The organism is Amycolatopsis sp. NPDC089917 (genome assembly GCF_040684635.1).
GTDB lineage: Bacteria > Actinomycetota > Actinomycetes > Mycobacteriales > Pseudonocardiaceae > Amycolatopsis.
Window position 1 is genome coordinate 42,397 of record NZ_JBFBGL010000027.1, and the last position, 55,779, is coordinate 98,175.

Sequence of the window (55,779 nt, forward strand, 5' to 3'; positions counted from 1 at the left end):
GCGAAAGCCACTTTCAGGACATCAGATGTCCCGAAAGTGGCTTTCGCGACGCTCGCTAGTGGAAGAGCTGGTAATTGATCACGACATAGCCGGAAAAATCGTCGATCTTGACGTCGTTTACGCTGAGCCACCCGAACGTCCCCTTGGACGTCCGCAGACAATGTTGGCCACCGGTCTTTGCCACTTCCGGCCCGACGACTCTTCCTCTTTCTTCGGAAATGATCTTCGGGCATTGTGCCTTCGCCTCTTGTTCGGTCCCGGCATAATCGAACAGCCCTGATCGATTGGATGCCAGCGAGTGTCCGCTGTAGTGGAGGTCGACATCGCCGTTGGGGCCCGATGCGGACACCGGTCCTGCGCCGGGTCTGTCGAGGTCGACTCCCATGTTCGCATCGAGTTTCACTTGCTGCGGCACGGCTTCACCTGGCACGGATTGCTGTTGTGGTGCGTTGGTGGAGTCTTGCGACGTCGACTCGGACGCGGGTGGCTTCCCTCGGTCGTCAGTGGCTTTCGCCGGTTGCGCGCCGGTGTTGATGAGCGCCACGACCACCGCGCCCACCAGGCCTACCACCGCGGTGATCACTGCTCCCAAAATCGCTCCGCGTCGAGTGACGAGCGCTGCGGTCACCGTCGGATCCGAGGATTTTTCGCTTCCCGAACGGTCGGTTCCGGACCCGACGCGATGGTTTTTCGCCACATTTTCTCCCCTGTCGAAAAGATGCCGGAGGAGACTACAACAAGATCAAAGATATCCGAGTCGCGGTGTTCGTTGCCCGGAGGTTTTGCCGAAACATCCGGTGATTCGGCCATGGGGGCGTCGTTCACTCCACAGGGCTAAATTTTTGGTATCGGTACACGCATGGGCCGCCGCTGTCCGGGTGATGTCGGGCCGGGGCCGGTTTCGCCACCCGGGTAGTCGCTAGTCTCGATCTTCGACTGCGAGGGAGACTGAATTCATGGCGGAATGGGCCGATCTGGTCGCGTTCGTACGGCACGAATATCGGGTGGTAAAGGACGAACCGGACGAAATTCGTATCCGGTTGTCCTACGGCGACGAAGATTACGAAGAGCGGGCCCAGACCGTGGTCATCGCTCGGGAGATCTTCGACCGTCGCGAGGACTGGGTACAGATCGCGACGCCGTTCGCGCGGGTCGACGAGGTCGACCTCGCGACCGTGCTGACCGAGATCGGCAACACGATCGTCGTCGGAGGACTGGTGGTGATGGGAGACCACCTGGTACTGCGTCATTCCCTGCCGCTGGTGAACCTCGACATCAACGAGTTCACCGACCCGCTCGAACTCGTCGCGGGATCGGCGGAGCTGCTGGAACAGCAGTTCACCGGACGCGACGACTACTGATCTCGGCGACCTCTTCGAAGGAGGTCACGCGTTCGCATTCCTCTTCGGTGAGCTTGTTGATCGCTGCCCGGTACGCCTGCGCTTGGGTCGTACTGGGCAGTTCACCGTCGAGGAGAAGCGGAAGCCCGAGTTCGAAGCCGCACCTGGCCCGCGCTCCGTAGCGGTGCCGGGTGCGGGCGACGGCGGTGGCGACACGGAGCCCGTGCTCGGTACCCGGCGGTGTCGCCTGCCGGTCGTTCTCGATGGCCGCGAACTGGAAGCCGTTGGCCTGATCGCATTTTTCGCAGCCGACGGGTCCCGCGCCGAGCCCGTTGCCGCAATCGTCGCAGGACAACCTGTCAAAGGCCGCGTCGACCACTCGCCACTCGAACGCGGAGGTGTCGGCGCCGACCAGTTCGGCGAGGTCGGTTTCCTCCTTGGTTTCGGCGGTGACGCCGTACTCCGCGAGGAACAGCCGCCAGCGCTCGTCTATGGTCGCCTCGACGGCCGACAAGGCCTCGGCTGGGCGACCGCCACGCGGCAGAACGGTCATGAACAGGGACTTTAGGCCGCGATCGTCCCGATCGCGATCGCTATTTCGGGCCTGCGCATGCTGGAGTGGTGATGACTTCTTCGAGGTGGGGTGGCCTCGCCGCGTTGCTTGCGGGGTTCTTTGTGCTCCTGCTCGACACGACGATCGTCGCCGTGGCGAGCCCGCGGATCCAAGCCGATCTCGGCGGGGACGTCGCCGCGCTGTTCTGGGTGACGGCGGGCTATCTGCTCGCGTTCTCGGTCCCGCTGCTGGTCGCCGGGCGGCTCGGCGACCTCTTCGACCCGAAACGCGTCTACCTGTTCGGCATGGCGGGCTTCGCGGTGACCTCAGCGCTGTGTGGGCTCGCGTCTTCGATCGAATGGCTGATCGTCTTCAGGATCCTGCAGGGCCTGTCGGCGGCCGCGATGTCCCCGCAACCGCTCACGCTGATCCGGCGGCTGTTCGCCGAGGACGAGCGGGGTCGCGCGTTCGGGATCTGGGGTTCCGTCGCCGCCGCGGCCACCTTGCTCGGACCGATCCTGGGCGGGCTGCTGACGGCGAGCTTCGATTGGCGCTGGATCTTCCTGGTCAACGTTCCCGTCTGCGGCGTAGCCATCGTCATGGGAATCCGTCTGATTCCGGGAAGTCCGGGTGGCGTCGCACGATTCGACCTGCTCGGTGCCGTGCTGAGCACGGCGGGTCTGACTCTTCTTGTATGGGCTCTGCTGTCTTGGAGCGCGCTCTCCTTGCCCGCCGCCGTTGTCGCCGTCGCGCTGCTCATCGGCTTCTGTTTCCGGGAACGTGGCCAAGGAGCGGACGCACTCGCGCCCCTTCGCCTCTATCGATCGTCCGGCTACCTGAACGCGAGCATCGCGATGGCGTCCCTCGGCGCGACGGTCCTCGCGATGGCTCTCCCCACCATGCTGTATCTCCAAGACGAACGCGGTTTCGGCCCTTTCGAAGCCGCCATGGCTCTCGCGCCGGATGCTGTCGTCGCGATCCTGCTGTCACCGTCGGCCGGCCGCTGGGTCGACCGGGTGGGCGGGCGCCGACCGGCGATCCTCGGCATGAGCCTACTCGCGGTGAGCTCGCTGCTCATGGGGCTTGTGGTCGTGTTGGGGCTTGATCCCTGGTGGATCACGGTGGGAGCCGCGTTCCTGGGCGCCGCCAACGCTTTGGCGTGGTCACCGCTGTCCGCCATCGCGATGGCTTCCGTGGATCCTGACGCGGCAGGTGGTGCTTCGGGTCTGTTCAACACGGTCCGGCAGGTAGGTGCGGTGGCGGGGGTGGCGGTGACCGGGGCCGTCTTGGCGGCGCTCGCGGCGAGGCCGGCCTTGGCTTTCGGTGTCGTGTTCGGGTTCATTCTTCTTGTCGCGGTCGGTGGTGTTGTCGCTGCGTTTCGGCTTCCTGCGCGGAGGCGAGCGGCCGTTGCGGCTTGAGGATTTCGCCTCCGGTGTGTGGTTGGTCGGGACCCGCCCTCAGTCGATCACTCAAGCGCGGCTTCATACTCGCCGCCATCACCCTTCAGTGTTATTGCAGCGAATTCATTGTTGCTTAAAATTACGAACACACGTCCGAGTTTCCGAGGTGTTATTGAGAGGTGTCCGAGACATTCCTCCCCGAGTTGCCGCAAGAACTGTGGCGCGCCGGCAAGCTGGAGCTTGCCTATGGCGTGCAGCAGTTCCTGCAGGTGATGCGGGTCGCCTCCGCGGGGCTGGGGCGATACTTGGCCGAGGTTGAATCTCGGGGCGCGAAAGACTTGTTCGGGTACGGGCCGACGCTGAGCTGGTTCGCCGATGTGGCCGGATTGTCGCGGGGTGAGGCGCGGCCGGTGGTGGAACGGGCAATCGCATTGAATCCCACTCGCGCTTTGGACGGGACTGAGATTCCAGCGGTCGCACCCGCTACCGCCGCGGCGGAAGCGGAAGGGTTGATCGGCGGTGAGCGGATCTCGCAGATCTTGGAGATCCTCGCCGATCTCGGCCGGAACGCGAGTCCCCGGCAGTTGGCGGATGCCGAGGCGAACATTCTCGCCTGGCTGGATCCGGACGGGAATGAACCGAAGGATCCCGAGCCTGCCGATCCTCGGCGCGAAGTCACCTAGGAGCGCCGCAAGGACGGCTTCTGGAAACTGAACGGGTTGTTCGACGACGAACTCGGCGCCCGCACCGCCGCCTTGGAGGCGTACGCGAGGCCCCGGCCGGTCGACGAGTTTGGGCAAGCTGATCTGCGGTCCAAAGCCGAACGACAGGGTGACGCGTGGGCTGAACTGCTGGATCTGGCGATCGCCTGCCCCGATCAGCCCGGCACCAGCGGCTACCGCACTCTCGTCCACGTCACCATCGGACTGGAAGAGTTGAAGTCGGGGATCGGGAAAGCCTGCCTGGACTTCGTCGGCACCATGACCGCCCGCGAAGCCCGCATGGCCGCCTGCTACTGCCTCATGCTGCCCGTGGTGATGAACGCCGCTGGTGAACCGCTGGACGTGGGGCGACTACGGCGGTTCGTCACCCCAGGCCAACGACGAGCCTTGAACCTCCGCGACCGCGGCTGCGCGTTCCCGGGCTGTCATCGAAGACCCAAGAACTGCCATGCCCACCATATCGAGCACTGGGCAGACGGCGGCCCGACTGATCTCCGGAACCTGGTGTTGCTCTGCGGCTTCCACCACCGGCTGATCCACCAAGGAGACTGGCAAGTCCGCATGGCAGCCGACGGACTACCCGAGTTCATCCCGCCCCAATACCTCGACCCGCTACGACGATCCCGCCGCAACACCCACGCCTGACCCGAGGAGCCCGCCACCCACACCGGCGACGGGCACTTCGGCATGTCCGCTCCTCCCGGCGCCTGCGTACCGGAGGCCTCACCCTGAGCGCGGTGGCCCGGAATCCCACCAGTTCAAAACCCGAGTGCCGTACAAAGTCAGCCACTTCGAAGGCTCGCCGGCCCCGACGTCCACCTCGAACCACACCCGTCCGGAATGCCGATGCGCCTGGAGCCAGGTCCCGTCCGGCTGACGGGCGGCACGGATGAGCTCGACGGCTTCGGCCATCCGCGGATCCGGAGCGGTGCCGTCGTGCAGCGAAGCTTCACGGAAGTAGTCGGCCGCGTTCAGGACGTCGTAGAACCAGCGGAACGGGTAGGCGAAGACGGCGATCCACGGCGCGATGGGTTCCCCGGTCGACAACCGCCGGAACAAGCCGCGCTCCAGGAGGTATTCCTCACCCGCGCGCCGGGCGGCCCGTGAATCCGAGGTGCCACCGGTCGCGGTCTCGTGACAGAGCAGACCTTTGAGCGAGTTCAGCGTCGAGTGGACGGACGACCTCGTCGAGCCCTCGACCCACTCGCAGTTCCAGCCGCCGTCGGGTTGCCGATGGTCCACGAACCACGAGACGAGCGAGGTGACGTCGGCCCCGAGCCACAGGCCGTTCGCCAGGGTCCACGCGTTGATGCAGCAGTCGACTTCGCCGCCCCAGTACGGCAGGTCGTCGTACTCCCACCGGCTGTTCCTCGCGAGGAGTTCCGCGGTGCCACGCAGGACCCCGGCGTCCATTCCCCACTCCCGCAGGGCGTTCAGCGACCACGTCGTCGCCGTCCACGGCTGCCCGTCCTCCTTGCCGGAGAACCCGGCGGGGAAGAACGCGCCGCCCGCCCACTGGCCGTCGGGGTCCTGGTGGGCGAGCAGACGCGCGCCGAAACCTTCGGTCGCGATCCGTGCCCGCGTCGCCTCCCAGACCTCGGGCGGTTCGTGCGCGAGGTCGCGTTCCACCTGCCAGCGCAGGGCCGGATCGGAGTCGAGCAGCCACGGGATCATGCGCCAACTCTAGGCGGGATGCCGCCGCGCGAGCGCCTCCGAACCTTGGGCGAGCAGGGTGACGTCTGCGCCGACCAGGACGAACGACGCGCCGGCGTCGAGATAGCGCTGGGCTTGCGCCGGGTCGAACGCGTTGACGCCGACGGGCTTTCCCTGCGCGCGGACGGCCTCGAAAGTGCTCAGGACGGCCGCCGTGACATCGGGATGGGTCTGCTGTCCGAGCAGCCCCATCGACGCTGCCAGATCGGACGGTCCGACGAACACACCGTCGACGCCGTCGACCTCGGCGATCGCGGAGGCGGCCGCGACACCCGCGGTCGACTCGATCTGGACATACAACGACGTGAACTCGTCGGCGTTCGGCAGGTAGCCTTCGACCCGGTTCCAGCGCGCGGACCGCGAGAGGGCACTGCCGACGCCGCGTACCCCACGCGGGGGGTAGCGGACGGCCCGAACGACGGCCTCCGCCTCCTCCGCGCTGTCGACCATGGGCACGAGCAGGTTCTGCGCCCCCAGGTCGAGCAGTTGTTTGAGGGCGACCGCGTCGCCGGACGGGGCGCGCACCATCGGCGTGATCGGATACGCGGCGATCGTCTGCAGCAACGCCTGCACCGTCTCCAGCCCGGTGGGGGTGTGCTCGGTGTCGACGAGCAGCCAGTCGAGACCGGAACCCGCGCAGATCTCGGCGACGACCGGGCTGCCCGACGTGACCCACATGCCGATCTGCGGTCGTGAGGACAGCTGATCCCGGAACGCCGGGTCTAGACGAAGCGGCATGTGATCGCCCCCAGGTCCCGGTAGTCGGCGGTCACGGTGTCGCCGGGGTGCACCCACATCGGCCGGGTGAACGACCCGGCCAGCACGAGGTCGCCCGGATCGAGTTTGTCGCCGTGCTGCGCGAGCTTGTTCGCCAGCCAGGCGACGCCGTTCGCGGGGTGGTTCAGCACCGCCGCCGCGACGCCGGACTCCTCGATGGTCTCGTTGCGGTACAACAGCGCCGAGACCCACCGCAGGTCGACGGCGTCCACGGCGACCGGGTTGCCGCCGTAGACCATGCCGCCCATCGCCGCGTTGTCGCTGATCGTGTCCACGATGGTCCGGCCCGCCATCTCGATCCGCGACGACAGGATCTCCAGCGCGGGCACGACGTACTCGGTCGCCCGCAGCACGTCGAACACCGTGACGTCCGGCCCGGCGAGGGACTCACGGAGCACGAAGGCCAGCTCGACCTCGATGCGCACGTTCGAGAACCGGCTGTGCTCGATCACGGAACCGTTCTCGAACACCATGTCCGCGAAGATGGCGCCGTAATCGGGTTCGGTGATCCCGGTGGCGGCCTGCATGACCTTCGAGGTGAGCCCGATCTTGCGGCCGACCGGACGTCGTCCCGCCTCGATGCCCCGCCGCCGCCACTCGTTCTGCACGGCGTACGAGTCCTCGACGGTCATGTCCGGATAGCGCGCCGTCAGCAGCGGGATCGTCTCCCGGGCCTCCTCCGCGGCCGCCAGTTCGTCGGCGATCGCGGTGATCGTTTCCTGTTCGAGCATGTCCCCGCCTCAGAGCTGGTTGCCGAGTTTGTACTCGCCCTGTTTCCAGGCCGGAAGTTCTCCGTCGTCGTCACCCTTGCGGGTGTAGGAGAAGCCGTCGGCGCCGATGGTGACTTCCAGTTCGCTGTCGTCGGTCCGCGCGACCACCGGCTGCGGTTTGCCATCGAGGTCGAGCACCAGCGACGCGTCGGTGTACCACGACGGGACCACCGGCGTGCCCCACCAGTCACGGCGCTGGTTGTCGTGCACGTCCCAGGTGACGACCGGGTTGTCCGGGTCACCGGTGTAGTAGTCCTGCGTGTAGATCTCGACGCGGTGCCCGTCGGGGTCGCGCAGGTAGAGGTAGAACGCGTTCGAGACGCCGTGCCTGCCGGGGCCGCGTTCGATGTGGTCCGACATCCGCAGCGAGCCGAGTTTGTCGCAGATGGACAGGATGTTGTGCTTCTCGTGCGTGGCGAAGGCGACGTGGTGCATCCGCGGGCCGTCGCCGCCGGTCATCGCCGTGTCGTGCACGGTCGACTTGCGGCGCATCCAAGCCGCGTACGTCGTGCCCTGCTCGTCCTGGATGTCTTCGGTGACGCGGAAGTTGAGGTCCTCCATATGCCTCACCGCGAGCGGCACGTCCGGGGTGACCTGGTTGAAGTGGTCGAGCCGGACCAGTGCGCCCGGGATGTGCAGGTCGTAGCGCCAGCTGAGCCGATCGACGTGCTCGACGTCGTGGAAGAACTCGATCGGGAAGCCGAGCGGGTCCTGCACGCGCACCGAGTCGCCGATGCCCTTGGTGTAGCCCTCTTCGCGGCGTTCGACCCGGCAGCCCAGTTCCGTGTAGAACGCGACGGCCTTGTCCAGGTCCTCCGGAGAGCGCACGCGGTAGGAGAACGCCGCGACCGCCGCGATCGGGCCCTGGCGCAGCACGAGGTTGTGGTGGATGAACTCGTCGATCGTGCGGAGACTGACCGTGTTTTCGTCCTCCTCGGTCACCGTGAGGCCGAGGACGTCGGCGTAGAACGCGCGCGAACGCGCCAGATCGGTGACGACGAGCTCCATGTACGCGCAGCGCAGGACGTCCGGCGGCGGCGATTTCGGGGTGGGGATCGTGGTCATGGCATCATCCTTTGCCGAAGGCGGGGTTGTGCACCTCGCCGAGATTGATGTGCACCGCCTGCTGGTCGGTGTAGAAGTCGATCGAGCGGTAGCCGCCCTCGTGCCCCAGCCCGGACGCCTTCACCCCGCCGAAAGGCGTGCGCAGATCGCGGACGTTGTTCGAGTTGAGCCACACCATCCCGGCCTCGACGGCCTGCGCGAAGTTGTGCGCCCGTTTGAGGTCGTTGGTCCAGACGTAGGCCGCGAGCCCGTACTTCGTGTTGTTCGCCAGCGCCAGCGCTTCGTCTTCGCTGTCGAACGGCGTGATCGCGACGACCGGGCCGAAGATCTCCTCCTGGAAGATCCGGGCGTCCGGTTTGACGTCGGCGAACACCGTCGGCGCGACGTAGTTCCCGGTCGGGAAGCCGTCGGGGCGGCCGCCGCCGGCGACCAGCCTGCCCTCGGTCTTCCCGATCTCGATGTACTTCATGACCTTGTCGTAGTGCTCGGGGTGCACCAGCGCGCCGACCTCGGTCTTGGGGTCGCTCGGGTCGCCCACCACGACACGCTTGGCCTGCGCGGCGTAACGCTCGACGAACTCGTCGTAGATCGCGCGTTCGACCAGGATCCGGCTGCCCGCGGTGCAGCGTTCGCCGTTGAGCGAGAACACGCCGAAGATCGTCGCGTCGATCGCGGTCTCCAGATCGGCGTCGGCGAAGACGATGGCGGGCGACTTGCCGCCCAGCTCCATCGACAGTCCCTTGAGGAACGGCGCCGCGTTCCCGAAGATCAGGCTGCCGGTGCCGCTCTCGCCGGTGAACGAGATCAACGGGACGTCCGGGTGCTTGACCAGCGCGTCACCCGCGTCCTCGCCGAACCCGTTGACGAGGTTGAACACGCCCGGCGGCAGCCCGGCCTCCTCGAAGATCTCCGCCCACAGCGACGCCGAAAGCGGCGTGAACTCCGCGGGCTTGAGCACGACCGTGTTGCCGGTCGCCAGCGCGGGGGCGAGCTTCCACGACTCCAGCATGAACGGCGTGTTCCACGGCGTGATCAGCCCGGCGACGCCGATCGGCTTGCGGTTGACGTAGTTGACCTGGCGGCCGGGCACCTTGTAGGTGTCGTCGGCCTGCGCGACGATCAGATCGGCGAAGAACCGGAAGTTCTCCGCCGCGCGACGGGCCTGGCCCAGCGCCTGCGAGATCGGCAGGCCCGAGTCGAAACTCTCCAGCGCGGCCAGCCGCTTGTCCCGCGACTCGACCAGATCGGCGATGCGGTTCAGCACCCGCGACCGTTCACGCGGCAGCATCTTCGGCCAGGGACCCTCGGTGAACGCCTTCCGCGCGGCGGCGACGGCACGATCGATGTCGGCCTTCTTCCCCGCGGCGGCCTGGACGTAGACCTCGTTGGTCACCGGGTCGAGCACGTCGAAGACGGCGCCGTCGGCCGAGCCGGTGAGTTCGCCGCCGATGTAGTGCCGGATCCGCTCCGGGACACCGTCCGGGATCGGCCGGGGAGTCGTGCTGGTCAAGATTCCTCCTCAGTCAGCGCTTCGCGCGCTCTCGGGCGTCCAAAAAGGCCTGCATGGTGGCCCAGCGGTGATTGCGCGCGGCGAATTCGATGTCGAGCGGGTCGGCCTTCTCGGAGATCAGCCGAAGGATCTGTTCGTGCTCTTCGACCGACTGGTGCGCCCGGTCGGGGACGAACGCGAAGGTCGAGTCGCGCAGTCCGGACAGGCGCGTCCAGCCCTGGTGCACGAGGTCGAGGATCTGCGGGTTGGGGCAGCATTCGAAGAGCAGCGAGTGGAACCGCTGGTTCAGCGCGGTGAACTCGTGTGCGTCGAAGTGGTCCAGCAGCGCGATCATCCGCTCGTTCACCTGGCGCGCTTTCGCGACGTCCTCTTCGGACAATCCCGGCGCGGACAGCGCGGTGGCGACGCCTTCGACCACGCCGAGGGTCTGCATCGCGTGGACGTACTCGTTCTGGTCCACCATCGCGACGCGGGCGCCGACGTTGCGCTCGAAGGTCACCAGCCGCTCGGCTTCCAGCCGCCGGATCGCCTCGCGCACCGGGACGACGCTCATGTCGAGCGCGCCGGCGATCTCGGCGAGGACCAGCCGGTAGCCGGGTCCGTACTCGTGCCGGGCGATCCGCTCACGCAGCCACTCGTAGGCGAGTTCGGACTTGCTGGTCGTCTTCACTGCTTCTTCTGCCATGCCTCATACCTTTCCCGCCACGCCGGGTTCAGCGGGAAGAGCCCCTCGATCGGGCGGCCCTGGCCGACCTGCTGAGCGATCCAGGTGTCCTCGTCCTCCTGGACGAGCGTCGCGTCGGCGATCTCCTCGGCGAGCGCGGGCGGGATGACGATCACGCCGTCGTCGTCGCCGACGATGATGTCGCCCGGCAGCACGGTGGCCCCGCCGCACGCGACTGCGACGTCGGTGTCCCATGGCACGTGCTTGCGGCCGAGGACCGCCGGATGGGGGCCTTGCGAGAACACCGGGAGCCCGGTCTCCGCGACGGCCTCGAAGTCGCGGACCCCGCCGTCGGTGACCACCCCGGCGGCGCCGAGGTACCGCGCCCGCAACGCCAGGATGTCGCCGAGCGTGCCCGACCCCTTTTCGCCCCGGGCCTCGATGACGATCACCTCGCCGGCGCCGACCGAGTCGAAAAGGCGTTTCTGCGCGTTGTAACCGCCGCCGTGGGACTTGAAGAGGTCCTCGCGGTTGGGGACGAAACGCAGCGTCCTCGCCGTGCCGACGATCTTCGAGCCGGGCAGGTTGGGGCGCACACCGTCGATCGCGACGTTGTTCAGCCCGCGCTTGCGCAGCTGGGCGGACAGCCCCGCGACAGGCGCGCGAAGGAGCTTGGCGCGAAGTTCTTCGCTGAGCGCGGGTGCTTCCTCCGCGACCGGTTCGGCCGCGGGAGTGCCCCAGGCCTCGGCTCGCTGCTTTTCGTCGACCTCGGGCAGGCTGCCGATGTCCGAAAAGGACCGGATGCCCTGGGAAACGGTGGTGTGGAGCCGTCCGCTGCTGACGGAGGTGCCGGGAACGTCCACTTCGACCACGACGACGTCGCCGGGGGAGACCACCGTCGACCCGGCGGGCGTGCCGGTGAGGATGACGTCGCCGGGTTCCAGCGTGAAGTGCTGGGAGAGATCGGAAACGAACTGCCGCAACGGGAAGATCAGCCCGGCCGTGGTGTCCTCCTGCACCAGGTCGCCGTTCACCCAGGTGCGGACGCGCAGTGACGACGGGTCGACGTCGCGCGCGTCGATGAGCCCGGGGCCGAGCGGGGTGTAGCCGTCACCGCCTTTGGACCGGACGTTGGAGCCCTTGTCCGCGGTGCGCAGGTCGTAGAGGCCGAAGTCGTTCGCGGCGGTGACCGCGGCGACGTGGTCCCACGCCTCGTCCGGCTTGACCCACCGGGCCGCCGTGCCGATGACCAGGGCGATCTCGCCCTCGAAGGCCAGCAGTTCGGTCCCCGCCGGACGTTCGACCGTGTCCCCGGACACGCCGATCGAGCTCGACGGCTTGAAGAAGTACGACGGATTCGCCGGACGCCGCCCCCGCTGCTCGGCCCGTGACGCGTAGCTGAGATGGACGGCGATGATCTTGCCCGGCCGGGTGCCCAGCGGACCGGACCCGCGACCTGACGGCGCCGTTGCCTCGTAAGTGCCCATAGTTCCCTGAATCCCTCGACCCTTGCTTCGTATCTAATAACGTATATGATTCCGTGCCACAGTGGCAAGGCGGTCACCGAGTGGCTTTCGCCTCGCCCGAGGATCCCTGCGGGCCGCCACTCGCGTCAGGCCTACGTCAAAGGAGTCAAGGTGTCGAATCCAGCGCAGGATGAGCACACGCCCGGCCGGACCGCCCCACCGTCCTCCGACCGGCGCCGGGTCGCGTTCGCGACCGTCGTCGGCACCACCGTCGAGTGGTACGACTTCTTCGTTTACGCGTCCGCCGCCGGTCTCGTCTTCGGCAAGCTGTTCTTCTCCGGACTCGGGGCGAACAGCACCCTCGTCTCGTTCGCCACCGTGGGCGTGAGCTTCCTGTTCCGCCCGCTCGGCGCGTTCCTCGCCGGCCACTTCGGCGACAAGTACGGCCGTCGCGTGGTCCTGGTGCTCACCCTGATCCTGATGGGCGCCGCGACCACGCTGATCGGCGTGCTCCCGACGTTCGACCGGATCGGTGTCCTCGCGCCGGTCCTGCTCATCCTGTTGCGGGTCCTGCAAGGCGTTTCGGCGGGCGGTGAATGGGGCGGCGCCGTGCTGATGGCCGTCGAGCACGCGCCGTCGAAACGCCGGGGACTTTTCGGCTCTTCGCCGCAGATCGGCGTCCCGCTGGGTCTGCTGCTGGCTTCCGGTGTTCTCGCGCTGACCAGCCTGCTCGTCCCCGGTCAGGCGTTCCTCGACTGGGGCTGGCGGATCCCGTTCCTGCTCAGCGTCGTGCTGATCCTGGTCGGTCACTACGTCCGGCGCCGTGTCGAAGAGAGCCCGGTCTTCCGGGAGATCGCCGAACGCCGCGAGCAGACCCGGACCCCGATCATCCAGCTGTTCCGCAAGCACGCGGTGCTCGTCCTGGTGGCCGCGCTGGTGTTCGCGGGCAACAACGCGGTCGGCTACATGACCACCGGCGGGTACATCCAGAACTACGCGACCAATCCGAAGGGGCCGATCGGGCTCGACCGCGGTCCGGTGCTGTGGGCGGTCACCGCGTCGGCGGCGACCTGGCTGATCTCGACGTGGGCGGCGGGCGCGGTGTCCGACCGGATCGGCAGGCGGCGCACGTACGTCCTCGGCTGGATCGCGCAGCTGGCCGGTGTCGCGGTGCTCTTTCCCTTGGTGGACACCGGGAACATCGTGTTGCTGGCGCTCGGGCTGATCATCCTCAGCGTCGGGCTCGGGTTCACCTACGGCCAGCAGGCGGCGTTCTACGCGGAGCTGTTCCCCGCTTCGATCCGGTTCTCCGGCGTTTCGATCTCGTACGCGATCGGCGCGATCCTCGGTGGCGCGTTCGCGCCGACGATCGCGACCGCGCTGGTCGACGCCACCGGCACGTCGGTGTCCGTGGCCGTCTACCTGGCGGGGATGACCGTCGTCGGCCTCATCGCCACCTTGCTGCTGCGTGACCGGTCGGGGATCCCGCTCGGGCCCGACCACGAGGCCGAGCAGGCGGTGAGCCCGCTGCGATTCGGCAAGTAGTCCCGCCGTCCGTGACGCTCACCCGCCGAGAGCGTCACGGACGGCCTTCGCCGCCGCCTTGAGCCGCTCCGCGAGCTCGGTGGGCGGACGCGTGCTGGAAAGGTAGACGACCGCCAGTGCCGCGGGATTGTGGCCGCGCAGGGGGAGCGGCACCGCGACGGCGCTGAGATTCTCGATCACTTCACCGTGGCTGTCCGCGTATCCGCGGGCGGCCACTTCCCGTATGCCCTCCGGCCAGTCCTGCTCCGGAAGCTGGGAGAGGATCGCCCGGCCGGGGGCGCCGACGGTGAACGGATGCCTGGACCCCGGGCGCTGCGCGACGGACGCGACGGCGTGCCGGGGTTCGACGCTGACCAGGGTCACGCACTCTTCGCGGTCCATCACCGCCACGAAACACGTCATGCCGAGTTCGTTCGCGACCGCGGTCAGTTCGGGCAGCGCGGCGGCCCGCAGATCGTGCTTGATCCCCGCCGCGAGCGCCGCCAACCGCGTTCCGAGTTCGTACTTCCCGGCCGGCTCCCGGATGAGGAGCCCGTGGTCTTCGAGCGTCCGGATGAGCCGGTACGCGATCGACCGGTGGACGCCGAGCCGCTCGGCGATCTGGTCGACGCTGAGGGATTCCTGGGCGTCGGCAAGGACTTCGAGTACGCGGATGCCTCGGCTCAGCGTTTGGGACGCGCTCGAAGCCTTGCGGGAGTCCGAAACCATCGTATACGATCCATTTCGATAGTTGAACTGGCTGTTCGATTATAGAACAGGAACAGACGATGATGTCACGCGAAACCAGTTTTTCTCCGGGATCGAGCCTCTATCGGCCGCCCGCGCAGTTCTTCCGGGGCTGCCTCGGCCGCTTCGCGACCGGTGTGGCGGTGGTGACCTTCGACGCCGCAACGAAACGGCACGGCCTGACGGTGAACTCCTTCACCGCGGTCTCGATGGATCCGCCGCTCGTGCTCGTGTCGATCCAGCGCACCGTGAAAAGCCACGGCCTGCTCACCGGTCGCCCGTTCGCGGTCAACGTCCTCGGCGCCGAACAAGAGGCGCTCGCGATGAACTTCGCCGGCCGCCCGAGTCCCGAAGGCGCGCCGACGTGGGTCGAAGGTGGGCACGCGCCGCGGCTCGGCGGCGTGCTCAGCTGGTTCGACTGCACGCCGTGGGCCGCCTACGACGGCGGCGACCACACCCTGTTCCTCGGCGAGGTAAGGGAATTCGACTACCGCTCCGGCGACGCGCTCGGCTTCGTCGACGGGCAGTTCTCGACGATCCACGAATCCGCGCAAGGCCACGAATCCCTGTTCTGACAACGACGTTCATCCGAAGAGGAGCACGACATGGGAGCCCGCACCGGACAGCAGTACCTCGACAAGCTCAACGCGATGACGCCGGAGTTGTACGTCGACGGCGAGAAGGTGACTTCGAAGGTCGCCGAACACGCGGCCTTCCGCAACAACGCGCTGACCTACGCGAAGCTGTTCGACCTCCAGCACGATCCGGCGCACCGCGATGTCCTGACCTACGAGTCGCCGACCACGGGGGAGCGGGTCGGAACCTCGTTCCTGGTGCCGCGCACCGAGGAGGACCTCAAGCGCCGCCGGGCCGCGTTTTCCGTGTGGGCGGAGTATTCCAACGGTTTCCTCGGCCGGACCGGCGACTACATGAACTCGTCACTCACCGCGCTTTCGACCGCGAAGAAGTTCTTCTCCCGGGCCGATCCCGTGTACGGCGAGCGCATCGAGAAGTACTACGAGATGGCGCGCGAGAACGATCTCCTCGCGACGCACACCCTGATCCCGCCGCAGGTCAACCGCTCGGTCTCGGGGAGTCAGCAGGGCGGCGGAAACCTTTCGGCGAAGGTGGTCGAGGAACGGGAGGACGGCATCGTCGTCCGCGGCGCCCGGATGCTCGCCACGATCGCGCCGATCGCCGACGAACTCCTGGTGTTCCCGTCGACCGTGCTGCGCGGCACCCCCGAGGACGCGCCCTATTCCTACGCTTTCGCCGTTCCGAACGACGCGCCCGGGCTGAAGTACTTCTGCCGCGCCGGACTCGACCACGGCCGCTCGGCCTTCGACGAACCGCTCGCGTCCCGGTTCGAGGAGATGGACGCGGTCGTCGTGTTCGACGACGTCTTCGTCCCGAACGAGCGGGTCTTCCTGCTGGGGCATCCGGAACTGTGCAACGCCTGGTACTCCGAGACCGGGGCGGGCGCGCTCATGACCCACCAGGTCGTCACCCGCACGCTGGCCAAGACCGAGTTCTACCTCGGCCTCGCGAGCGAGATCGCCGCCGCGATCGGCATCGGCGGCTTCCAGCACATCCAGCAGGACATGTCGGAGCTGATCTCCTACGTCGAGATCGAGAAGGCCGTGCTGCGCGCGGCGGAGGCCGACGGCAAGCTGAGCGAGGACGGCGTCTTCCTGCCCAAGTGGGAGGTCCTCAACGCCGCGCGGAACTGGTACCCCACGAAGGTGTCGCCGCGGCTGACCGAGATCATCCGCAAGTTCTCCGCGTCCGGTCTCATGGCCCTTCCGGGTGAAGCCGACTTCGACGCGGACGGCCGTCCCGACATCGACACCTACCTGCAGTCGGCCACGCTTCCCGCCAAGGACCGCGCACGGCTGTTCAAGCTGGCGTTCGACGCGTCGGTGTCGAGCTTCGCCGGGCGGGAGTCGCTGTACGAGTACTTCTTCTTCGGCGACCCGGTGCGGATGGCGGGTGCCCAGGTGAACGCGTACCCGAGGGAGGCGCTGCAGGAGCGCGTGCGGGAACTGCTGGCCCGCGACGAGGGGTAAGGCCGACCACGGCGCAAGTCCGTGAAGGCCTCCTTGAGGGACCCAGAGTCCCTCAAGGAGGCCTTCACGGAACTTCGGCGGACGAGGGGTGAGACGGACACGCCCGGGATGCCGTCAACTTGATTCATTCCAGAAAATGGGCCAGACTGCGCCCGTGCCCACCACGCCGGACTTCGAACGGATGCTGCGCGGGGCCTCCCTGCGCGTGACGCGTCCCAGGGTGGCCGTGCTGACCGCGGTGCGCGACCACCCGCACGCCGACACCGACTCGATCATCGGTGCCGTGCGCGCGGAGCTCGGAGAGGTCTCTCACCAGGCCATTTACGACGTGTTGCGGGCACTGACCGCCGCGGGCCTCGTCCGGCGGATCCAGCCGTCGGGGTCCGTAGCACGCTATGAGTCCCGGGTCGGGGACAACCACCACCACGTCGTGTGTCGATCATGTGGTGTCATCGCCGACGTCGACTGCGCCGTCGGTCCCGCACCCTGTTTGAGCGCGTCGGACGACCACGGCTTCGTGATCGAAGAGGCCGAGGTCATCTATTGGGGCCTGTGCCCCGATTGTGCCAGCGCAAACCCCGCGATCGAACCCCGTTCCTGAGCCCTGCAAGCTCTGATCCTCGGAAGGATTCCCGTGTCTGACAGCCCGGACGCCGTCGTCGGCGAAATGAACGAAGAGAGCGCGGGCGGCTGCCCCGTCTCGGCGGGGCGACGCAACCACCCCACCGAAGGCGCGGGAAACCGTGACTGGTGGCCGAACCAGCTCAACCTGAAGATCCTCCGGAAGCACACCGCCGCTTCCGACCCGATGGACGCCGGGTTCGACTACGCCGCCGAGTTCAAGACCGTCGACCTCGACGAGCTCGCCAAGGACGTCGACGCCGTCCTGACCACTTCGCAGGACTGGTGGCCCGCGGACTTCGGCCACTACGGCGGCCTGATGATCCGCATGGCGTGGCACAGCGCGGGCACGTACCGCATCGAGGACGGCCGCGGTGGCGCGGGCGCCGGCATGCAGCGCTTCGCCCCGCTCAACAGCTGGCCGGACAACGGCAACCTGGACAAGGCCCGCCGTCTGCTGTGGCCGGTCAAGAAGAAGTACGGCCGCAAGATCTCGTGGGCCGACCTGATGATCTTCACCGGCAACCGCGCCCTGGAGACCATGGGCTTCAAGACCTTCGGCTTCGCCGGTGGCCGCGCCGACGTCTGGGAGCCGGACGAGGACGTGTACTGGGGTCCCGAGCGCACCTGGCTCGGCGACGAGCGCTACAGCGGCGACCGTCAGCTCGAAGGCCCGCTGGCCGCCGTGCAGATGGGCCTCATCTACGTGAACCCGGAAGGCCCGAACGGCAACCCGGACCCGCTGGCCGCGGCTCGCGACATCCGCGAGACCTTCCGCCGCATGGCGATGAACGACGAGGAGACCGTCGCGCTGATCGCCGGCGGCCACACCTTCGGCAAGGCGCACGGCGCGGCCGACGCCGACAAGTACGTCGGTGCCGAGCCCGAGGGCGCTTCGATCGAGGAGCAGGGCCTCGGCTGGAAGAACTCCTTCGGCAGCGGCAAGGGCCGCGACGCCATCACCAGTGGCCTCGAAACCACCTGGACCTCCACACCGACCCAGTGGAGCCACGGCTTCTTCCAGAACCTCTTCGGCTACGAGTGGGAGCTGACCAAGAGCCCCGCCGGCGCCCACCAGTGGCAGCCGAAGGACGGCGCGGGCGCGAACACCGTGCCCGACCCCGAGACCGGTGAGCTCAAGCGCCCGCCGACGATGCTCACCACCGACCTGTCGCTGCGGTTCGACCCGGTCTACGAGCAGATCTCGCGTCGCTTCCTGGACAACCCGGACGAGTTCGCGGACGCCTTCGCCCGCGCCTGGTACAAGCTGACCCACCGAGACATGGGTCCGATCCAGCGCTACCTCGGCCCGCTGGTCCCGCAGGAGACGCTGATCTGGCAGGACCCGGTGCCCGCCGTGGACCACGAGCTGGTCGACGACGCGGACATCGCCTCCCTCAAGGAGAAGCTGCTCGCTTCGGGCCTGTCGGTCTCGCAGCTGGTCTCGACCGCCTGGGCGTCCGCCTCGACGTTCCGCGCCAGCGACAAGCGCGGCGGCGCGAACGGTGCCCGCATCCGCCTCGAGCCGCAGCGCGACTGGGAGGTCAACGAACCCCAGAAGCTGGCCCAGGTGCTGCAGACGCTGGAAGGCGTCCAGGAGGCGTTCAACAGCGCCCAGACCGGCGGCAAGAAGGTCTCGCTGGCCGACCTGATCGTCCTCGGTGGCGTCGCGGCCGTCGAGAAGGCGGCCAAAGACGGCGGCCACGACGTGACCGTGCCGTTCACCCCGGGCCGCACCGACGCGACGCAGGAGCAGACCGACGTCGAGTCGTTCGCCCCGCTGGAGCCGACCATCGACGGCTTCCGCAACCACCGCGGCAAGGGCCACCGTCTCCCGACGGAGTACCTGCTCATCGACCGCGCGAACCTGTTGGACCTGAGCGCGCCCGAGCTGACCGTCCTCGTCGGCGGTCTGCGTGTCCTCGGCGCCAACGTGCAGGAGTCGAAGCACGGCGTGTTCACGGACAAGCCGGGCTCGCTGACCAACGACTTCTTCGCGAACCTGCTCGACATGGGCGTGCGGTGGACCGCGGCGAACGGCGACGAGGAGACCTTCGAAGGCCGCGATTCCGCGACCGGCGAGGTCAAGTGGACGGGTACCCGGGCCGATCTCGTGTTCGGCTCCAACTCCGAGCTTCGCGCGGTGGCGGAGGTCTACGCCAGCGACGACGCCAAGGAGAAGTTCGTCCGCGACTTCGTGGCGGCGTGGGACAAGGTCATGAACCTCGACCGCTACGACGTGGCATGATCCGAGCCTGAACTCCGGCTTGACACCGGGCCGGCCGCAGTTCGCGGCCGGCCCGCTGTGTTTTCACCGGACGAAAGGAGACGGTTCGCGTGTGGGATCTGCTGGCGGCGGGCGGCTGGGGCCTGCTGGCCGGGTCGGCGTTGCTGGTCGGGGCGATGCTGGGTTTCCTGGTCCGGATCCCGACCAAGGCCGTGGCCAGCGTGATGGCCTTCGGCAGCGGCGTGCTGATCTCCGCCGTCTCCTTCGAGCTGATCGCCGAGGCGCACGAGAAAGGCGGTTTCCTCCCGACCGCCCTCGGTGCCTTGGGCGGCTCGCTGATCTACACCCTCGCCAACATCGCGCTCGCCCGGCGAGGCGCCCGGCATCGCAAGCGTTCGGGCGGCCAGCAGCCGTCCGAGAGCGAACAGGCGGGCTCCGGCACGGCCATCGCGCTCGGCGCCCTGCTGGACGGCGTCCCCGAATCGATGGTGATCGGCACCAGCCTGCTCGGCGGCGGAAGTGTCAGCGTCGTGACCGTGGCCGCCGTGTTCATCAGCAACGTCCCGGAAGGACTGTCCAGCGCGGCGGGGATGAAGCAGGCGGGCCGGACTCCGCGCTATGTCTTCACACTCTGGAGTGGTATCGCCGTGATCAGTGGCGTGGCGGCCCTGCTCGGGTACGGCGTTCTCGGTGGCGCCTCCGGTGCCGTCCTGGCCGTGATCACCGCGATCGCGGGTGGCGCGATCCTCGCCATGATCGCCGACACGATGATCCCCGAGGCCTTCGACGACGCGCACCTCTGGACCGGGCTGATCACGGTCGCGGGCTTCCTCACCGCGTTCGGCCTTTCGCGCATCGAGGGCTGAGCGAGGGTGAGCCCGGACGGGCGCTCGACATCACGCGTTCGGCGTAGTCGAAAAGCACGCGCCCGAAATGACGGATAGCACTGGATGCGGGGGCCGTGCTGACGGAGGATTTCGCTGCCGACGTACCACCGAACGCCTGGGAGCGAGTCGCATGAAGAACGAAACCACCGAAAATCTCCGTTTGCTCTTCTCCGGCCTCGGGATCGACACCGCGAGGGCCGGTGGCGAGGTCGACCTCGTCATCGACCGCTTCGACAACTGGACCAACAAGGCCCGGGTGGACGCCTTCAGATGCTTCACCGGCGCTTGCTGCGTCGTTCCACCGCTGGCCGAAGCCAAGTGACTCGCTGATCACCCGGCGGCCGGCGGCGGGATCGGCGCTCCGGCGCAGGATCCGCCGTCGGCCTTGCCGGTCGAGAAGAACTCGACCGCCTTGCTCGCGCAGGGGAGCGAGGACAGCGAACCGTGGTGGTCGTCCTCGATGGTGAGCAGGGTGCCGCCGATCCGTTCGCGCATGGCCACCGCCCACCCGATCGGTGTGACCGGTTCGTAGGTGTGCCCGACCAGCTGCAGCGGACTGGTTCCCTGCGTGAAGTTCCACGGCTGGACCGGCAACGGCCAGCCCGCGCACCGGCCGTTCCAGATCCCGGGGCTGGCGACGGCCGGGTAGGCGCGGATGCGGTCGAGCCTGCGCTGCCAGATCGTTTCGAAGTCGCGCGGGCCTTCGGAGGCGTTGCAGAGGATCGCCGTCTGCTGAAAGGTGTTGGACCCGTTCGGATCCACGTCCCAGCCGAATCCGCGACCTTGCCCGGACGCGGGTTCCGTGGCGGGAGTGCCACCGTCGCGCAGGGCCGCGAGCGCCTCGGCCGCGTTCGCCCACTCGCGGCGCGGACCGGCGAGGTGGTTCGTCACCGTCTCGCCGTGTTGGTCGCGGAGCTTCAGGAGCGCGTCGAGCACCGCGGGCTGAGTGACGCCGAAGTGGTAGACGGCGTCGTAGCGGGCGATCCATCCGGCGAACTCCCTGGCGGTGACCTCGCCCGCCGCGACCATCGCGTCGTCCATCGCACCGATGTCGAAGCTCGGCGACATGACCGAGTCCAGCAGCATGCGGCCCACCCGGGCGTCGAACGCGGTGCGGTAGGCGGCGCCGAGCGCGGTGCCCCAGGAGACGCCGTAGAAGCCGATCTTCTCCTCGCCCAGCGCCTCCCGGATCCGGTCCATGTCGCGGGCGACGTTCTCGGTGGTCAGGTTGCGGACGAACTCGGGGTCGGCGGCGACGCAGCGCTGGTTGACCTTCGCGTCCCGGTCGAACACGAACCGCGCCTTTTCCTTGTCCGGCAAAGAAGCCGGCGGTTCGGCGTCGTCACCGGGAAGCGGCGGGCAGGCTACGTCGGCGCTGTAGTCGACGCCGCGCGGATCGAAGCCGATCAGGTCGTGATCCACGCCGATCCCCGCTGCTTCGCTGTCGGTGATCCACCGCGGCTCGTGGATCCCGGACTGGCCGGGGCCGCCGGGATTCAGCAGCACCACACCCTGTCGCCGCGCGGGATCGGTCGCCTTCCGCCGGGACACCGCGATGCCGATCTTCCGCTCGTCCGGCTTCGCGTAGTCGACCGGCACGCTCACCATGGCGCATTCGGTGCGCTGGTCGTCGGCGGGTTCCCAGCCCTTGGCGACGTCCTTGCAGAGTTTCCAGTCGAGCGAGGCGGGTGACGCGGAAGCGAGCGCCGGCGCCGTCAGCGCGGCCATCGTCGTCGCGAGCAACACGATCGCGACCCGGTTGCGGGGCATGGGCGGTTCTCCAAGGGCTCGACGGCGGGACGTCGTCAGCCTCGCCGCGCGCCCCGTCCGTCCACATCGGCCGATCGGCCGAGGCGCACCGGCCGTTGGTTCAGACCTCGCCCGAGGCCAGCAGCGTCAGCAGTTCGGCGTGCCCGGCCTGGGTGATGAGGCTGGCGGCGTCGAAATAGATACGCTCGTTGGTAATCCTGTCCCCGTCGAAGAAGAACACCGCGATGATCGGCACGCGGAACGCCTTGCCGGTGGGCGGACGGCCGTAGAACTCGCCGAGGTTGGTGCCGAGCAGGTCGAACTCGACGATGACCGATTCGTCGGCGAAGTGGTAGCGGACGTTGTCGTGCCGCTGGTCCGGGAAGGCCGTGCGGGTCATGCGGTAGTACCCCATGACCTCTTCGTCGCCGTCGAAGATCTGCCCGGTCGCCATGATCTCGTAGTGCGGATGGCCGTTGAAGGTGCCCAGGGTGCGGTCGAACTCCTGGGTCACCTCCGTGTCCATGTGCTCTTCGATGATCTTGTGGCGGCGCTCGCGCAGGTCTTCGCTGATCACTGGTCCTCCGGGTCGTTGCTGGTCGCGATGCGGAGCCTACCGCCCGCGGCCTCGTCGTCGGTTCCGTAGAGGAGCGTGCCGCACGAGCGTGAGAGGCAGGTCATGGCCTCGATCTTGTGACCGGGGAAATCGCCTATCGTCGTCGGGGCAGGGGAGAGGGCGATCGAACCGTCGGGGCGGAGAACGCCCGCCGCGTACACGGCCGAGTCGAACGGGCCGTCGTCCCCGGGGTCGGAGGCGGCCGAGATCAGGACGCGGTCGTCTGCGGTGATCTCGACGTCCGAGGTGTGCCGGACGTCGGTGGTGGGATACGGGACGCGGAACGGCTGCGACTTCGGCTTCCCGAAGGACAGTTTTGAGACCGAGAACTCCGCGGAGAAAAGCGTGGCCGGGCGGGCGTCCTGACCCCGGTCCGCCCAGACGGCGAACAACCGGTCATTCACCTTTTTCAGGGCGAAACCCTCGTAATTGTCGTCCGGGTCGCCCTTCGGTACCCGGAACGTGCCGAAAACCTTCAGCCGCCGGTCTTTCAGCTTGATGTGAAAGCCCTTGCCGCCGCTGGCCAGCGCGATGAATTCGCCTGTCCTTCCCGGAACGGCTTCGGCTGCTTCCAGATCGACCGGGAGTTCGCCCGGCCAGTCGATCTTGTCCACCTTGGACACTTTGCCGCTATCGAGCCGTACCCGGACGGCTCGGTTCTCGCCCGGCTTCTTGTTGTCCCTCAACACCAGCGCGTCGACCCGCTCGCCGTCCTTGTCGAGAACGGCGACACCGCTCGCGCCGGAGGTCATCCCGGTTCCGATGGATTCCCAGCCGTCACCCGCCAAAGCCGTCGACGGCAGGAGCAGCGGGAGGGTCAATGCCGGAAGAATCGCGAGAGAGGCGAATTTCATGCCGACAAACTAGTCCAGGAACGGGATCGCGCAAAGGCCGGAATCGATGCATCGGTCGGGGTGGTCGTGAGTGGTAAGTGACGTTCTAACGCGACTTACCACTCACGACCCCGGTGCTCAGCCGCAGGAAAGGGAGCCGGCCCGGAGCGCGTGGCCGCCTTCGTTCCCGTCGTCGGCCCAGACCACCTGCTTGCTCCCGGAGGCGCAGGTGGGCGAGATGGCGAAACCTTCGTTGTTGTAGTTCTTCATCGCGCTCGGCCGGTTGTAGGTGGCGGTCACGGCGAATTTGCCCTGCGTGCCGACGGAGAGCGTCGTCAAGTTGCCGTCGCAGTTGTCGTCGCAGACCGCCCACAGCTTGCCGGACGAAGCCTCGTATTCGAGCTCCATGATCGAGTCGAGCCCGCTCGCGAAGCTCGCGACGCGGGTGTACTTCCCGCCCGCCTGGTCGAGCGCGTAGGCGTAGATCATCCCGTTGCTCTCGAGACCGACGAGGTAGAGGCCGGTGCCGTGGCCCGGGTAGGTGCTCGGGTTGTACGGCGCCTTCGTGCGCTCGTCCACGAAGCCCTTCGCGGTGAGGGCGCTGTCCGGGATCCATGAGACGGCTTCGAGCCCGTCGTTGGCCGAGACCTTCGGCAGGTCCGCCGTCAGATCCCATTCGGCCTTGGCGGTAAGGGTCTTGGCTGAGCCGGAGACGTCGTAGCGGAGCACCTTGAGTGTGCTCTTCTTGTCGTTGTCACCGTCGCGTTCGGTGGCCGCGACCACGCCGTCCGGGGTGGCGACGACGGCTTCTGCGTCAGGGTCGCCCTTGCCGCTGCGGTAGCGCAGCGCCTTGCCGGACGACCAGCCGTTGGCGGTGTCCGGCTTCCACTTCGTGCCGTTGCGTACGAGGCGGTACAGCGTGCCGGGACCGTTCTTCACGGCCCACAGGACGTCGGCGCCTTGGAAGGACAGACCGCTCATGTTGCCGCCCAGAACGTCGGAATCGTCGGCGTTCGACACGGCTGAACCGCCTGGCCAGGGGCTGTTCGCCGTGGGGCTCGCGACGGCGGTCGTGGCGGGCAGGACCAGCAGGGCCGCGGCGACGGTGGCGACGGCGGCGGGGCGGATCCGGCGAGGTGATCGGGGCATTCGCGCTCCTTCGGGGCGGACGAAGTGGGTCGCGGCGTGTCGTCACAAGTTAAGTAAGTTTCCTTACGAATACAAGATATCGCCAATCTCTCACGAAATGAAGCAACGGCGGGTTTACAAAAAGTGTCGGCTTGTCAAACCGGGTGTACATCACCTACAGTTTTGTAAACCCAGCCAACGGAGGAGGGTGCGATGAGCGAGATGACGGGCACGATCCCGGCGGGCTCGACCGAAGGATGGACCGATCGCAAGCGGTATCTGTGGCTGATCGGCCTGGTGGTGCCCTCGCTCGCGTTCCTCGCCATGGGCCTGTACGCGGCCACCGGCTGGGGCGTGTGGTTCTGGATCGGGCCGATCGTCATCCTCGTGGTCGTCCCGCTGATCGACCTGATCGCCGGGCTGGACCGGGACAACCCGCCGGACGACGTCATCGAGCGGCTGGAGAAGGACCGCTACTACCGCTGGATCACCTTCGCGTTCCTGCCCATCCAGTACGCGGGTTTCGTGGCCGCGTTCTGGCTGATCGCCAACGGGGATCTGTCCGTCGTGGACAAGATCGGCCTGGCGATCTCGATCGGCTGCATCGGTGGCATCGGCATCAACACCGCGCACGAACTCGGGCACAAGAAGGAAAGTCACGAGCGCTGGCTGTCGAAGATCGCGCTGGCGCAGAGCTTCTACGGCCACTTCTACATCGAGCACAACCGCGGCCATCACGTCCGGGTCGCGACTCCGGAGGACCCGGCCAGCAGCCGGGTGGGGGAGAGCTTTTACCGATTCTGGCCGCGCACGGTGTTCGGCTCGCTGAAGTCCGCCTGGGGCCTGGAGCGCAAGCGGTACGCCCGGCGCGACCGGCATCCGTTCCGGATCGGCAACGACGTCCTCAACGCCTGGCTGATGTCCGCGGTGCTGTGGGCGGCGCTGACCGTGTGGCTGGGCCCGGGAATCCTGCCGTACCTGGTGATCCAGGCCGTGATCGGCTTCTCGCTGCTGGAGGTCGTGAACTACATGGAGCACTACGGCATGCGGCGGCAGAAGGTCGGCCCGCCGAACCGGCGACGCTACGAACGGGTCGACCCCAGCCACAGCTGGAATTCCAACAACATCGCCACCAACGTCCTGCTGTACCACCTGCAGCGGCACAGCGATCACCACGCCAACCCGACCCGCCGTTACCAGACCCTGCGCGATTTCGCGGAATCTCCGGTCCTGCCGACGGGGTACGCCGGGATGATCGTGCTGGCGCTGATCCCGCCGGTCTGGCGCCGCGTGATGGATCCGAGGGTGCTCGCGCACTTCGACGGTGACATCTCCCGCGCCAACATCCAGCCGTCGAAGCACGGGAAGATCCTGGCGCGCTACGGAACCCGCGTCACGGCGCCGTCCAGGGCGGCCGAAGACACGCACGGCGACGCGACCGAGGGCGGGATGTGCCCGGGCTGCGGCTACGTCTACGACGAAAAGCTCGGCGACCCGCGGGAGGGTTTCCCCGCCGGCACGCCTTGGTCGTCGATCCCGGATTCGTGGTGCTGTCCGGACTGCGGGGTGCGGGAGAAGGTCGATTTCGTGGCACCGGGAAGGGTCGGAGCATGATGAAGATCGAGGCGGACCGCGCGAAATGCGACGGGCTGGGCATGTGCGAGGCGATGGCGCCCGACTTCTTCGAAGTGGGTGACGACGGCACGGTCGTGGTGCTCGACGAGCAGCCGGGCGAGGAGCACCGGCAGGACCTTTCGGCCGCCGTCGACGCTTGCCCTGTCCTCGCCCTCAAACTGCGGGACTGACCATGGCACTGGTCGTCGTGGGAGCGTCACTGGCCGGACTGCGCGCGGTGGAGGCCGCCCGGCGGGACGGGTACCGAGGGCGGATCGTGCTGATCGGCGCGGAAGAGCATCCGCCGTATGACCGGCTCCCGCTGTCGAAGGCGTTCCTCGACAAGGAAGGTTCCGGGGACGTCGAGCCGTTCCACACCGAGGCCGCGTTGCGCGACGAACTCGGCGTCGACTTGATGCTCGGCGCGCCCGCGGACGGGCTCGACACCGCCGCTCGCGAGGTTTCGGTGGCGGGCACGACCGTTTCCTACGACGCTCTGGTGATCGCGACCGGCGCCACCGCGCGGCGGTTGCCCGGCAGCGAAGGGATCGCCGGAGTCCACACGCTGAGGACCGCCGAGGACGCCCTGGCCGTCCGGGCCGCTCTCGACGGCGGGGCGCGGACGGTCGTGATCGGGGCGGGTTTCATCGGTTCGGAGGTCGCCGCGGCCGCCCGGAAGCGCGGGCTGCCGTCCACGATCGTCGAGGCGCTCGACGTCCCGCTCACGCGATCTGTCGGGGCCGAGGCCGGTGCGATGTGCGCTTCGCTGCACTGGGAGGCGGGCACGGAGCTGCGGTTGTCCACGCAGGTCACCGGTCTGGAATCCGGCGACGGCGCGGTGACCGGTGTCCGGCTTTCGACCGGTGAAGTGCTGCCCGCGGATCTCGTCGTCGCCGGCATCGGTGTCGTCCCGGCCACCGGCTGGCTGGCCGGGAGCGGGGTGCCGCTGCACGAGGGCGACGGCGGAGTGGTCTGCGACGCCACGCTCGCGACCGGGGTGCCCGGCGTGTATGCCGCCGGGGACGTCGCCCACGCCGAGAACCCGCTGTTCGACGGCGAATTGATGCGGCTGGAGCACTGGACGAACGCCGCGGAGCAGGGTGCCGCGGCCGCTCGTCACGCGCTGGCACCGGAGTCGGCGCGGGCGCTGGCTCCGGTGCCGTACTTCTGGTCGGACTGGTACGACCACCGGATCCAGTTCGTCGGCACCCCGCGCGCGGACGAGGTGGTGACCGCGATCCCGGCGTCCGGCGGCTTCACCGCGTTGTACCGGCGCGGGGACCGGATCGTCGGCGCGCTCACCCTCGACCGGCCGCGCGAGATCATGAAGTACCGCCGCCACATCGCCGGGCGGGCGCCGTGGCCCGAGGCGCTGGCGTTCGCCGAGTCGACGGCAGCCTAGAATGTCGATCATGAGCGAGGCCCCCTCCGCCGCGGCCACGGGTGGTCCGTACCGGCAGCCGATCGTCGCGTCGGCGATCGAGCTGACCGTGCGTTCCGGCTGGGCCTCGGTGACGATGAGCAAGCTCGCGGAGATCGTCGGGGTCAGCCGTCAGACCGTGTACAACGAGCTCGGCTCGAAGACCCAGCTGGCCGAAGCGATGATCTCGCACGAACTCGCGCGGTTCCTCTCGGTCGTCCAGGACGCCTTCGAACGGCACCCCGATGACCTCGTCGAGGCGATCCACGACGCCGTCCGCGGCGTCCTCGAACTCGCCGACGACAATCTCCTGCTGCGCGCCATCGTCTCGGCCACACACGGCGCCGACACCGAACTGCTGCCGCTGCTGACCGTCCGGGCGGGTAGCCTCCTGAGCGAAGCGACGATCATGCTGCGCGGTCGCGTCCGCTCCTACGACCCGCCGCTGGACGGCGAGCATCTCGACGTCGCCATCGACGTCGTGGTCCGGACGGTGCTGAGCCACATCATGCAGCCGTCGGACACCCCGGCGCGCACGGCCGACGCGCTGGCGTGGATGGCTTCGCGGGTGCTCGGCGCCAGTACGAGCCGCTCACTCCGGCATCCAACGCTGGATTAGGGCCGCCGTCTCCGCCGCGCTGAGGCGGGTGCTGTCGATACGCACGTGGGTCGCGGTCGAGCCTCGTGAGATGGGCGATCACGCGTGATCAGACGGCGAACACTCGTGATCAGAGACGGATCTCTCGTGATCAGACGGCGAACACTATGAACGCCGTCTGATCACGTGAGTCACGCCTTCGCTCACCTCGGGTCGATCTCTGAGCGTCAGAGCAGGCGCTCGCCGAGCGGGGTCGTCAGGTACAGAACGCTGCGGCCGGTGCGTTCCCGCGCGACCAGGCCGCTGTCCCGCAAGACCTTGAGGTGCTGCGAAACGGCGCTCGGAGTCACGCCGAGAGCCTGCGCCAGGTCGGTCGTGGTCGCGGGGGAGGACAGCGCCGAGAGCAGGTCGGCCCGCGTCTTGCCCAGCAGCCGTACCGCGCTGGACCCGGGTGACCGGGTTCCGGCCGCCCACAGCGCGCCGGTTCCCCGCGCCGGGTAGCGGATCGTGGTCTGGGTCGAAGTGTTCTCCTTGACCAGGACGTACGGCGACCCGAGGACGACAGGCATCAGGACGAGCCCGCCCGGCCCCCGCGTGATGACACGATGCTGATCGCGCCACCGCTCGCCCGCCAGAATCACCCGATCGTCGCGCCAGCGCAGATCCGGATGCAGGTCCGCGAACAACCGCTCGGCACCGCCCGCGGTCAGGGCCCGGGCGTGGTACGCGACATCGGCGTCCAGCACCGCCCGGATCCGCGGCCAATGCGGTGCGACAAGGCGGTCGTGAGCACGGCGCAGTTCCTCGGCGACCTCTCGCAGACCCGACACGGGATCATCGGCGAGGCGCGCGGCGGCGGGAGGAAGTTTTTCGCCGAAGACCCGGCCGAGGCACGCCCTCACCCGGTCTTCGGGGGTCCGCTGCAGCGCGCTGAGGTCGTTTTCGAGGGAATCCCCGGAGTCCCGCGGCGCCGGTACGAGGAACTCGGGCCAGCCGAGCCTGCCGGTCACGAGCAACCGCCAAGTCCGTGAAAGGCCGAGCGGCTCGCGATCGAGTTCCTCGCGCGCCCACCGAAGCCAGGGCAGGTTGACCGCGTTCCGGTCGATCCCGGCGAGCTGCTGCAAACCGGCCACGGTCTCGGACAGCGGCGAGATCGCGAACCGGGTCGCGGCCAGTTCGGCGACACCGAGTTCGAGGGTCATCGGCATCGCCCGAGTATGTAGCCCGGAGCTAAATGGTGTCCCCGGAACGCCGGACGTCACCACGATCCGATCATGTCCGACTTACCCCGCGCCTACCGGCGACTGTGGTGGGCCACCGGGATCGACAGCCTCGGCAACGGCGTCTTCGCCGCCGCGTTGCCGTTGCTGGCCGTGACGGTGAGCCACGACGCGAGAGACGTCGCCCTGGTCTCCGCCGCGACGTATCTGCCGTGGCTTCTGCTGTCGCTCACCGCCGGTTCCGTCGTCGACAGGGCTGACCGAATCACCCTCCTGTGGCGAACACAGACGCTCCAAGCCCTGATTGTCGGCGTGCTCACCGTGCTCGTCGCGGCCGAGCTCGTCACCGTGCCGTTGCTCGTCGTCCTCGCGTTCGCCCTGGGGTCTTGCGACGTCTTCTACGACAACGCCGCGCAAACAGCGCTGCCGGATCTCGTTCCGAAAGCCCTGCTGCACCAGGCAAACGGCAGCCAGCAGGTGGCATTGGTCGTCGGCAGGCAGTTCCTGGGCCCGCCTCTCGGGAGTTTGTTCTTCGCGCTCGCCTGGACACTCCCGTTCGCCGTCGACGCCGCGTCGTTCGTCCTCGCCGCCCTGCTGCTGGCCAGGCTGCCCAGACGACGACAAGCGGCCTCGGAACAGGTGAAGGTTCTCGATGGCCTTCGCTGGCTGACGAGACATCGCCTGTTGCGCACTCTCGCCTTGCTGCTCGGCGTCAACACCTTCTGCGGTCAGTTCGGGAACGCGACCCTCGTGCTGTTCGTGACCGACGCGCTGCATCTCGGCGCGGGATCGTTCGGTCTGCTGCTCGCCGGGGCGGCGCTCGGTGGGATCTCGGGCGGTCTGGTGAGCGCGCGGCTGGTCGCCCGCCTCGGCGACCTTCGCGCGCTCCTCGTCTCGCTCGCCGTGAACGCCGTCGTCTTCGTCGGCATGGGGTTCAGCCCGAACGTCGCCGTCCTCGGCGGGCTCTTGGCGGTGAGCGGATTCGTGACGACGATCTGGAACGTCGTCACGGTCAGCGTCCGGCAGCGGGTGGTGCCGTCGTCGCTGCTCGGCCGCGTCAACAGCGTGTACCGGCTGCTCGGCTGGGGACTGATGCCGCTCGGCGCGCTGACCGGCGGAGTGCTCGCGCACAGGTTCGGGCTTCGTGTTCCTTACCCTGTCGCGGGTGTCGTCCGCGGCCTCGCGCTCGTGGCTGCGCTTCCCGTGCTGATCCCGGCGATGCGGGAAGCTACTCCTCGGTGAGCTCGGCCAGCTGATCCGCGGCGTCCTGGTTACCGCGTTCCGCCAGCCGGCGCAGTTCGTCCAGCGCGCCCAGTTCGGTCGCCGTTTCGATCAGCTGGTCCGCGGCGTCACTGCTGCCGCCGTCGGCCAGCTGCCGGAGTTCGTCCAGGTCGGCTCGCTCGGCGGCGTCCTGGATGCGCTCGTCGATGGAGTCCCGGTCCTCGCTCATGTCACCAGGCTACGGGCAATCCGTACACCCCGTACACGGATCCGTCGTGCTTGAACTTCACTTCCGACAGGTCCGTGGCGAGCCGCAGCGTCGGGATCCGCCGGTACAGCGTGCTGTAGACGACCTGGAGTTCCATCCGCGCGAGCGGCTGGCCGAGGCATTGGTGCACGCCGAACCCGAAGGCCACGTGACGACGGGAGTCACGGCGGAGGTCGAGGCGGTCGGGGTCCGGGAAGACTTCGGGATCGCGGTTGCCGATGTCGTTGGCGAGGATGATGCCTTCGCCCGCCTTGATGACCTGCCCGGCGATTTCGATGTCTTCGAGCGCGACCCGCCGACGTCCGTTGTGCGTGATGTGCAGGTAACGCAACAGTTCTTCGACGGCTGAGGCGACGAGTTTCGGGTCGTCCGTGTCGCGGAGCAGGGCGAGCTGGTCCGGATGTTCGAGCAGCGCCAGCGTGCCCAGCGCGATCATGTTGGCGGTCGTCTCGTGTCCGGCGATCAGCATGAGGACGCCCATCTGGGCCGCCTCCTGCCGGGTCAGTTCGCCGGCGCGGATCCGCTCGGTGAGACCGGACAGCAGATCTTCGCCGGGCTTGTCGAGTTTCTCGCCGATCAGGGTGTCGAGGTACCCGCCCAGCGCGGCACCCGCGGTGGCCTTCGCCTCCGGAGTGGCCTCGCGGTTGATCAGGACATTGCTGTTGTCCTGGAAGAAATCGTGGTCGGCGTAGGGGACACCGAGCAACTGGCAGATCACCAGCGACGGCACCGGAAGCGCGAACGCCGTGACGAGGTCGGCGGGGTTCGGACCGGCCAGCATCTCGTCGATCAGGTCGTCCACGATCTTCTGGACGCCGGGTCGCATGGCCTCCACCCGTTTGATGGTGAACGGCGCGGTCACCATCCGGCGCAGCCGGGCGTGTTCGGGGTCGTCCATCAGGATGAAGCTGATGGACCCGTTGCGCAGCGGTGTCGGACTCGGGTACCCGGGCCGGGTGATGTCGGCGCTGACCCGGGGATCCGACAGCAGTTTCCGCTGGTCGGAGTACCGGGTCGCGAGCCAAGGCGTGCTGTCGTCCCACAGCCGGACCCGTGCGAGGGGCGTCTCCTCCTGCAGCGACCGGATGACGGGAGGCGGGTCGAACGGGCAGCCCGCGGCCCTGGCGGCGGGGAAGGACGGGGTGGTGGTCACGGTTTTCCTCCAACGAGAGCGCCGGTGAGGTCCGGACGGCGCAGACGGGCTTGTTTGGGCATGTTCCAGCCGAGGACGCCGGTCACCACGCCGTTCCGCCGGTATTGCGCGACGAAGCGGCGTTCGGCCAGTGAACCTTCCACAATGGACACTTCGGCGTCCGCGAAGAGGATTCCGTGCACGTGGATCTTGGTGTCGAACTGATCGGTCCAGAAGTAGGGGACCGGGGTGTAGGGCCGGTCGTCGCCCAGGACGACCCCGGCGACGTGCCCCGCCTGCTCAAGGGCGTTGGTCCGGTTTTCCAGGCGCAGGGCCACATCGAGCGTTTGGTGATGCCAGCGCGCCACGTCGCCCACGGCGTGGACGCCCTCCGCGGCGCGGCACCGGGAATCGCAGACGACGCCGTTCGCCAGCGCCAGTCCGCTGCCTTCGAGCCATTCCGTGTTCGGTGTCGCGCCGAACGCCACCACGACGACGTCCGCGGGGAGTACCTCGCCGGTCTCCAGGCGCACGCCGGTGACGCGCCCGTCCTGGGACTCCAGTCCGGTGACCGCCGCGCCGAGCCGCAGGTTCACGCCGCGTGCGGTGTGCAGGTCCGCCAGCAGATCCGAGACCACCGGGCCGAACTGGGCCGCCAGCGGCGCCGGTTGCGGTCCCGCGAGAGTGACCGGCACGCCCATCCCGGCGGCGGTGGCGGCGATCTCGGTGCCGAGGACGCCGTCGCCGACGACCACTGTCCGGGGGCGGGACAGGAGATCGGTCCGCAGGGCCAGCGCGTCGTCGAGGGTGCGGAGGACGTGAACGCCGTCGAGACCGTCCTGCCCTGGAAGGGTGCGTGGTCGCAGGCCGGTGGCGAGCACGATCCCGTCCGCGGTCAGGGTCCGCTCCGAGGCGGTGCGGACGGTCCTTTCCCGGACGTCCAGGGAAACGGCCGCGTCGCCGAGCAGGAACTCAGCGTCCAAAGTGGACAACCGCTCGGCCGGTCGCAGCTGTGTCCGGGCGGGTTCCCAGTGTCCGGAAAGGACCTGTTTGGACAGTGGCGGTCTGTCGTAGGGGAGATGCGGCTCGGCGCCCAGCATCGTGATCCGCTCCGAGTAACCCTTGCGGCGCAAGGCTTCCACCGTTCCGAGGCCGGCGGCGGAGGCGCCGACTACGAGCAGGGTCACTCGTTCACCGTGATGGCGGCGCCGGGGCAGACATCGGCGGCCTCGCGGACGATGTCGTGCAGTCCGGCGCCGGGCGCCTCGTCGAGCAGGAGGACGATGCCGTCCTCCTCCCGCTGGTCGAAGACGTCGGGGGCGAGCAGCACGCAGGTTCCGGCGCCGCAGCACTTGTCCTGGTCGACGGTGATCTTCATGGTCCTCTTCCTTCGTCAGGGCAGGGGGTGACCGGTGCCAGCCACATCCCGGCGAGTGCGTCGATGAGCCCGGTCGCGGCGTCTTGCCAGGTGGACCGGGGAGTAGGGGTGCCTTCGGCGAGGGCGCGTTCGCGTTCGGCGACGATGTGAACCAGCAGTTGCCGGGCCATGTCGCCGCGTTCGGCGCGGACGTCGGCGGGCAGGTCGGGCAGGCAGCGGTGCAGTCCTTCGACGATCCGGACCAGTGACGGCGAGGTCAGCGATTCCTCGACCATGATCGGGCGGAACGCGGGGTCGGTCATCACCTGCGCGCCGAAGCGCGCGAACCAGGTGGGACTGCCGAGCGTGGCCAGGTGTTCGGCGACCGGGGTCACCAGGCAGCCGATCCACTCGCGCAGGTCCGTGCTGTCGCCGATGTCGGCCAGCATCCGGCGCCGGATCTCCTCGATCGGTCCCGAATGCCGCCGCGCGATCGCGCGGACCAGATCGGCCTTGGTGCCGAAGTGGTAGCCGACGGCGGTGTTGTTGCCCTGTCCCGCCGCCTCGCTGACCTGGCGGTTGGACACCGCGAAGACGCCGTGTTCGGCGAACAGCCGTTCCGCCGCGGTCAGGATCAGTTCCCGCGTCGCGTGCGCCCGTTCGGCGCGGGTGCCGGTGATCTCACTCGTCATGGGCATCACCATCGCACGGGCAGTTCCCGCAGTCCGCCGACGGCGAGCCCTTCGACCTTGCGCAGGTCCGCCGCCGCGACGGCGAGTTCCAGCGTGGGCAGTTTCTCCAGCAGGACCCCGAGGACGACCTGGAGTTCGGTGCGGGCGAGCGGTTGCCCGAGGCACGCGTGCGCGCCGGCGCCGAACGCCAGATGCGGGTTCGGGCTGCGGTCGAGCGTCATGTCGGCCGCGCCTTCGAACGCGTCTTCGTCGCGGTTGGCCGAAGCCATGCTGCACATCGCGGTGGTGCCCGACGGCAACGTCGTCCCGCCGACCTCGAAATCCTCGGTGAGGTAACGCGACATGCCGATCCCCGCGTTGGCGTCCAGGCGAAGGGATTCCTCGACCGCGGTGCGGATGAGCGACCGGTCCGCGAGCAGCGCCTCCCAGCGGCTCCGGTCCGCCAGCAGCATCGCCACCATCTTCGCGATCATGTTCGCGGTGGTCTCGTGCCCGGCGATCAGCAGGCCGATCCCGGTGGCGACGAGCAGCGCGTCGGACCAGCGCTCGCCGTCGGAGTCGGTGTCGGTGATGAGCGCGCTCAGGATGTCCTCACCCGGGTCGGCCCGCTTGGCCGCGATGTGCCCGCCCATGTACCGGCCGAATTCCACCTGCGCGATGTCGAATTCCGCCTGGGTGTAGCGGGTCATGCTGAGCATCACGTCGGACCAGTGGGCGAACCGCTCGCGGTCGGTGTCCGGGACACCGAGCATGTCGCAGATGACCCACACCGGCAGCGGAAACGCCAGGCCCGCCTTGAGATCCGCGGGTTCGCCCTTCGCGGCCATCCCGTCGATCAGCTGGACGGCCATCGCCTCCATCCGCGGCCGCAGCGCGTTCATCCGCTTGGCGGTGAACCACTTCCCGAGCATCCGGCGCCATTTCAGGTGCGCCTCGCCGTGCTGGGGGATCACGCCCGCCATCTCGCTGTTGAAGACCCCGCCGGACTCGGTGTCCGCGACCCTCGCCGCGTTGTCCTCGGGGGTCGGCCTGGTGAACCGCGGATCGGACAGGACGCGTTTGACGTCCGCGTAGCGCGTGATCAGCGACGCTTCGTCGCCGCTCGCGAGGGTGACCTTGGCGACCGGGCACTTCGAGCGGAACTCGGCCCATTCGGCGGGCGGTTCGAGGGCGGCCTCGGTCGGGAACGGGAAGCTCGGCAGCCGATCAAGGTCGCTCTGCGTCATCAAGGGCTCCTTCAGCGTGGTGGTCGCGTGATGCACACAGTGCCCGGACTGTTGGCATAAGTCAATCAACTGACTTAAGTTGGACCCGTTAGCTCCCGATCCCTTCCCGGAGGCCTTGTATGACTCAGCCTGTGCCACGTCCTCAGCCGGTCGTGGTGGTGTTAGCGCTGGGCGGGATCGTGGTCTCGCTGATGCAGACCCTGGTCATCCCGTTGATCCCGAAGCTGCCGGAGCTCCTGGACGCGTCACCCGCCGACGCGACCTGGGTCATCACGGCGACGTTGCTCGCGAGCGCCGTCGCGACGCCCGTCGTCGGCAGGCTCGGCGACATGTACGGGAAACGCCGGATGCTGCTGCTCAGCCTCGGCATGCTGATCGCGGGGTCTGTCGTGGCCGGGCTCAGCGACACACTGGTGCCGATGGTCGCCGGCCGGGTGCTGCAGGGCTTCGCGGCCGGCGTGATCCCGCTCGGGATCAGCATCATGCGCGACGAGCTCCCGGCCGAAAGGCTCGCTTCGGCGACCGCGACGATGAGTGCGTCACTCGGTGTCGGCGGCGCCCTCGGCCTGCCCGCGGCCGCGTTGCTCGCCGAGAACGCCGACTGGCATCTGCTGTTCTGGATCGCGGCCGGGCTCGGCGTCGTCGTGACGGTGCTCGTGCTGGCGTTCGTTCCCGAATCGAATGTGCGCACCGGCGGGCGGTTCGATCTCGTCGGCGCGCTCGGGCTCTCCACCGCGTTGGTCTGCCTGCTGCTGGCGATCCCGAAGGGCGCGCAGTGGGGCTGGGCGAGCGGGCGGACCCTGGGTCTGTTCGGGACGGCCGCGCTCGTCCTGCTGCTGTGGGGCCGCTGGGAGCTCCGGACGGCCCGGCCGCTGGTGGACCTGCGGACCACGTTCCGGCGTCAGGTCCTGCTGACCAACCTGACGTCGATCGTGTTCGCCTTCGCGATGTTCGCGCAGTCGCTGGTGCTGCCGCAGATCCTCCAGCTCCCCGCCGCGACCGGCTACGGACTGGGGCAGACCATGCTCGTGACCGGTCTCGTGCTGGTGCCGTCCGGGGTCGTGATGATGCTGACCGCCCCGTTGTCGGCGCGGATCACGAAAGCACGCGGACCCAAGGTGACGCTGATGTCCGGCGCGCTCGTGGTCGCCGCCGGCTACGGCCTCGGCGTCGTCCTGATGGCGAGCGTGTGGCATCTGGTGCTGGTGTCCGCCCTGATCGGCGCGGGCATCGGGCTCGCGTACGGTGCGATGCCCGCGCTGATCATGGGCGCCGTCCCGGTGTCGGAGACGGCTGCCGCCAACAGTCTCAACACCCTGATGCGCGCGATCGGCACTTCGATCTCGAGCGCCGTCGCGGGCGTGATCCTCGCGCAGCTGACCGTCTCCTTCGGACCGGTTCAGGTTCCGTCCCAGGGCGGTTTCCGGTTGATCATGGGACTGGGGTCGGCGACCGCCCTGATCGCGCTGGCGATCGCCGCGTTCATCCCCGGCCGGTCTTCGCCAGCTTCGACGGCCACCAGATCTTCCGCCCGACGTCCACCGTCAGAGCCGGTACCAGCAGCGAGCGCACCAGAAGCGTATCGAGCAGAACGCCGAACGCGACGATGAACGCCAGCTGAGCCAGGAAGAGGATGGGCAGGACGGCCAAGGCGGCGAAGGTCGCGGCGAGGACGACGCCCGCGGACGTGATCACGCCGCCGGTGACCCGCAGACCGCGCAAAGTCCCGTCCCTCGTGCCGATCCTGCCCGCCTCTTCGCGGACCCGGGTCATCAGGAAGATGTTGTAGTCGATCCCCAGCGCGACAAGGAAGACGAAGCCGAACAGCGGGACGACGGGATCGGCGCCGGGGAAGTCGAAGACGTGGTTGAACACCAGCGCCGAGACGCCCATCGTCGCGGCGAACGACAGCACCACCGTGCCGATCAGCAGCAGCGGCGCGAGCAGCGAACGCAGCAGCAGGGCGAGCACCAGGAAGATCACCACCAGGACGATCGGGATGATCACCATGCGGTCGTGTTCGGAGGTCTCCCTGGTGTCGAGCAGTGTCGCCGTAGGTCCGCCGACCTTCGTCCCGTCGACGGCGTGCACGGCTTCGCGGATCCGCTGGACCGTCGCGACGGCCGCATCGGAGTCCGGGGGATCGGCCAGCACCGCGTCGATCTTCGCGAGCCCGCCCGCTTCCGCCGGTTTCCCGTCCGGGCCGGTGCTCTGACGAACGTCCGAGACGCCGGGGACGCGCGCCAGCGCGGTGACCGCCTGTGCCTGCCCGGCGGGGGTGATGATCACCGTGGGCGAACCGGAACCGCCGGGGAAGTAGCGCGAAAGGACTTCCTGCCCCGCCACGGAATCGACCGGCGTGAGGAAGACGTCGGACTGCGCGGTCCCGGAAGCCTTGAGCTGCGGGAGGAACGCGCCGCCCGCGAGCAGGACGACGGTCGTGACGATCCAGACCATGCGCGGCGCACGGGAGATCCAGCCCGAGACACGTCCCCAAAGCCCGCCGATCTCTTCCTTCGGCGGCGCCACCGCCGGGCGGAACGGCCAGAAGGCGTTGCGCCCGCACAAGGCCAGAACCGCGGGCAGGAACGTGATGGTCGTGAGGAACGCGGCGCCGATGCCGATGGCCGCGACCGGGCCGAGGCCCTTGTTGGAGTTCAGATCGCTGAACAGCAGGCAGAGGACACCGAGGATCACGGTCCCGGCCGAGGCCGCGATCGGCTCGATGGTCGAGCGCCAGGCTGTGCGGAGCGCGGAGCGGGCGTCGTCGGTCGTCCTGAGTTCCTCGCGATAGCGGGAGATCATCAGCAGCGCGTAGTCGGTGGCCGCGCCGAAGACGAGGATGAACAGGATCCCCTGGCTCTGCCCGTTCAACGCCAGCACGTCGTGGTCCGCGAGCAGGTACACCGCGAGACTCGCCATTCCCAGCGCGAACACCGCCGACAGGAGGACGAGCAGGGGGAGCAGCGGGCTCCGGTAGACGATGATCAGGATGAGGGCGACCACCGCGCCCGCGACCAGGAGCAGGAGCCCGTCGATCCCGCCGAACGCCTCCTTGAGGTCGGCGACCTGGGCGGCGGGGCCGGTCACGAGCACCTTCAACCCGTCGGGGGTGTCGCGGGCGAGCGCGTCCCGCAGTGCCTCGACACCGTCGCCGGGATCGCTCGTGGCGTCCAGGAGCACGACGACCTGCGCGCCCGCGTCGCTCTGCGGCGCGGGGATCAGCCGCGGGCTCGCGGTCCGGTCGGTCAGGAACCGCTTGTCGGCCTCGGTCAGGCCCGACGGCCGTTCGGCGACGACGATCGCCGGGATGACCGACGAGCTGGAGAACTGCTTCTGCAGCTCACCGACCTCGGTCGCTTCGGCGGAGGCGGGCAGGAAGCTGCTGCTGTCGTTCTCCGTGACCTGGCTCAGCTTGCCGGCGTACGGGCCGCTGAACCCGCCGAAGATCAGCCAGGCGACGGCGACGAGGGCGGGGAGCAGCCACCGCAGGCGTGACCGCGTGCGGGTGGGGGGTTCGACTTCCGAGATCATGGACGGATGGCTCCCGTGGCAGTGCTACTTCGACGAGTGAATATTTCGACCATCGAAATAGTAGAGTGGTCACCCGGACGGGGCAACAGGAGGGGAGGTTTCGGACATGTCGGAGGGTGCTGACGAGGTCGAACAGGTCACGGACGACGTGCTCGTCCTCCTGCTGCGGCAGCTGACCGTCGAGTCGGATCGGTTCGCGGAGATGTTCGGTGAGGCGCACGGTCTGCACCGGACCGATCTCAACGCGCTCGCGGTGATCATGGACGCGGCCAGGATGGGGGCCCCGATGAGCCCGAGCATGCTCGCGAGCGCCCTGCACCTGAGCGCGTCGGCGACGACGTCGGTGCTGGACCGGCTGGAACGGGCGGGACACCTGTACCGGGACCGGAGCGCGACCGACCGGCGCAAGGTCGAGTTGCGGATGCACGACCAGGCCCGGCAGATCGGCGCCGAGTTCTTCCTGCCCCTCGGCGAGCGCTACGCCGCCGCGTGGCGGGACATGGGGGAGGAAGAGCGGCGGACGGTCGCGCGGTTCCTCCGCGGCAGCATCGCCGCGACCGTGGAGGTCCGGGGGCGGCTTGCACCCTGAACGGGCCACTCGGGCTGCGCGGTGCGGCTTCGCCGGGAACACTCGGGGCATGCGATGTGTGGTGCTCGGGGCGACGGGTTATGTCGGCGGACGGCTGGTGCCGCAACTGCTCGACGCGGGCCACGAGGTCCGCGTCGTGGCCCGCTCCCCGGAGAAGGTCGCCGAGGAACCGTGGCGTGACCTCGTCGAGGTCGAACGCGGCGACGTCACCGATCCGGCGTCGATCGAGACGGCGCTGACGGACTGCGACGTCGTCTACTACCTCGTGCATTCCTTGTCGCGCAAGGATTTCGTCGAGGTCGACCGGGACGCGGCACGGACCGTCGCCGAGACCGCGAAGACGGCGGGCGCGCGGCGGCTGGTGTACCTGGGCGGCATCGTCCCGGACGACGAGGAGCTGTCGCCGCATCTGGCGTCCCGCGCCGAAGTGGGCCAGGTCCTGCTGGACTCGGGCGTGCCCGCCGTCGTCCTGCAGGCCGCGGTGATCATCGGCTCGGGCTCGGCGAGCTTCGAGATGCTGCGCTACCTGACCGAACGGCTCCCGGCGATGATCACGCCGCGCTGGGTGCGCAACCGCATCCAGCCGATCGCCATCCGCGACGTGCTGCACTACCTCGTGCACGCCGCCGAACTGCCGTCCGAAGTGAACGGTGCCTTCGACATCGGCGGCCCGGACGTCCTGACCTATGTGGACATGATGCGCCGCTACGCCGTGGTCGCCGGACTGCCGAGGCGGGCCGTCGTACCCGTGCCGGTGCTGACCCCGTGGCTGTCGGCCCAATGGGTCAACCTGGTCACGCCCGTGCCGAAGTCGATCGCCGTACCGCTGATCGAATCGCTCGTGCACGAGGTCGTCTGCCACGACCACGCGATCGCCGAGCACATCCCGGACCCGGAGGAGGGCCTGACGCACTACGAACACGCCGTCGAACTCGCGCTGACCCGGATCCGCAACGCCGATGTGCCGACCCGCTGGTCGGACGCGTCGACGGCGTCCGCGCCCTCGGATCCGCTGCCGAGCGATCCGGACTGGGCGGGCGGGACCGTCTACGAGGACAAACGCGAGCAGCGGACCGACGCCACCCCGGAAGCGCTGTGGGACGTCATCGAGTCCATCGGCGGGGAACACGGCTGGTACTCGTTCCCGCTGGCGTGGTCGGTCCGCGGCTGGGCCGACCGGCTCGTCGGTGGCGTCGGGTTGCGGCGCGGACGGCGCGACCCCCGGCGGCTGCACCTCGGCGAGGCGCTCGACTGGTGGCGCGTCGAATACCTCGACCGGCCGCGGCTGCTGCGGTTGCGGGCGGAGATGAAGCTGCCGGGACGTGCTTGGCTCGAACTCAGCGTCGAGTCCGATGAGGACGGTGCGACCGTCTACCGGCAGCGGGCGGTGTTCGAGCCGCACGGCCTCGCCGGGCACGCGTACTGGAAAGGGATCGCGCCGTTCCACGGGATCGTCTTCGGCGGCATGGTCCGGAACATCACCGGGGCGGCGCAGGGAGAAGCCTGAACCGGTCAGGGTTTGAGTGCCTTCATGGTCTCGTCGACGCTCTTCCTGACCTTGGCCTTCATGTCCTCTTCCGTCGAGGGCCAGCCGGCGGCTTCGCGCGCGTAGCCGCTCCCGGAGACGGTGAGCACCAGCGAGCCGTGCCTGACGTTGTACTTGTAAAGCCAGAGTTCGTCCACGGTCCAGGGCTTCTTGTCGTCGTGCTGCCGGTAGAGGTACGCGGCGGAGCCGAGGCCCTCGACGTCGGACAGGGTGATGTCGGTGCCGGGACCCGAGCGCTCACCGTCGCCCTTCCGGAAGTCGTCGTACATGGCCTTCGCGGCGGGCTCACCGGACGGGTGGATCGCGATGAACGTCGACAGCGTGGCGTAGCCGCCGGAACCGTCGAATTCCATCTTGCAGCTCCCGCCGCTGAGCCCCGGGACGAGGTTGCTCGGCGTTTTCGACGCCGTGGCGCGGGTGAGCGCTTCGAAATCCGCCGGGTTCACCGCTCCGCACGCGTCGCTGCCGAGCCGGTACGCGGGTGGCGGTTCGGGTTCGGCGGAGCATCCGGCGACGAGGACGGCGGCGAGCGTCACGGCGAGTGCGCCACGGCTGCTGGCAGGCATGACGGGATGGTGACAACGGGATCACCCGCCCATGAGGGCATTTGTGCCCGGCGCGGTGATCGTTCGTACGCGCTGTACCTCGCCCAGACCGGCGCGGCCGGAGTCACGGGCTGGCTGCTTCCCAGCGGGTTCGCCAAGGCCGCGGCCACCGCCGGGGTCGCCCTGCTGTTCGCCTGCGGGCTGCGCCGATGGGTCGAGCTACCCGCCATCGCCTACGGCCGGAAGCTGCTCGAACGCCGAACGCCCGCCGGGCCTCGCGTGGAGGCCGCGGCGGGCGCGGGACGAGCGGATCGGTCGTCAGTGGTGCCCGGCCACCGCGGTTGCGCTCTTCTTGACGAACAGCGAACCGAGGAACGCGGCCACACCGACGCAGCCGGCGACCATGAACGTGGTGCGGATCCCCACCGCGTCGGGGCTGGAGGCCCCGGCGGTGGTCGTGCCCGCCGTGGCGACCGCGATGAAGACGGCGGTGCCGAGCGCGCCGGCGAGCTGCTGCAGGGTGGCGAGGATCGCGCTGCCGTGTGAGTAGAGGTGCTCGGGCAGCGAACCGAGGGACTCGGTCATCAGCGGCGTCATCATCAGGCCGAGCCCGGCCATCAGGAGGACGTGGATGAGGATGACCGCGATCAGCGGCGAATCCGCGCCGAGCAGGGCGAACAGCCACAGCGAGACCGCCATCGCGCCCGCGCCGGGGATGACCAGGGGGCGCGGGCCGAAGCGGTCGTACAGCGCGCCGACCGGGCGGCCGAGCAGCCCGAGGACCAGGCCGCCGGGCAGCACCGCGAGCCCGCTGACGAACGTGCTGGTGTGCAGGACGGTCTGCAGATACAGCGGGAGCAGGATCGCCGCGGCGCCGAGCAGGCACATGAACAGCAGTGCCGTCAGCACCAGGGCGACGACGAAACTGCGATGGGTGAACGGGCGCAGGTCGAGCAGTGCGCGGTCTTCCTTCTGCAGGCGAAGCTGGCGCCAGGTGAACACCGCGAGGGCCACGACCCCGACGACGATCGGCGCCCACGGCGGCACCGGCTGGTGCCCGCCCGCCGACTCGCCGGACGTCGAGAGGCCGTACAGCACGCCGCCGAAACCGAGAGCGGACAGGATCACCGACAGCACGTCCAGCGGCACCTTGCGGGTGTCGCTGTCCAGCCGCAGCTGCAGCATCCCGACCGCCAGGGCGGCGAGCGAGAGCGGCAGCACGATCCAGAACATCCAGCGCCAGCCGAGCGAGGAGAGCACCGCGCCGCCGATGGTCGGGCCGATGGCGGGGGCGACCGCGATGACGATGGTGATCGTGCCCATCGTGGCGCCGCGTTTCTCCACCGGGACCAGCCGCATCACCGTGGTCATCAGCAGCGGCAGCATCACCGCGGTGCCGCAGGCCTGGATGACCCGGCCGGTGAGCAGGAGCGCGAAACCCGGCGCGAGCGCGCTGACCAGGGTGCCGGTGCTGAACAGGGTCAGCGAGGCGAGGAAGACCTGGCGCGGAGTGAACCGTTCGAGCAGGAACCCGGTGGTCGGGATGACGACCGCCATGGTGAGCAGGAAGCCGCTGGTCAGCCACTGCACGGTGGTGGTCGGGACCTGGAGGTCGACGGTCAGGTCGCGCAGCGCGACGCTCAGGATGGTCTCGTTGAGGATCATCACGAACGCGGAGAGGACCAGGACCCCGATCAGGAGCCCGGCGCGTGCCGGTGCCCGTTCCTGGTCGTGGGCGGTTTCGGGCATGGTCTCGGTCATCTGTGTGGGGCTCCTGGAGGGGCGCGGTTCCGCGTGGGCCGCCTTCGGCGCCGGCAACGGTGACAGCGAAGGCGAGAGTCATTCGTCGTTCAGTCTGCCTGTGCCGGTCGGTGCGTGTCACGTCGATTTCCGTAGTGAGTACGGTCACTACGCTGCCGGGAGGTATCGGAACCGCACTACAGCGGAACGGAATCCGGCTGTCACCGCGATAAAATCCGTGCCGTGACCAGAGCGATCGCGGCTGATCAATGGCAGTCGGTACGGCGCGCCTATCGGGTGACGGGTGCGCGATTCGCGGAAATGGTGTCCGGTGTCCCGGATCCGGAAGCGATGGTCACGGCGGAGTGGACGGTGGCCGACACCGTCGCCCACGTCGCGATGATCGCGAAGATGTACACGGCGCTGGTGCGGCCGGACAGCGCGTCGCTGCTGGACACCCGCGGGCAGGACCAGCTCGAAAAGACCACTGTGGACACGGTTTCCGTACTGAACACCATGGTGTTACGAGATTTTCCGGAACGCGACATCGGCGTGCTGGTGACCGGGCTGCTCGCCGACATCGAAGAGGTGCTGCGGGGGACCGAGGACATCGACCCGGAGACCCCGCTGGACTGGCTCGGTGACTCGAAGGTGCCGCTGGCAGGTGTCCTCGCGCATTTGGTCAACGAGCTCCAGATCCACGGCTGGGACATCGCCGAGGCGCTGGACCTGCCGTGGACGATTCCGCCGGGTGACGCGGCGCTGTTCTTCGATCTCTTCATGATCGGCGTGCTGACCCACGACACCGGGCACCTTCTCGACACCGACGAACCGCCGAGGGAAAGGCGGATCGCCGTGGCCTTCCGCTCGCCGTACACGACCCCGGTCGTGCTGGTGCTGCACCGGGGCCGGGTCACGGTCGAGGAGCCCGGCGGGCCGGTCGACGTGCGGATCTCGTTCGATCCGCCGTCGCTGAACCTGATGATGTTCCACCGGGTCGGCAGGGTGCGCACCGCGCTGAAGCGCAAGATCGTCGTCAGCGGTCCCCGGCCGTGGTTGCTGCCCGCTTTCCTGCGGGTCGTGCGCCTGCCCTAGGGCGAAAGTCCGTGAAGGACTCCTTGAGGGACTCTTGGTCCCTCAAGGAGTCCTTCACGGAACTTCCTAGAGCGTCAGCGACCACGTGTCGAGCACGCCTGTGTCACCGGTTCCGTAGTCGGTGACCCGCAGTTGCCACTTCCCGCCCGCTGGGGAAGACGCGCCGGGCGCCGAGAACGTCCGTGCGCCGTCCCAGGCCGTGCACACGGAACCGCCGCTGTACTTGAGCGGGTACGCCTTGCCCTTCGGGTCCAGCAGCGTCACGCCGAGGTCTTCGGCGCAGGTGTGCCGGATCGTCACCGAGATCCCGAGCGACGCCGCGGCCGGTCCGGTGAGCGTCGAGGTCACCGGGCTGAACACCTGCTGATGGTCGCGGATCGCGAAGTCGGTGTCGTTGCTCAGCGTCCGGACGCCACCGTTGCCGGGCGCCGTCTTGGCGGCCACGACACCGCTCGCGGGCGACACGTTCCCCGCCGCGTCGCGGGCCTTCACGGTGAAGTTGTAGGAGGTGTCCGGGCTGAGTCCGGTCACGGTGGCGCTGGTAACCGACACGGACGTCGCGAGGGCGGAGCCGTTGTAGACGTCGTAACCGGTGACGCTGACGTTGTCCGTCGACGCGTCCCAGGCCAGCGAAACAGTGTTCGCCGTCGTGCCAGTGGTCCGCGCGTTGCCGGGTGCGGTCGGCGCCGACGTGTCGCCGCCGCCACCGGTCACCAGCTTGAGGTTCCACTTGTTCAGCGCTTCGATCACCGGCTGGAAGATCGACATGTCCCCGTCGCTCGGGTTCTCCACGCACTTCGACGGGCCGCCGTCGTGCAGGCCGACCGCCTTGGTGCCGAGCAGCCAGCCGCCGCCCGAGTCGCCGCCGAGCGAACACGCCGTCGTCCAGGTCAGGTCCTCGATGATCAGCCCGCCGCCGTAGTCGACGGACTTGTGCGTGTACTTCACCTCGCCGCACTTCCACTTCGACGTGTTCCCGGAGTGACAGACCCGGTCGCCGACCATGGCCTCGGCCGAACCCGTGACCGTGACGGCGGGTTCGCCCCAGGTGTTGACCGCCGCCGAAAGCTCCCAGCCGGACTGCGTCACCGCGACCACGCCCATGTCGCCTTCGCGGGCGTTGACACTGCGCGTCCCGCCGACGTTGGACGTGCCGATCCGGTTCTGCTGACCCGACGCGCCATAGGCGGCCTGGTCGCGGTCGTTCGTGCAGTGCCCGGCGGTCAGGAAATGCTTGGCGCCCGCCGAATCGGTCGCGCCGAACCCGACCGAACAGTTGCTCTCGCCGCCCGGCCACCACGGGTTGCCGGTCTGGATCGTTCCTGCCTGCTGCTCCGGCGAGGACCCGGTTTCGGTGATCCGCACGCCGAGATTCCTCGCCTGGGAAAGGAAACTCTCGGTCTCGGCGGTCTTGCGGGAGCGGTCGACCGAGACGCCGACCTCGTTGTTCCGGACGTCGACGCCCCAGCCGAACACACCGGGCACGCCGTCTCCCACCAGTGCGCGGACGGCGTCGTCGGTCCGGTCGAGGTCGGCCTTGGTCCGGGACACCAGCCGCGGTTCGGCGCCGGCGGCCCTGGCCGTGTCGGCGTCCGCGGCGTTCGTGACGGCCAAGGTCAGCTTGCCCGCGGCCGCGTCGAACCACTGCCCGGCGGCGCGAGCGCGCAGGCCGTCCGGGAGTGACGCCGCCAGCCGGTGGGCCTCGTCCTGGGCGATCAGCTGGGATTTCGCTTCGGACGTGGTCAGCCCGAACGCGGCGGCCACCCCGTTCACCTCGGCGTCCGGATGGACCGGAGCAGGTGGTGTCGAGGCCTCGGCCGCCGGGCTGAGCCACAACGCGACCAGGGCAAGGACACTCAAAGAGGAATAAGCTCTGTTGTGCCGTCGCATACGCACTCCTCGAATCGAAAAGCAGGTGTGCCGACGGTAATTCCCTCACCTCGCGAAAGCGTAGGCCCGCGAGTCGTTAGCAATTAAGAGTCCCAATCCCATTCGAAGCCGAACCGGCCCGGACCGAAATTCAAGGCTATCCCGTGCACGGAATCGCTGCCGGGCCGGACTTCCGTCCATTCCGCGGGTTGTCCGTCCTGTTCGGAATAGCGTCGGCAGCGGGCCGGGAGCAGACCGGGGGAGAACTGGACCTCGAGGACGTATTCCCGCGCGGGAAGCCGGAATTTGCGTTCGTAGTTGGTCGCGTGCGGGAACGGGGCGCAGTTCACCAGGGCGTGCTCCGTGATGACGGTCTCGCCTTTCGCGAGCGGCCGTTCGAAGAGCAGTTCCATCACGAGGAGACCGTCTTCGGGGCGGTGCACGCTCCGGCCGGGACGGCAGCCCCGTAACGAGGTCACCGCGGGCAGCGGCCTGTCGTGCTCGTCGATGTGGACGATCATCACCCACCGGTCCGGGCCGTCGGCTTCGGCGCGGAGCACCTGCCGCGACCGGAACGCGAGTTCCTCCTGGCCGGGGCCGACGGAGACGACGTCGTGCTGGCTGATCCTGGTCAGCCTCTCGTCCCACCGGGTGTCGACCTCGCTGACGGCCGCGTCGATCCGTGACCGGTCCGGCCAGTACCGGCCGATCTCCGGCAGGCCGTCGGCGCGGGCGGGCCACCGCCCTCGTGCGCGCGGCGGTCCGAGCAGCGCGGTCAGGCTGCCGGGAGGCACTTCCAGCACCTGTTCGAGGTGGCGGAGCCCGAGCACGGAATCCCGGCGCTCCGGACGGCTGCGCCCGGACTGCCAGTAGCTCAGCGTCGCCGCGGTGATCGAGACGCCGCGAGCGCGCAGATGGTCGCGCAGGCGTTCCAGGCTGAGACCGCGTGCCCGGATGGCTTCGCGCAGCGCGCCGGCGAAGGTCCCGTCGTGCGGCAACTGCCCGGAGATCACACGAGGAGCATAGATCCGGACAGTGGCGAACTGAACCGTTCGAGGCTCTGGCCTGGCTCGTTAACCGTTAACAGGCTCGTCGAACCGGCGGCGGGAGTCCTCGATGTGACCGAGGAACCGGTGGGTCCAGTCGCACATGCCGTCGACCGTCGCGCGCAAGCCGTGCCCCGCCTCGGTGAGGGTGTAGTCGACGCGGGGTGGGACGGTCGGGTGCACCGTGCGCTCGATCAGCCCGTTGCGTTCGAGCATCCGCAGGTTCTGGGTGAGCATCTTGTGGCTGATGCCCTCGATGTCGTTCCGCAGCTCGGTGAACCGCCGGGTGTCGTCGCCGACCGTCTCGATGATCAGGAGGGCCCACTTGTTGGCGACGTCGGAGAAGATCTCCCGCGCCAGCGAGTCCGCCCGCATCACGTCCGCGTCGTCCGTCTTGCCGCTGAGCTGCTTGGTCACCATCAGGTTCCCCAGTCACGAAAAAGTGCGTTCTTCCAGGTCGTCGCACACTCTCCTACAGTTTCTGGGTAACCACAAGTGACCACGATCAAGGAGTACGGATGAGCATCACCCTGGTGAATCCCGCGGGACTGCCGGAGATCCCCGCCTACCGGCAGGTGTCGATCGCGACCGGGTCGAAGCTGGTCTTCATCGCGGGGCAGGTCTCCTGGGACGCCGAGGGCGCCCTGGTCGGCGAAGGCGATCTCGCCGCTCAGGTCGAGCAGTGCTATCTGAACATCGGCACCGCGCTCACCGAAGCCGGCGCCACGTTCGACGACGTCGCGAAGCTGACCGTCTACGTCGTCGGCTGGACCCCGGACAAGCTCACGCTGTTCCTCGAAGGTGTGGACCGGGCAGCCGTCAGGCTGGGCGGTACCCCGGTCCCGCCGGGCACGCTGATCGGCGTCGCGGCGCTCGACGTGCCCGAGCACCTGGTCGAGATCGAGGCGACCGCGGTCATCGACTGACCCTCACTGACCGCGCGCGGCACGCCAGATCGGGCTCTCGACGTAGTGGTTGTCGTACTGCTTCGACGACGCGGCGATCTCCGACGGGTCGGCTTCCCCGCGGGCGACCCGGTCGAGCAGCCGGTAGTAGTCGAAACGGGCCATGCCGGGCGTGAAGGTCACCAGGACGTCTGCATCCGAGCCGGCGGCGGGCCCGAAAGCGTGCGGCACCCGGGGAGGTACGGCGAGGAAGTCGCCCTTTTCGAGAGTGTGCAGGGTTTCCTCCACAAGTACCTGGAGCTTTCCTTCGAGTACGAAGAAGAACTCGGTCGCGCGGGTGTGGAAGTGGGCCGGGGTGCCGAAAACGCCGTCCTTCAGGGTCGCGCGGTTCGCGGTGAAGCCCCCGTCGGTGGTGTCCGAGTCGGCCAGCAGCGTGATGTCGCTGCCCGGCGCGTCGCTGACGATCTCGGCGTCGGCTGCCCGGAGGAGGATGGGGTCGAACATGGTGGTGTCTCCTTGGTTTCCGTGTTCAGCGGGCTCGCTGACAGGGCAAGCTTCTCCCGGCGGCAGGCCTTGATCAATGTGGAAAGCCGCAATGATCGATAATGTAGAGATTATCGATCATTGCGGCCGTCACCAGGAAAGCGGCGCTCGCTGGGCGGGCACGGTCGCGCCGAGTTCCGCCGAGAACAGCCGCATGAGTGGAGGGAGCCGGTAGGTGTCCTTCTCGCCCCATTCTGCGAGTCCGAGGTCGACCAGACGATCCAGCGCGGCCTCGGCCTTCAGCGGGCAGGTGTCGAGGACGGTGGCGGCCCGATCGGTGCCGCACACCTCGAATCCGGGCCTGCCGAGCAGGCGGAACGCGGCCGTGGCCAAGGGATCGTCGCCCGCCGTGATCGGCCGGGACGCCGACGAGTACAGCGCGCGCAGCGACTCCCCGCCGAATCCGAGTTCGTCCAGCCTGCTCTCCTCGGGGGCGAGCCGGTGCGCGAGCCACGACAACCGCCGGGTCGGCCGGTTGGCCAGGATGGCGCCCGCGATCCGCAGCGCGGCGGGGATCCCGTGGCAGTACCGCACGATCTCCGCTGCGGCGTCGGGTTCGCCGTCTACTTTGGACTGACCGGCGAGGCCGCCCAGCATCTCCAGCCCGTCCTGATCGGACAGTCTGCCGAGCGCGACCTGGTCCGCGCCGTCCAGCATCAACGGCGAGCGGCTGGTGACGAGCACCGCGCACGAACCCGTCGCCGGGATCAAGGAGCGGAGCGGGGCGGATCCGGTCGCGCCGTCGAGCACGAGCAGCACCGCTCGGTGGGCGAGGTGCGAGCGGAGCACGGCGGCGGCCTCGTCCAGCTCCCACGGGATGTCCGAGGCGGGAACGCCGAGATGTCGCAACAGCCGGTGCGGAACCCGGGAATCCGGCCCGTTGGCGCTCAGGTCGACGTATAGCTGCCCGCCGGGGAACCGGGCGCTCGTCCGGTGCGCGACTTCCAGGACCAGTGCGCTCTTCCCGATGCCGCAGGGACCGTGCACGACGGCGACCTTCGGCCCCGACGGATCGATCCCGTCGAGCAGCGCGGTCAGTTTCGCGGCGTCCGCGGCCCGGCCGGCGAACGACCGGCACCGTACCGGAAGTTCGCGCGGCGGTGTGGCCTGTTCGGACACGGCGACGGAGACCGGCGCGGTGGAGACGGCGGCGGAAACCGTGGTGAGCCTCGGATCCCGGTCCAGCATCGCCCGATGGAGTTCGGCCAGATCGGGCGACGGTTCGAGACCGAGACGGTCCGCGAGCACCCGGCGACAGTCTGTGTAGACGGCGAGCGCTCCCGCCGGATCTCCGGACCGATACAGAGCGGTCATCAGATGCGCCCACAACCGTTCCCGCAACGGATGTTCGGCGACGAATTCGCGTAGCGGCGCGATCACTTCGCGATGCTCGCCGAGCCGGAGCCGCGCGTCGAGATGGTCTTCGGCGACCGAGAGCCGGAGTTCCTCGACAGGCGCGATCGAGCCGGCGAGCGCCTCGTTGTCGGCGAGATCTTCCAACGCCGCGCCGCGACAGGCCGAAAGCGCTTCACCGAGGTGGCGGACAGCGGCGGCGTGATCACCGCGTGCGAGCGCCGCCCGGCCCGCCCCCGCTCGCTCGGTGAACACGTGAAGATCCAATTCCCCTTGGCGCAGCAGGATTTCGTAGCCCGAAGCGCGGCCGGAGATCCGTTCCCCCGGAAGCACGCTCCGGAGCCGGTTCGCGTAGGTGCGCAGGTTGGCGACCGCGGAAAGCGGCGGTTCGTCTCCCCACAACGTCTGGAGCAGCCTGCGGATCGGGACCGTCCGGCCGGGATGCAGCAGCAACGTGGCCAGAAGCGCGCGCTGTTTCGCGGAACCCAGCGCGATCGTCCCGCCCCCGGTGTGTACCTCGAGCCTCCCCAGAACCCTGAACTCGATCGACGTCACTCACACCTCTCCCGAGAGTTGGAGACAGAAACGTGAGACCCCAAGCAGTTCTATCACCGATGACTTTGCCGGACGTTCACTTCGCGTTGGTGCACAGCCGGTACACGGCCGTGTGTATCCGCGCTATCCGCGTTCGTGTACCGGGCTTTCCTACGTTGGGCGCTGCCGACGCCACCCGGCGCGGAGGAAGTGAGGAGCGCGGAACATGCGCAAGACAGTCGAAAGGCTCAGCGACAAGCTGCTGGGCGTGTTCGTGGCCAAGGCGGACGTGGGCGCGGGCTGCCCGCCGGACCCGTACTACAAGCACTGCTACTGCCGCGAGCGCAGCGACTTCCGTCGCAACTGCTCGACGAACGGTGCCTGCAAGGAATTCTGCGGCGCCTGTTACGCCTACCGGATCTGCGGAGGCTGATCGACGTCGTGGGTGGTGACCGGTGCCGTGCGCGCCGGTCACCACCCACCGCATCCCGCCCGTCCCTTCTTCCTCCACTGGAGAACCCATGTCCATCCTGACCGCCGCCGTCGTGCTCGTCGGACTCCTGTGCGTACTGGACCTGCTGCTCAGCTTCGGCATCATCCGGAGACTGCGCGAGCAGAACGAGGCTTTGAAGAACGTGCGACAGCAGGCTTTCCCGGAGCCGGACATCGCGCTGCCCGCCGGTGCCACCATCGGCGCCTTCTCCGCCGTCACGGTCGGCGGGACCGAGCTGTCCACTGCGGACATCGACGGTTCGCCCGCCCTCGTCGGCTTCTTCTCGCCGGGGTGCGAACCGTGCAAGGAACGGATGCCCCAGTTCATCGAGTACGCCACCCGGTTCGAGGGCAAGGTGGTCGCGATCGCCGCCGGGAGCGAAGAGGAGACGGCCGACATGGTCGTGCGGCTCGGCGAAGTCGCCGAAGTGATCCTCGAACTGGACGGCGGCACGGTGCACAAGGCTTTCGGCGCCTCCGGCTATCCCGCGCTCTGCCTGGTCGACGGCGACCGGACCATGCTGGCGAGCGGGTGGGAGATGTCGGCCCTGCCGACACCCGCGACGCTGTGAACACCTCCCTCGGCGCCCGCCGGGTGCTGCGCCTCCTGTCGGCGGCGGCCCGGCTGACCTGGCGGGCCGCCCCGGTGGGTACGCCGCTGTACCTGGTGCTGTCCCTGCTCGGCGGCGTCGTGCCGATCGCGACCGCGTGGTGCACCAAGGTGCTCCTCGACGGACTGGCCGCGGGGGAGGTCTGGCTGACACTGCTCCCGTGGGCGGTCGCGCTGGCCGTCGCCGGGCTGATGGCGGGGCTGCTCCCCGTCGGGACCGAGTATCTGAAGCAGCGGCTGGACCGTTCGGTGGCCGTCGTGACGATGGACCGGCTCTACCGGGCGATGGGCAGGCTGACCGGGATCGCGAGGATGGAGGACCCGCGGTTCCGCGACAAGCTCCGGCTCGCGCAGCAGACCGGTCGCAGCGGGCCGGGGCAACTCGTCGACGACGGGATCGGCTCGGTTCAGGCGGCCGTCACACTGGGCGGTTTCCTCGGCACGCTGATCGTGATCGACGCGGGAATGGCGGTGATCGTGCTGCTGGCGGCGATCCCCGCGCTGCTCGCCAACCTGCGGCTGAGCCGCGCGAGGGCCCGCGTGCTGTGGTCGATCGCGCCCGCCGAGCGGCGCGAGGTGTTCTACGCCGACCTCCTGGCCAGTCTGGACGCGGCGAAGGAACTGCGGTTGCTGGGTCTCGGCGATCTCTTCCGGCGGCGCATGCTCGTCGAGCTGACCGCCGCCCACGCCGTCGTCGAAGGCCAGGACCGCCGGGACGCGCGGGTGCACGGGCTGCTGGCCGGGCTCACCGCGGCGGTCGCGGCGGGCGGCCTGGTCTGGGCGGCGTGGCTGGCCGCCCACGGCAGGCTTTCGCTCGGCGACATCGCCATCTTCGTGGCGTCGGTCGGCGGGGTCCAGAGCGCCCTGCAGACCCTGGTCGCCCGGCTGGCTTCGGCGCATCGTTCGACGCTGCTGTTCGACCACTACGACGAGATCGAGGCGCAGGGACCGGACCTGCCCGTCCCGGCCACCCCACGGCGGATCGAGGCGCTGCGATCCGGCATCGAACTGCGTGACGTCTGGTTCCGCTACGCCGAAGACCAGCCGTGGGTGCTGCGCGGGGTGAACCTGACCATCCCGCACGGAAGTTCGCTGGCACTGGTCGGGCTGAACGGCGCGGGGAAGTCGACCCTGGTCAAGCTGCTGTGCCGGTTCTACGACCCGGACCGCGGCGCTATCCTGTGGGACGGCGTGGACCTGCGCGACGTCGATGTCGAGGACCTGCGCACGCGCATCGGCGCGGTCTTCCAGGACTACATGTGTTACGACCTCAGCGCCGCCGAGAACATCGGGCTCGGCGACGTGTCCGTGCTGGACGATCGCGAGCGGATCGTCGCGGCGGCCCGGCGCGCGGGCGCGGACGCCGTCGTGACCGGCCTCCCGAGGGGCTACGACACGTTCCTGTCCCGGATGTTCTTCGACGAGGCGGACAAGGACGACCCGGAGACGGGGGTGCTGCTGTCGGGCGGGCAATGGCAGCGGCTAGCGCTCGCGCGGGCTTTCCTGCGTGACCGCCGGGATCTGATGATCCTCGACGAGCCGAGTTCGGGCCTCGACGCGGAAGCCGAGCACGAGGTGCACAGCAGCCTGCGCCGTCACCGCGAGGGGGCGACGAGTGTGCTGATCTCGCACCGGCTCGGCGCGGTCCGGGACGCGTCCGTGATCGCGGTGCTCGCCGAGGGGCGGGTCGCCGAACTGGGCTCGCACGACGAGTTGATCGAGTCGGGCGGGGCGTACTCGCGGCTCTTCCGGCTTCAAGCATCAGGTTATGACGAGGTGGTGTCCCAGTGATCTTCGTGGTGCTCGCGGTGGGCGTGCTGATCGCCCTCGGCTTGGCGTGGCTGGTGACGCTGCGCCGGCGGCTGATCGTGGTGACGGTGCACGGGGTGAGCATGGAGCCCACCTACGTGGCAGGTGATCGGCTGCTGGTGCGGCGGTCCCGGCTGGAGCGCGTCCGGACGGGACAGATCGTCGTCGTGCAGGGCGGTCCGGGGAAGCCGGGTGATCCGACCGCCGGACGGCTGGTGAAACGCGCCGTCGCGGTGCCCGGCGATCCGGTGCCGCCGCACATCCCGGTGGCGGATCCGGTGGTGCCGCCGGGGAATCTGCTGGTGCTGGGCGATAATCCGGCCCGCAGCAACGATTCCCGGCGGCTCGGCTACATCCCGGCGGACGCGCTGATCGGCGTCGTCCTCAGGCCGATCGGGCAGCGGTGAACCACGTCGCCGCCTTCGCGGCCGTCCTGTGCGGACTGGTGTTGTGCGCCTCGTCCGTCGGCAAGGTGCGGGGCAAGGACGCCTACGCCGAGTTCGTCGCGTCGGTGCCGGCGTTCGGCGTCCCGGCGCGCTGGGCCCGGTCGTTCGCCGCGGTCACCCTGGCCGCCGAGGTCGCCATCGCGGCACTGCTGCTCCCGGCGGCGGGCCTGATCGTCGCCGGTGCCGCCGCGGGCCGGTGGCTCGCTCTCGCCGGGCTGGTGCTCGCGTCCGGGCTGTTCGGCGTGCTGACCGCCGCCGTGTGGCGCGCGGTGGCGCGCCGGACCGGTGCGGTGTGCCGGTGCTTCGGTCCGGCGCGCATCGCGCTCGCGTATCGGCACGTGGTGCGCAACGCGCTTCTCCTGCTGGTCGCCGCGGCCGGTGCCCTCGCGGTGTCCGGCACGGACGGCGGGGAGCCGGTGGGGCTGGCCCTCGCCTCGGCCCTCGGCGCTGTCGGGTCGGTCGCGGTGGTCCGGTTCGAAGACCTGGCGGAGCTCTTCGCGGGGCCGGTTCCCGAAGTGCGCTGAACTTCGCCGGCCGTCAGGCGGCGAAGACCTGCGAATCGTCGGCGAACGCCTTGAACTCCAGGGCGTTTCCCGCCGGGTCCAGCAGGAACATCGTCCACTGTTCGCCGGTCTGGCCTTCGAACCGGACGTAGGGCTCGATGACGAACGTCGTGTCCGCCGCGCGCAGCCGGTCGGCCAGCTTCCGGAACTCCGGCACGGTCAGGATCAGGCCGAAGTGGGGGACGGGCACGTCGTGTCCGTCGACGGGGTTGTGGATCCGCCGCGGTCGCTCCGGGGCGAGATGCGTGACGAACTGGTGGCCGTGGAGGTTCCAGTCGATCCACTTGTCGGAGCTGCGGCCCTGGTCGAGGCCGAGGACTTCGCCGTAGAAGGTGCGCGCGGCGGCGAGATCGTCGACGGGCATGGCGAGGTGGAAGCGGGGGATGGGGGAGTCCAGGATTGTCATGTCCGAATGTTAACATTGGGACAAAGTGAAGCCCAGAGTCTCGTCGCTACGATCGGGCGTTCCCGTGGAGAGGATGACGATGAGCGAATCCGGCAGGGTGGTGCCGGCGCGGCGTCGCGGGCTGGCGGACGAGGTCGCCGACAGGGTCCGGGACGCCATCTTCGGCGGCGTCTATCCGCCCGGTGCGCAGTTGCGCGAGGTCGAACTGTCGGCCGCGCTCGGCGTCAGCCGCGGTCCAGTGCGTGAGGCGCTGCTCAAGCTGGAGCGCGAGGGCCTGGTCCGCAGCGAATGGCATCGCGGCGCGATCGTCACGACACTGTCCGATGTGGACGTCGCCGAACTCGACAGTCTCCGGTCGGCGTTGGAGCAGCTGGCGGTTCGGCTGGTGGTGGCGAAGGCGTCGGACACGGACCTGGCCGCGATCGACGAGGTCGTCGGACGGATGGGCCGGGCGCGCGACGAGCACGAGATGGTCCGCTGCGACATCGACTTCCACGACATGGTCTACGCGGCTTCCGGGCATCGGCGGCTCGTCGAGGCGTGGCAGGCCATCCGGTCGCAGGTGCACCTGTTCCTGCTGACCCGGATCGGCGTGAGCTCCGAGGGTTACCTCGCGAGCATCCCGGAAGAGCACCGGCGGCTGGCGTCGGCTCTTCGGGAGCGCGACGGCGAAAAGGCGCTCGAACTCTTCGCCGCGCATCGCGGGCAGGCGCTCGACGTGCTCACCGGGAAGTGATCGTGGCGCCGGTCCGCCCGCGTCTGCGATGATCACTCACGGGAAGCGGCGCTGACCTGGTGATCGCCCACTCGCGATCGCCGGAGTACCAATCGGCGTCAGGGTCTTGACGGCAAGGTGGACCAAGGCTTAACTCAAGCCCTGAAATAAGGCGTGTCCCGGGTCACAGGTCCGGGCGCGGCTTGGCCACTCACCCCGAGGACCATCGATGCGAATCGGAAAGATCGCTCCCGCGCTCGTCCTGGCGCTGGCGGCCGCCACCACGGCGGCGTGCGGCGGCGGCGACACGTCG

At 68.8% G+C, this 55,779-nt stretch carries 55 protein-coding genes and 2 pseudogenes (1 of these 57 only partly in view); 27 read left to right on the forward strand and 30 right to left on the reverse strand.

Features of this window, described 5'->3' with window-relative positions:
- Positions 1-55: 55 nt before the first annotated feature.
- A complete protein-coding gene (locus AB0N89_RS20635) occupies positions 56-697 on the reverse strand; it encodes a hypothetical protein (RefSeq protein ID WP_364206697.1) in 642 nt (213 codons plus the stop codon).
- 259 nt (positions 698-956) lie between these two features.
- Between AB0N89_RS20635 and AB0N89_RS20640 the strand changes: the two genes are divergently transcribed.
- Positions 957-1,361: a hypothetical protein gene (locus tag AB0N89_RS20640; RefSeq protein WP_364206699.1), complete on the forward strand. Its 405-nt coding sequence runs from the start codon at positions 957-959 to the stop codon at positions 1,359-1,361.
- Here the strand turns inward: AB0N89_RS20640 and AB0N89_RS20645 are convergent.
- Positions 1,339-1,893, reverse strand: a complete 555-nt coding sequence (locus tag AB0N89_RS20645; RefSeq protein WP_364206701.1) for a hypothetical protein — start codon at positions 1,891-1,893, stop codon at positions 1,339-1,341. The genes AB0N89_RS20640 and AB0N89_RS20645 overlap by 23 nt on opposite strands.
- Positions 1,894-1,964: 71 nt before the next feature.
- On the opposite strand from AB0N89_RS20645, the gene AB0N89_RS20650 reads away from it, so the two are divergent.
- The gene (locus tag AB0N89_RS20650) at positions 1,965-3,311 is read left to right on the forward strand and encodes an MFS transporter (RefSeq protein WP_364206703.1); all 1,347 of its coding nucleotides are present in this window, start codon (positions 1,965-1,967) and stop codon (positions 3,309-3,311) included.
- 161 nt (positions 3,312-3,472) lie between these two features.
- Positions 3,473-4,660 (forward strand): annotated as a pseudogene (locus AB0N89_RS20655) (DUF222 domain-containing protein).
- A 78-nt stretch (positions 4,661-4,738) separates the two neighbouring features.
- Here AB0N89_RS20655 and AB0N89_RS20660 read toward each other — a convergent pair.
- Genes AB0N89_RS20660 through AB0N89_RS20690 form a run of 7 tightly spaced genes read right to left on the reverse strand, consistent with a single transcriptional unit; the run spans position 4,739 to position 12,001 of the window.
- On the reverse strand, positions 4,739-5,689 hold the full coding sequence (locus AB0N89_RS20660) for a squalene cyclase (protein WP_364206705.1): 951 nt from the start codon (positions 5,687-5,689) through the stop codon (positions 4,739-4,741).
- 9 nt (positions 5,690-5,698) lie between these two features.
- On the reverse strand, positions 5,699-6,466 hold the full coding sequence (locus AB0N89_RS20665; RefSeq protein WP_364206707.1) for an aldolase/citrate lyase family protein: 768 nt from the start codon (positions 6,464-6,466) through the stop codon (positions 5,699-5,701).
- Complete coding sequence (gene hpaH, locus AB0N89_RS20670) at positions 6,451-7,236, reverse strand: 2-oxo-hept-4-ene-1,7-dioate hydratase (protein WP_364206709.1); 786 nt, start codon at positions 7,234-7,236, stop codon at positions 6,451-6,453. The genes AB0N89_RS20665 and hpaH overlap by 16 nt, the downstream gene beginning before the upstream one ends.
- A gap of 9 nt (positions 7,237-7,245) precedes the next feature.
- A complete protein-coding gene (gene hpaD / locus AB0N89_RS20675; protein WP_364206711.1) occupies positions 7,246-8,340 on the reverse strand; it encodes a 3,4-dihydroxyphenylacetate 2,3-dioxygenase in 1,095 nt (364 codons plus the stop codon).
- Between the two features lie 4 nt (positions 8,341-8,344).
- Positions 8,345-9,850, reverse strand: a complete 1,506-nt coding sequence (gene hpaE, locus AB0N89_RS20680) for a 5-carboxymethyl-2-hydroxymuconate semialdehyde dehydrogenase (protein WP_364206713.1) — start codon at positions 9,848-9,850, stop codon at positions 8,345-8,347.
- A gap of 13 nt (positions 9,851-9,863) precedes the next feature.
- On the reverse strand, positions 9,864-10,535 hold the full coding sequence (locus AB0N89_RS20685) for a GntR family transcriptional regulator (RefSeq protein WP_364206715.1): 672 nt from the start codon (positions 10,533-10,535) through the stop codon (positions 9,864-9,866).
- A complete protein-coding gene (locus tag AB0N89_RS20690) occupies positions 10,517-12,001 on the reverse strand; it encodes a fumarylacetoacetate hydrolase family protein (RefSeq protein WP_364206717.1) in 1,485 nt (494 codons plus the stop codon). The genes AB0N89_RS20685 and AB0N89_RS20690 overlap by 19 nt, the downstream gene beginning before the upstream one ends.
- 150 nt (positions 12,002-12,151) lie before the next feature.
- On the opposite strand from AB0N89_RS20690, the gene AB0N89_RS20695 reads away from it, so the two are divergent.
- Positions 12,152-13,525, forward strand: a complete 1,374-nt coding sequence (locus AB0N89_RS20695; protein ID WP_364206719.1) for an MFS transporter — start codon at positions 12,152-12,154, stop codon at positions 13,523-13,525.
- Positions 13,526-13,543: 18 nt separating this feature from the next.
- Here AB0N89_RS20695 and AB0N89_RS20700 read toward each other — a convergent pair whose 3' ends face one another.
- Complete coding sequence (locus tag AB0N89_RS20700) at positions 13,544-14,233, reverse strand: IclR family transcriptional regulator (protein ID WP_364206721.1); 690 nt, start codon at positions 14,231-14,233, stop codon at positions 13,544-13,546.
- Between the two features lie 59 nt (positions 14,234-14,292).
- On the opposite strand from AB0N89_RS20700, the gene AB0N89_RS20705 reads away from it, so the two are divergent.
- The 6 genes from AB0N89_RS20705 (at position 14,293) to AB0N89_RS20730 (ending at position 20,374) form a co-directional block, all read left to right on the forward strand.
- The gene (locus AB0N89_RS20705) at positions 14,293-14,826 is read left to right on the forward strand and encodes a flavin reductase family protein (RefSeq protein WP_364206723.1); all 534 of its coding nucleotides are present in this window, start codon (positions 14,293-14,295) and stop codon (positions 14,824-14,826) included.
- Between the two features lie 30 nt (positions 14,827-14,856).
- The gene (gene hpaB, locus AB0N89_RS20710; protein WP_364206725.1) at positions 14,857-16,317 is read left to right on the forward strand and encodes a 4-hydroxyphenylacetate 3-monooxygenase, oxygenase component; all 1,461 of its coding nucleotides are present in this window, start codon (positions 14,857-14,859) and stop codon (positions 16,315-16,317) included.
- Between the two features lie 154 nt (positions 16,318-16,471).
- A complete protein-coding gene (locus tag AB0N89_RS20715) occupies positions 16,472-16,918 on the forward strand; it encodes a Fur family transcriptional regulator (RefSeq protein WP_364206727.1) in 447 nt (148 codons plus the stop codon).
- A 33-nt stretch (positions 16,919-16,951) separates the two neighbouring features.
- Complete coding sequence (gene katG / locus AB0N89_RS20720; RefSeq protein WP_364206729.1) at positions 16,952-19,186, forward strand: catalase/peroxidase HPI; 2,235 nt, start codon at positions 16,952-16,954, stop codon at positions 19,184-19,186.
- Positions 19,187-19,275: 89 nt separating this feature from the next.
- Positions 19,276-20,031, forward strand: coding sequence for a ZIP family zinc transporter (locus tag AB0N89_RS20725; protein WP_364206731.1), 756 nt, complete (start codon positions 19,276-19,278; stop codon positions 20,029-20,031).
- Positions 20,032-20,182: 151 nt separating this feature from the next.
- A complete protein-coding gene (locus AB0N89_RS20730) occupies positions 20,183-20,374 on the forward strand; it encodes a hypothetical protein (protein ID WP_364206733.1) in 192 nt (63 codons plus the stop codon).
- 8 nt (positions 20,375-20,382) lie between these two features.
- Here AB0N89_RS20730 and AB0N89_RS20735 read toward each other — a convergent pair whose 3' ends face one another.
- From AB0N89_RS20735 to AB0N89_RS20750, 4 genes are all read right to left on the reverse strand, one after another.
- Complete coding sequence (locus AB0N89_RS20735; protein ID WP_364206735.1) at positions 20,383-21,822, reverse strand: alpha/beta fold hydrolase; 1,440 nt, start codon at positions 21,820-21,822, stop codon at positions 20,383-20,385.
- A 100-nt stretch (positions 21,823-21,922) separates the two neighbouring features.
- On the reverse strand, positions 21,923-22,378 hold the full coding sequence (locus AB0N89_RS20740) for an ester cyclase (RefSeq protein ID WP_364206737.1): 456 nt from the start codon (positions 22,376-22,378) through the stop codon (positions 21,923-21,925).
- Entirely contained in the window at positions 22,375-23,271 is an 897-nt protein-coding gene (locus AB0N89_RS20745; RefSeq protein ID WP_364206739.1) for a hypothetical protein, read from the reverse strand. Before AB0N89_RS20745 ends, AB0N89_RS20740 begins: the two co-directional genes overlap by 4 nt.
- A gap of 117 nt (positions 23,272-23,388) precedes the next feature.
- A complete protein-coding gene (locus AB0N89_RS20750) occupies positions 23,389-24,399 on the reverse strand; it encodes a hypothetical protein (RefSeq protein WP_364206741.1) in 1,011 nt (336 codons plus the stop codon).
- A 192-nt stretch (positions 24,400-24,591) separates the two neighbouring features.
- Between AB0N89_RS20750 and AB0N89_RS20755 the strand changes: the two genes are divergently transcribed.
- From AB0N89_RS20755 to AB0N89_RS20770, 4 genes are read left to right on the forward strand one after another with little or no spacing between them, the layout of a single operon-like run.
- A complete protein-coding gene (locus AB0N89_RS20755; RefSeq protein ID WP_364206743.1) occupies positions 24,592-25,992 on the forward strand; it encodes a fatty acid desaturase in 1,401 nt (466 codons plus the stop codon).
- Entirely contained in the window at positions 25,989-26,183 is a 195-nt protein-coding gene (locus tag AB0N89_RS20760) for a ferredoxin (RefSeq protein ID WP_037338602.1), read from the forward strand. The genes AB0N89_RS20755 and AB0N89_RS20760 overlap by 4 nt, the downstream gene beginning before the upstream one ends.
- A gap of 2 nt (positions 26,184-26,185) precedes the next feature.
- Positions 26,186-27,394 (forward strand): FAD-dependent oxidoreductase, encoded by a 1,209-nt coding sequence (locus tag AB0N89_RS20765; protein ID WP_364206745.1) that lies wholly within the window; start codon positions 26,186-26,188, stop codon positions 27,392-27,394.
- 1 nt (position 27,395) lies between these two features.
- On the forward strand, positions 27,396-28,031 hold the full coding sequence (locus AB0N89_RS20770) for a TetR family transcriptional regulator (RefSeq protein ID WP_364206747.1): 636 nt from the start codon (positions 27,396-27,398) through the stop codon (positions 28,029-28,031).
- A gap of 206 nt (positions 28,032-28,237) precedes the next feature.
- Here the strand turns inward: AB0N89_RS20770 and AB0N89_RS20775 are convergent, their stop codons facing one another.
- The gene (locus AB0N89_RS20775; RefSeq protein WP_364206749.1) at positions 28,238-29,218 is read right to left on the reverse strand and encodes a metalloregulator ArsR/SmtB family transcription factor; all 981 of its coding nucleotides are present in this window, start codon (positions 29,216-29,218) and stop codon (positions 28,238-28,240) included.
- Between the two features lie 66 nt (positions 29,219-29,284).
- On the opposite strand from AB0N89_RS20775, the gene AB0N89_RS20780 reads away from it, so the two are divergent.
- On the forward strand, positions 29,285-30,472 hold the full coding sequence (locus AB0N89_RS20780; RefSeq protein ID WP_364206751.1) for an MFS transporter: 1,188 nt from the start codon (positions 29,285-29,287) through the stop codon (positions 30,470-30,472).
- Here the strand turns inward: AB0N89_RS20780 and AB0N89_RS20785 are convergent.
- Genes AB0N89_RS20785 through AB0N89_RS20810 form a run of 6 tightly spaced genes read right to left on the reverse strand, consistent with a single transcriptional unit; the run spans position 30,459 to position 35,126 of the window.
- On the reverse strand, positions 30,459-30,680 hold the full coding sequence (locus AB0N89_RS20785; protein WP_364206753.1) for a hypothetical protein: 222 nt from the start codon (positions 30,678-30,680) through the stop codon (positions 30,459-30,461). The two genes, AB0N89_RS20780 and AB0N89_RS20785, sit on opposite strands and share 14 nt — an antisense overlap.
- Position 30,681: 1 nt before the next feature.
- Positions 30,682-31,872: a cytochrome P450 gene (locus AB0N89_RS20790; RefSeq protein WP_364206755.1), complete on the reverse strand. Its 1,191-nt coding sequence runs from the start codon at positions 31,870-31,872 to the stop codon at positions 30,682-30,684.
- Positions 31,869-33,038: an FAD-dependent oxidoreductase gene (locus tag AB0N89_RS20795; RefSeq protein ID WP_364206757.1), complete on the reverse strand. Its 1,170-nt coding sequence runs from the start codon at positions 33,036-33,038 to the stop codon at positions 31,869-31,871. The genes AB0N89_RS20790 and AB0N89_RS20795 overlap by 4 nt, the downstream gene beginning before the upstream one ends.
- Positions 33,035-33,229, reverse strand: coding sequence for a ferredoxin (locus AB0N89_RS20800; protein WP_364206758.1), 195 nt, complete (start codon positions 33,227-33,229; stop codon positions 33,035-33,037). Before AB0N89_RS20800 ends, AB0N89_RS20795 begins: the two co-directional genes overlap by 4 nt.
- Positions 33,226-33,900, reverse strand: coding sequence for a TetR family transcriptional regulator (locus AB0N89_RS20805; RefSeq protein ID WP_364206760.1), 675 nt, complete (start codon positions 33,898-33,900; stop codon positions 33,226-33,228). Before AB0N89_RS20805 ends, AB0N89_RS20800 begins: the two co-directional genes overlap by 4 nt.
- A 5-nt stretch (positions 33,901-33,905) precedes the next feature.
- Entirely contained in the window at positions 33,906-35,126 is a 1,221-nt protein-coding gene (locus AB0N89_RS20810) for a cytochrome P450 (RefSeq protein WP_364206762.1), read from the reverse strand.
- 119 nt (positions 35,127-35,245) lie between these two features.
- Between AB0N89_RS20810 and AB0N89_RS20815 the strand changes: the two are divergent.
- Positions 35,246-36,643 (forward strand): annotated as a pseudogene (locus AB0N89_RS20815) (MFS transporter); the annotation flags it as partial.
- Here AB0N89_RS20815 and AB0N89_RS20820 read toward each other — a convergent pair.
- The gene (locus AB0N89_RS20820) at positions 36,609-38,660 is read right to left on the reverse strand and encodes an MMPL family transporter (protein ID WP_364206764.1); all 2,052 of its coding nucleotides are present in this window, start codon (positions 38,658-38,660) and stop codon (positions 36,609-36,611) included. The pseudogene AB0N89_RS20815 and the gene AB0N89_RS20820 sit on opposite strands and share 35 nt — an antisense overlap.
- Before the next feature lie 106 nt (positions 38,661-38,766).
- Here AB0N89_RS20820 and AB0N89_RS20825 point away from each other — a divergent pair, with 106 nt between their 5' ends.
- Positions 38,767-39,249: a MarR family transcriptional regulator gene (locus AB0N89_RS20825; RefSeq protein WP_364206766.1), complete on the forward strand. Its 483-nt coding sequence runs from the start codon at positions 38,767-38,769 to the stop codon at positions 39,247-39,249.
- Between the two features lie 49 nt (positions 39,250-39,298).
- Entirely contained in the window at positions 39,299-40,756 is a 1,458-nt protein-coding gene (locus tag AB0N89_RS20830) for an SDR family oxidoreductase (protein ID WP_364206768.1), read from the forward strand.
- Between the two features lie 5 nt (positions 40,757-40,761).
- Here AB0N89_RS20830 and AB0N89_RS20835 read toward each other — a convergent pair whose 3' ends face one another.
- Positions 40,762-41,361, reverse strand: coding sequence for a hypothetical protein (locus AB0N89_RS20835; protein ID WP_364206770.1), 600 nt, complete (start codon positions 41,359-41,361; stop codon positions 40,762-40,764).
- A 297-nt stretch (positions 41,362-41,658) separates the two neighbouring features.
- Positions 41,659-43,101 (reverse strand): DHA2 family efflux MFS transporter permease subunit, encoded by a 1,443-nt coding sequence (locus tag AB0N89_RS20840; RefSeq protein WP_364206772.1) that lies wholly within the window; start codon positions 43,099-43,101, stop codon positions 41,659-41,661.
- Between the two features lie 300 nt (positions 43,102-43,401).
- On the opposite strand from AB0N89_RS20840, the gene AB0N89_RS20845 reads away from it, so the two are divergent.
- Positions 43,402-44,175 carry a maleylpyruvate isomerase N-terminal domain-containing protein gene (locus AB0N89_RS20845; RefSeq protein ID WP_364206821.1) on the forward strand — a complete coding sequence of 258 codons (774 nt, stop codon included), beginning with the start codon at positions 43,402-43,404 and terminating at the stop codon, positions 44,173-44,175.
- Positions 44,176-44,241: 66 nt separating this feature from the next.
- Here the strand turns inward: AB0N89_RS20845 and AB0N89_RS20850 are convergent, their stop codons facing one another.
- The 3 genes from AB0N89_RS20850 to AB0N89_RS20860 form a co-directional block, all read right to left on the reverse strand.
- Entirely contained in the window at positions 44,242-46,035 is a 1,794-nt protein-coding gene (locus tag AB0N89_RS20850; RefSeq protein WP_364206774.1) for a proprotein convertase P-domain-containing protein, read from the reverse strand.
- A gap of 113 nt (positions 46,036-46,148) precedes the next feature.
- Positions 46,149-47,057, reverse strand: a complete 909-nt coding sequence (locus AB0N89_RS20855; RefSeq protein WP_364206776.1) for a helix-turn-helix transcriptional regulator — start codon at positions 47,055-47,057, stop codon at positions 46,149-46,151.
- 60 nt (positions 47,058-47,117) lie between these two features.
- Positions 47,118-47,510, reverse strand: a complete 393-nt coding sequence (locus AB0N89_RS20860; protein WP_364206777.1) for a helix-turn-helix domain-containing protein — start codon at positions 47,508-47,510, stop codon at positions 47,118-47,120.
- Positions 47,511-47,608: 98 nt separating this feature from the next.
- On the opposite strand from AB0N89_RS20860, the gene AB0N89_RS20865 reads away from it, so the two are divergent.
- Positions 47,609-48,016, forward strand: a complete 408-nt coding sequence (locus tag AB0N89_RS20865; RefSeq protein WP_364206779.1) for a RidA family protein — start codon at positions 47,609-47,611, stop codon at positions 48,014-48,016.
- A 3-nt stretch (positions 48,017-48,019) separates the two neighbouring features.
- On the opposite strand, the gene AB0N89_RS20870 is transcribed toward AB0N89_RS20865, so the two are convergent.
- Together AB0N89_RS20870 and AB0N89_RS20875 are read right to left on the reverse strand one after the other, a co-directional pair.
- Positions 48,020-48,499 (reverse strand): cupin domain-containing protein, encoded by a 480-nt coding sequence (locus AB0N89_RS20870; protein ID WP_364206781.1) that lies wholly within the window; start codon positions 48,497-48,499, stop codon positions 48,020-48,022.
- 129 nt (positions 48,500-48,628) lie between these two features.
- Positions 48,629-50,446, reverse strand: coding sequence for a BTAD domain-containing putative transcriptional regulator (locus AB0N89_RS20875; RefSeq protein WP_364206783.1), 1,818 nt, complete (start codon positions 50,444-50,446; stop codon positions 48,629-48,631).
- A gap of 205 nt (positions 50,447-50,651) precedes the next feature.
- On the opposite strand from AB0N89_RS20875, the gene AB0N89_RS20880 reads away from it, so the two are divergent.
- The 5 genes from AB0N89_RS20880 (at position 50,652) to AB0N89_RS20900 (ending at position 54,306) form a co-directional block, all read left to right on the forward strand.
- Entirely contained in the window at positions 50,652-50,858 is a 207-nt protein-coding gene (locus AB0N89_RS20880) for a hypothetical protein (RefSeq protein WP_364206785.1), read from the forward strand.
- Between the two features lie 88 nt (positions 50,859-50,946).
- Positions 50,947-51,489 (forward strand): TlpA disulfide reductase family protein, encoded by a 543-nt coding sequence (locus tag AB0N89_RS20885; protein WP_364206787.1) that lies wholly within the window; start codon positions 50,947-50,949, stop codon positions 51,487-51,489.
- Entirely contained in the window at positions 51,486-53,318 is a 1,833-nt protein-coding gene (locus AB0N89_RS20890) for an ABC transporter ATP-binding protein (RefSeq protein ID WP_364206789.1), read from the forward strand. Before AB0N89_RS20885 ends, AB0N89_RS20890 begins: the two co-directional genes overlap by 4 nt.
- The gene (locus AB0N89_RS20895; protein ID WP_364206791.1) at positions 53,315-53,743 is read left to right on the forward strand and encodes a S26 family signal peptidase; all 429 of its coding nucleotides are present in this window, start codon (positions 53,315-53,317) and stop codon (positions 53,741-53,743) included. The genes AB0N89_RS20890 and AB0N89_RS20895 overlap by 4 nt, the downstream gene beginning before the upstream one ends.
- On the forward strand, positions 53,740-54,306 hold the full coding sequence (locus AB0N89_RS20900) for a MauE/DoxX family redox-associated membrane protein (RefSeq protein WP_364206793.1): 567 nt from the start codon (positions 53,740-53,742) through the stop codon (positions 54,304-54,306). Before AB0N89_RS20895 ends, AB0N89_RS20900 begins: the two co-directional genes overlap by 4 nt.
- 13 nt (positions 54,307-54,319) lie before the next feature.
- Here AB0N89_RS20900 and AB0N89_RS20905 read toward each other — a convergent pair whose 3' ends face one another.
- Positions 54,320-54,751 (reverse strand): VOC family protein, encoded by a 432-nt coding sequence (locus AB0N89_RS20905; protein ID WP_364206795.1) that lies wholly within the window; start codon positions 54,749-54,751, stop codon positions 54,320-54,322.
- 79 nt (positions 54,752-54,830) lie between these two features.
- Here AB0N89_RS20905 and AB0N89_RS20910 point away from each other — a divergent pair, with 79 nt between their 5' ends.
- Both AB0N89_RS20910 and AB0N89_RS20915 read left to right on the forward strand, forming a co-directional pair.
- Positions 54,831-55,487 carry a GntR family transcriptional regulator gene (locus AB0N89_RS20910; protein WP_364206797.1) on the forward strand — a complete coding sequence of 219 codons (657 nt, stop codon included), beginning with the start codon at positions 54,831-54,833 and terminating at the stop codon, positions 55,485-55,487.
- A 208-nt stretch (positions 55,488-55,695) separates the two neighbouring features.
- A protein-coding gene (locus tag AB0N89_RS20915; RefSeq protein WP_364206799.1) for a sugar ABC transporter substrate-binding protein crosses the window boundary here: on the forward strand, positions 55,696-55,779 show its 5' portion. It continues 1,230 nt past the right edge of the window; 84 of the gene's 1,314 nt are visible here — the first part of the coding sequence; its start codon is at positions 55,696-55,698; its stop codon lies beyond the right edge, outside the window.

Bases quoted from the DNA above. Each gene is read 5' to 3' on its own strand.
- AB0N89_RS20640 (WP_364206699.1), top strand. From the start codon at position 957: ATGGCGGAATGGGCCGATCTGGTCGCGTTCGTACGGCACGAATATCGG.
- AB0N89_RS20645 (WP_364206701.1), bottom strand. From the start codon at position 1,893: ATGACCGTTCTGCCGCGTGGCGGTCGCCCAGCCGAGGCCTTGTCGGCC.
- AB0N89_RS20650 (WP_364206703.1), top strand. From the start codon at position 1,965: ATGACTTCTTCGAGGTGGGGTGGCCTCGCCGCGTTGCTTGCGGGGTTC.
- AB0N89_RS20660 (WP_364206705.1), bottom strand. From the start codon at position 5,689: ATGATCCCGTGGCTGCTCGACTCCGATCCGGCCCTGCGCTGGCAGGTG.
- AB0N89_RS20665 (WP_364206707.1), bottom strand. From the start codon at position 6,466: ATGCCGCTTCGTCTAGACCCGGCGTTCCGGGATCAGCTGTCCTCACGA.
- hpaH (WP_364206709.1), bottom strand. From the start codon at position 7,236: ATGCTCGAACAGGAAACGATCACCGCGATCGCCGACGAACTGGCGGCC.
- hpaD (WP_364206711.1), bottom strand. From the start codon at position 8,340: ATGACCACGATCCCCACCCCGAAATCGCCGCCGCCGGACGTCCTGCGC.
- AB0N89_RS20685 (WP_364206715.1), bottom strand. From the start codon at position 10,535: ATGGCAGAAGAAGCAGTGAAGACGACCAGCAAGTCCGAACTCGCCTAC.
- AB0N89_RS20690 (WP_364206717.1), bottom strand. From the start codon at position 12,001: ATGGGCACTTACGAGGCAACGGCGCCGTCAGGTCGCGGGTCCGGTCCG.
- AB0N89_RS20700 (WP_364206721.1), bottom strand. From the start codon at position 14,233: ATGGTTTCGGACTCCCGCAAGGCTTCGAGCGCGTCCCAAACGCTGAGC.
- AB0N89_RS20705 (WP_364206723.1), top strand. From the start codon at position 14,293: ATGATGTCACGCGAAACCAGTTTTTCTCCGGGATCGAGCCTCTATCGG.
- hpaB (WP_364206725.1), top strand. From the start codon at position 14,857: ATGGGAGCCCGCACCGGACAGCAGTACCTCGACAAGCTCAACGCGATG.
- AB0N89_RS20730 (WP_364206733.1), top strand. From the start codon at position 20,183: ATGAAGAACGAAACCACCGAAAATCTCCGTTTGCTCTTCTCCGGCCTC.
- AB0N89_RS20735 (WP_364206735.1), bottom strand. From the start codon at position 21,822: ATGCCCCGCAACCGGGTCGCGATCGTGTTGCTCGCGACGACGATGGCC.
- AB0N89_RS20745 (WP_364206739.1), bottom strand. From the start codon at position 23,271: ATGAAATTCGCCTCTCTCGCGATTCTTCCGGCATTGACCCTCCCGCTG.
- AB0N89_RS20750 (WP_364206741.1), bottom strand. From the start codon at position 24,399: ATGCCCCGATCACCTCGCCGGATCCGCCCCGCCGCCGTCGCCACCGTC.
- AB0N89_RS20755 (WP_364206743.1), top strand. From the start codon at position 24,592: ATGAGCGAGATGACGGGCACGATCCCGGCGGGCTCGACCGAAGGATGG.
- AB0N89_RS20760 (WP_037338602.1), top strand. From the start codon at position 25,989: ATGATGAAGATCGAGGCGGACCGCGCGAAATGCGACGGGCTGGGCATG.
- AB0N89_RS20765 (WP_364206745.1), top strand. From the start codon at position 26,186: ATGGCACTGGTCGTCGTGGGAGCGTCACTGGCCGGACTGCGCGCGGTG.
- AB0N89_RS20770 (WP_364206747.1), top strand. From the start codon at position 27,396: ATGTCGATCATGAGCGAGGCCCCCTCCGCCGCGGCCACGGGTGGTCCG.
- AB0N89_RS20775 (WP_364206749.1), bottom strand. From the start codon at position 29,218: ATGCCGATGACCCTCGAACTCGGTGTCGCCGAACTGGCCGCGACCCGG.
- AB0N89_RS20780 (WP_364206751.1), top strand. From the start codon at position 29,285: ATGTCCGACTTACCCCGCGCCTACCGGCGACTGTGGTGGGCCACCGGG.
- AB0N89_RS20785 (WP_364206753.1), bottom strand. From the start codon at position 30,680: ATGAGCGAGGACCGGGACTCCATCGACGAGCGCATCCAGGACGCCGCC.
- AB0N89_RS20800 (WP_364206758.1), bottom strand. From the start codon at position 33,229: ATGAAGATCACCGTCGACCAGGACAAGTGCTGCGGCGCCGGAACCTGC.
- AB0N89_RS20805 (WP_364206760.1), bottom strand. From the start codon at position 33,900: ATGACGAGTGAGATCACCGGCACCCGCGCCGAACGGGCGCACGCGACG.
- AB0N89_RS20810 (WP_364206762.1), bottom strand. From the start codon at position 35,126: ATGACGCAGAGCGACCTTGATCGGCTGCCGAGCTTCCCGTTCCCGACC.
- AB0N89_RS20820 (WP_364206764.1), bottom strand. From the start codon at position 38,660: ATGATCTCGGAAGTCGAACCCCCCACCCGCACGCGGTCACGCCTGCGG.
- AB0N89_RS20825 (WP_364206766.1), top strand. From the start codon at position 38,767: ATGTCGGAGGGTGCTGACGAGGTCGAACAGGTCACGGACGACGTGCTC.
- AB0N89_RS20830 (WP_364206768.1), top strand. From the start codon at position 39,299: ATGCGATGTGTGGTGCTCGGGGCGACGGGTTATGTCGGCGGACGGCTG.
- AB0N89_RS20835 (WP_364206770.1), bottom strand. From the start codon at position 41,361: ATGCCTGCCAGCAGCCGTGGCGCACTCGCCGTGACGCTCGCCGCCGTC.
- AB0N89_RS20840 (WP_364206772.1), bottom strand. From the start codon at position 43,101: ATGACCGAGACCATGCCCGAAACCGCCCACGACCAGGAACGGGCACCG.
- AB0N89_RS20845 (WP_364206821.1), top strand. From the start codon at position 43,402: ATGGTGTCCGGTGTCCCGGATCCGGAAGCGATGGTCACGGCGGAGTGG.
- AB0N89_RS20860 (WP_364206777.1), bottom strand. From the start codon at position 47,510: ATGGTGACCAAGCAGCTCAGCGGCAAGACGGACGACGCGGACGTGATG.
- AB0N89_RS20865 (WP_364206779.1), top strand. From the start codon at position 47,609: ATGAGCATCACCCTGGTGAATCCCGCGGGACTGCCGGAGATCCCCGCC.
- AB0N89_RS20870 (WP_364206781.1), bottom strand. From the start codon at position 48,499: ATGTTCGACCCCATCCTCCTCCGGGCAGCCGACGCCGAGATCGTCAGC.
- AB0N89_RS20880 (WP_364206785.1), top strand. From the start codon at position 50,652: ATGCGCAAGACAGTCGAAAGGCTCAGCGACAAGCTGCTGGGCGTGTTC.
- AB0N89_RS20885 (WP_364206787.1), top strand. From the start codon at position 50,947: ATGTCCATCCTGACCGCCGCCGTCGTGCTCGTCGGACTCCTGTGCGTA.
- AB0N89_RS20905 (WP_364206795.1), bottom strand. From the start codon at position 54,751: ATGACAATCCTGGACTCCCCCATCCCCCGCTTCCACCTCGCCATGCCC.
- AB0N89_RS20910 (WP_364206797.1), top strand. From the start codon at position 54,831: ATGAGCGAATCCGGCAGGGTGGTGCCGGCGCGGCGTCGCGGGCTGGCG.